Origin of the sequence: Azoarcus sp. KH32C, assembly GCF_000349945.1 — a bacterium.
In the GTDB taxonomy this organism is placed as follows: Bacteria; Pseudomonadota; Gammaproteobacteria; order Burkholderiales; family Rhodocyclaceae; genus Aromatoleum.
In genome coordinates, this window is the sequence record NC_020516.1 from 2858671 (window position 1) to 2916341 (window position 57671).

The 57671-nt window shown below is 66.2% G+C and carries 48 protein-coding genes (2 of these 48 only partly in view); 28 read left to right on the forward strand and 20 right to left on the reverse strand.

Annotated elements, in window-relative coordinates:
* From AZKH_RS12495 to AZKH_RS12505, 3 genes are all read right to left on the reverse strand, one after another.
* Positions 1–640, reverse strand: partial view of a methyl-accepting chemotaxis protein gene (locus AZKH_RS12495; RefSeq protein WP_015436142.1) — the 5' end (the start) only. Its footprint begins 983 nt before the window's first position; 640 of the gene's 1623 nt are visible here — the first part of the coding sequence; the start codon lies at positions 638–640; the stop codon falls past the left edge of the window.
* Positions 641–746: 106 nt separating this feature from the next.
* Positions 747–1673 (reverse strand): glyoxylate/hydroxypyruvate reductase A, encoded by a 927-nt coding sequence (locus AZKH_RS12500; protein ID WP_015436143.1) that lies wholly within the window; start codon positions 1671–1673, stop codon positions 747–749.
* A 19-nt stretch (positions 1674–1692) separates the two neighbouring features.
* On the reverse strand, positions 1693–2553 hold the full coding sequence (locus AZKH_RS12505) for a GNAT family N-acetyltransferase (RefSeq protein WP_015436144.1): 861 nt from the start codon (positions 2551–2553) through the stop codon (positions 1693–1695).
* A 261-nt stretch (positions 2554–2814) separates the two neighbouring features.
* Here AZKH_RS12505 and AZKH_RS12515 point away from each other — a divergent pair, with 261 nt between their 5' ends.
* From AZKH_RS12515 to AZKH_RS12600, 18 genes are all read left to right on the forward strand, one after another.
* Complete coding sequence (locus AZKH_RS12515; protein ID WP_015436145.1) at positions 2815–4299, forward strand: aldehyde dehydrogenase; 1485 nt, start codon at positions 2815–2817, stop codon at positions 4297–4299.
* 231 nt (positions 4300–4530) lie between these two features.
* Positions 4531–5199 carry a haloacid dehalogenase type II gene (locus AZKH_RS12520; RefSeq protein ID WP_015436146.1) on the forward strand — a complete coding sequence of 223 codons (669 nt, stop codon included), beginning with the start codon at positions 4531–4533 and terminating at the stop codon, positions 5197–5199.
* Between the two features lie 94 nt (positions 5200–5293).
* Positions 5294–7051, forward strand: a complete 1758-nt coding sequence (locus tag AZKH_RS12525; RefSeq protein WP_015436147.1) for a dihydroxy-acid dehydratase — start codon at positions 5294–5296, stop codon at positions 7049–7051.
* Between the two features lie 9 nt (positions 7052–7060).
* A complete protein-coding gene (locus AZKH_RS12530; protein WP_015436148.1) occupies positions 7061–7987 on the forward strand; it encodes a glyoxylate/hydroxypyruvate reductase A in 927 nt (308 codons plus the stop codon).
* A gap of 199 nt (positions 7988–8186) precedes the next feature.
* Positions 8187–8855 carry a haloacid dehalogenase type II gene (locus AZKH_RS12535; RefSeq protein ID WP_015436149.1) on the forward strand — a complete coding sequence of 223 codons (669 nt, stop codon included), beginning with the start codon at positions 8187–8189 and terminating at the stop codon, positions 8853–8855.
* 35 nt (positions 8856–8890) lie between these two features.
* Positions 8891–10171 (forward strand): FAD-binding oxidoreductase, encoded by a 1281-nt coding sequence (locus AZKH_RS12540; protein WP_015436150.1) that lies wholly within the window; start codon positions 8891–8893, stop codon positions 10169–10171.
* Positions 10172–10310: 139 nt separating this feature from the next.
* Positions 10311–11927: an ABC transporter substrate-binding protein gene (locus tag AZKH_RS12545; RefSeq protein WP_015436151.1), complete on the forward strand. Its 1617-nt coding sequence runs from the start codon at positions 10311–10313 to the stop codon at positions 11925–11927.
* Between the two features lie 21 nt (positions 11928–11948).
* Positions 11949–12902 (forward strand): ABC transporter permease, encoded by a 954-nt coding sequence (locus AZKH_RS12550; protein ID WP_015436152.1) that lies wholly within the window; start codon positions 11949–11951, stop codon positions 12900–12902.
* A 41-nt stretch (positions 12903–12943) separates the two neighbouring features.
* Positions 12944–13822: an ABC transporter permease gene (locus tag AZKH_RS12555; protein WP_197538723.1), complete on the forward strand. Its 879-nt coding sequence runs from the start codon at positions 12944–12946 to the stop codon at positions 13820–13822.
* Positions 13823–13824: 2 nt separating this feature from the next.
* Positions 13825–15672, forward strand: a complete 1848-nt coding sequence (locus tag AZKH_RS12560; protein ID WP_015436154.1) for an ABC transporter ATP-binding protein — start codon at positions 13825–13827, stop codon at positions 15670–15672.
* Entirely contained in the window at positions 15669–15977 is a 309-nt protein-coding gene (locus AZKH_RS12565; RefSeq protein WP_015436155.1) for a (2Fe-2S)-binding protein, read from the forward strand. Before AZKH_RS12560 ends, AZKH_RS12565 begins: the two co-directional genes overlap by 4 nt.
* Entirely contained in the window at positions 15959–17335 is a 1377-nt protein-coding gene (locus AZKH_RS12570) for an NAD(P)/FAD-dependent oxidoreductase (protein WP_015436156.1), read from the forward strand. Before AZKH_RS12565 ends, AZKH_RS12570 begins: the two co-directional genes overlap by 19 nt.
* Positions 17332–18477: an FAD-binding oxidoreductase gene (locus tag AZKH_RS12575; RefSeq protein WP_015436157.1), complete on the forward strand. Its 1146-nt coding sequence runs from the start codon at positions 17332–17334 to the stop codon at positions 18475–18477. The genes AZKH_RS12570 and AZKH_RS12575 overlap by 4 nt, the downstream gene beginning before the upstream one ends.
* Positions 18478–18513: 36 nt before the next feature.
* Positions 18514–19269, forward strand: a complete 756-nt coding sequence (locus AZKH_RS12580; RefSeq protein ID WP_015436158.1) for a cupin domain-containing protein — start codon at positions 18514–18516, stop codon at positions 19267–19269.
* Between the two features lie 11 nt (positions 19270–19280).
* Positions 19281–19937, forward strand: a complete 657-nt coding sequence (locus AZKH_RS12585) for an aspartate/glutamate racemase family protein (RefSeq protein WP_015436159.1) — start codon at positions 19281–19283, stop codon at positions 19935–19937.
* A gap of 59 nt (positions 19938–19996) precedes the next feature.
* The gene (locus AZKH_RS12590; protein ID WP_015436160.1) at positions 19997–20989 is read left to right on the forward strand and encodes an ornithine cyclodeaminase family protein; all 993 of its coding nucleotides are present in this window, start codon (positions 19997–19999) and stop codon (positions 20987–20989) included.
* 33 nt (positions 20990–21022) lie between these two features.
* On the forward strand, positions 21023–21994 hold the full coding sequence (locus tag AZKH_RS12595; protein ID WP_015436161.1) for a threonine/serine dehydratase: 972 nt from the start codon (positions 21023–21025) through the stop codon (positions 21992–21994).
* Positions 21995–22021: 27 nt separating this feature from the next.
* Positions 22022–22432 (forward strand): helix-turn-helix transcriptional regulator, encoded by a 411-nt coding sequence (locus AZKH_RS12600; protein ID WP_015436162.1) that lies wholly within the window; start codon positions 22022–22024, stop codon positions 22430–22432.
* Positions 22433–22747: 315 nt separating this feature from the next.
* Here AZKH_RS12600 and AZKH_RS12605 read toward each other — a convergent pair whose 3' ends face one another.
* From AZKH_RS12605 to AZKH_RS12625, 5 genes are all read right to left on the reverse strand, one after another.
* Positions 22748–23821, reverse strand: a complete 1074-nt coding sequence (locus AZKH_RS12605) for a PDR/VanB family oxidoreductase (RefSeq protein WP_015436164.1) — start codon at positions 23819–23821, stop codon at positions 22748–22750.
* Positions 23822–23888: 67 nt separating this feature from the next.
* Positions 23889–24629 (reverse strand): DUF4198 domain-containing protein, encoded by a 741-nt coding sequence (locus tag AZKH_RS12610; protein ID WP_015436165.1) that lies wholly within the window; start codon positions 24627–24629, stop codon positions 23889–23891.
* A gap of 36 nt (positions 24630–24665) precedes the next feature.
* Complete coding sequence (locus tag AZKH_RS12615) at positions 24666–25751, reverse strand: porin (protein ID WP_015436166.1); 1086 nt, start codon at positions 25749–25751, stop codon at positions 24666–24668.
* A complete protein-coding gene (locus AZKH_RS12620) occupies positions 25748–26842 on the reverse strand; it encodes a PepSY domain-containing protein (RefSeq protein WP_015436167.1) in 1095 nt (364 codons plus the stop codon). Before AZKH_RS12620 ends, AZKH_RS12615 begins: the two co-directional genes overlap by 4 nt.
* A gap of 142 nt (positions 26843–26984) precedes the next feature.
* Positions 26985–28475, reverse strand: a complete 1491-nt coding sequence (locus tag AZKH_RS12625) for an NAD-dependent succinate-semialdehyde dehydrogenase (RefSeq protein WP_015436168.1) — start codon at positions 28473–28475, stop codon at positions 26985–26987.
* Between the two features lie 378 nt (positions 28476–28853).
* On the opposite strand from AZKH_RS12625, the gene AZKH_RS12630 reads away from it, so the two are divergent.
* Positions 28854–31220 (forward strand): GGDEF domain-containing protein, encoded by a 2367-nt coding sequence (locus AZKH_RS12630; RefSeq protein WP_015436169.1) that lies wholly within the window; start codon positions 28854–28856, stop codon positions 31218–31220.
* A 67-nt stretch (positions 31221–31287) separates the two neighbouring features.
* On the opposite strand, the gene AZKH_RS12635 is transcribed toward AZKH_RS12630, so the two are convergent.
* The 3 genes from AZKH_RS12635 to AZKH_RS12645 all read right to left on the reverse strand — a co-directional run bounded on the left by AZKH_RS12635 (position 31288) and on the right by AZKH_RS12645 (position 34625).
* Positions 31288–31998 (reverse strand): pirin family protein, encoded by a 711-nt coding sequence (locus AZKH_RS12635; RefSeq protein WP_015436170.1) that lies wholly within the window; start codon positions 31996–31998, stop codon positions 31288–31290.
* A 188-nt stretch (positions 31999–32186) separates the two neighbouring features.
* A complete protein-coding gene (gpmI, locus tag AZKH_RS12640; RefSeq protein ID WP_041656141.1) occupies positions 32187–33833 on the reverse strand; it encodes a 2,3-bisphosphoglycerate-independent phosphoglycerate mutase in 1647 nt (548 codons plus the stop codon).
* A gap of 147 nt (positions 33834–33980) precedes the next feature.
* Positions 33981–34625: an RluA family pseudouridine synthase gene (locus tag AZKH_RS12645; protein ID WP_015436172.1), complete on the reverse strand. Its 645-nt coding sequence runs from the start codon at positions 34623–34625 to the stop codon at positions 33981–33983.
* Positions 34626–34752: 127 nt separating this feature from the next.
* Between AZKH_RS12645 and AZKH_RS12650 the strand changes: the two genes are divergently transcribed.
* Entirely contained in the window at positions 34753–35562 is an 810-nt protein-coding gene (locus AZKH_RS12650) for an ABC transporter substrate-binding protein (RefSeq protein WP_015436173.1), read from the forward strand.
* A 26-nt stretch (positions 35563–35588) separates the two neighbouring features.
* Here AZKH_RS12650 and leuD read toward each other — a convergent pair whose 3' ends face one another.
* The 6 genes from leuD to rtcR form a co-directional block, all read right to left on the reverse strand.
* Positions 35589–36236 carry a 3-isopropylmalate dehydratase small subunit gene (leuD, locus tag AZKH_RS12655; protein WP_015436174.1) on the reverse strand — a complete coding sequence of 216 codons (648 nt, stop codon included), beginning with the start codon at positions 36234–36236 and terminating at the stop codon, positions 35589–35591.
* A gap of 9 nt (positions 36237–36245) precedes the next feature.
* A complete protein-coding gene (gene leuC / locus AZKH_RS12660; protein WP_015436175.1) occupies positions 36246–37649 on the reverse strand; it encodes a 3-isopropylmalate dehydratase large subunit in 1404 nt (467 codons plus the stop codon).
* A 112-nt stretch (positions 37650–37761) separates the two neighbouring features.
* Positions 37762–38646 carry a LysR family transcriptional regulator gene (locus AZKH_RS12665; protein WP_015436176.1) on the reverse strand — a complete coding sequence of 295 codons (885 nt, stop codon included), beginning with the start codon at positions 38644–38646 and terminating at the stop codon, positions 37762–37764.
* A 121-nt stretch (positions 38647–38767) separates the two neighbouring features.
* Entirely contained in the window at positions 38768–39784 is a 1017-nt protein-coding gene (locus AZKH_RS12670) for a J domain-containing protein (protein ID WP_156822103.1), read from the reverse strand.
* Between the two features lie 217 nt (positions 39785–40001).
* Positions 40002–40598 (reverse strand): hypothetical protein, encoded by a 597-nt coding sequence (locus AZKH_RS12675; RefSeq protein ID WP_015436178.1) that lies wholly within the window; start codon positions 40596–40598, stop codon positions 40002–40004.
* 213 nt (positions 40599–40811) lie between these two features.
* On the reverse strand, positions 40812–42410 hold the full coding sequence (gene rtcR, locus AZKH_RS12680; RefSeq protein ID WP_015436179.1) for an RNA repair transcriptional activator RtcR: 1599 nt from the start codon (positions 42408–42410) through the stop codon (positions 40812–40814).
* Between the two features lie 660 nt (positions 42411–43070).
* Between rtcR and AZKH_RS12690 the strand changes: the two genes are divergently transcribed.
* The 8 genes from AZKH_RS12690 to ppnN all read left to right on the forward strand — a co-directional run bounded on the left by AZKH_RS12690 (position 43071) and on the right by ppnN (position 52006).
* Positions 43071–44210: a slipin family protein gene (locus tag AZKH_RS12690; RefSeq protein WP_015436180.1), complete on the forward strand. Its 1140-nt coding sequence runs from the start codon at positions 43071–43073 to the stop codon at positions 44208–44210.
* Entirely contained in the window at positions 44203–45435 is a 1233-nt protein-coding gene (locus AZKH_RS12695; protein ID WP_015436181.1) for an RtcB family protein, read from the forward strand. The genes AZKH_RS12690 and AZKH_RS12695 overlap by 8 nt, the downstream gene beginning before the upstream one ends.
* Positions 45436–45556: 121 nt before the next feature.
* Entirely contained in the window at positions 45557–47620 is a 2064-nt protein-coding gene (locus AZKH_RS12700) for an ATP-binding protein (protein WP_172642469.1), read from the forward strand.
* Entirely contained in the window at positions 47617–47988 is a 372-nt protein-coding gene (locus tag AZKH_RS12705) for a response regulator transcription factor (protein ID WP_015436183.1), read from the forward strand. The genes AZKH_RS12700 and AZKH_RS12705 overlap by 4 nt, the downstream gene beginning before the upstream one ends.
* Complete coding sequence (locus AZKH_RS12710; RefSeq protein ID WP_015436184.1) at positions 47985–48458, forward strand: chemotaxis protein CheX; 474 nt, start codon at positions 47985–47987, stop codon at positions 48456–48458. Before AZKH_RS12705 ends, AZKH_RS12710 begins: the two co-directional genes overlap by 4 nt.
* A gap of 104 nt (positions 48459–48562) precedes the next feature.
* Positions 48563–49351, forward strand: a complete 789-nt coding sequence (locus AZKH_RS12715) for a 3-hydroxybutyrate dehydrogenase (RefSeq protein WP_015436185.1) — start codon at positions 48563–48565, stop codon at positions 49349–49351.
* 30 nt (positions 49352–49381) lie between these two features.
* The gene (locus AZKH_RS12720; RefSeq protein WP_015436186.1) at positions 49382–50539 is read left to right on the forward strand and encodes a patatin-like phospholipase family protein; all 1158 of its coding nucleotides are present in this window, start codon (positions 49382–49384) and stop codon (positions 50537–50539) included.
* A gap of 93 nt (positions 50540–50632) precedes the next feature.
* Positions 50633–52006 (forward strand): nucleotide 5'-monophosphate nucleosidase PpnN, encoded by a 1374-nt coding sequence (gene ppnN / locus AZKH_RS12725; protein ID WP_015436187.1) that lies wholly within the window; start codon positions 50633–50635, stop codon positions 52004–52006.
* Here ppnN and AZKH_RS12730 read toward each other — a convergent pair.
* The 3 genes in view from AZKH_RS12730 to AZKH_RS12740 are tightly spaced (at most 25 nt apart) and all read right to left on the reverse strand, a layout consistent with a single transcriptional unit that may run on beyond the window.
* Positions 51979–53433, reverse strand: a complete 1455-nt coding sequence (locus AZKH_RS12730; protein ID WP_015436188.1) for an efflux transporter outer membrane subunit — start codon at positions 53431–53433, stop codon at positions 51979–51981. The genes ppnN and AZKH_RS12730 overlap by 28 nt on opposite strands.
* A gap of 10 nt (positions 53434–53443) precedes the next feature.
* On the reverse strand, positions 53444–56686 hold the full coding sequence (locus AZKH_RS12735) for an efflux RND transporter permease subunit (protein ID WP_015436189.1): 3243 nt from the start codon (positions 56684–56686) through the stop codon (positions 53444–53446).
* 25 nt (positions 56687–56711) lie between these two features.
* A protein-coding gene (locus AZKH_RS12740; RefSeq protein WP_015436190.1) for an efflux RND transporter periplasmic adaptor subunit crosses the window boundary here: on the reverse strand, positions 56712–57671 show its 3' portion. 273 nt of this gene lie beyond the right edge of the window; only the last 960 of its 1233 coding nucleotides appear in the window; the start codon falls outside the window, past its right edge; it ends in the stop codon at positions 56712–56714.

Consider the following 57671-nt stretch of genomic DNA (forward strand, 5'->3'; position numbering starts at 1 on the left):
GGACGGTGACCTGACGGGTCAAGGCCGCCGCCAGGGCCGCCCCGATGACCACAGCGAGCGCGCCGACGACGATGTTTGCGACCAGGCTCCCCTGGAAGGTTTTCTGGCCGGACTCGTATTCGCGCTTCGCTTCGGCGAGCTGCATGTCGATCAGCTGCGCGAACGCGTCGGAGAAGGGATCGACCAAGGGATAGAGCTGGTGCGTGGTGAAGACGGACAGCGCCTCCGGATCCTTCCGCTCGAGGATCTTCTTGAGCGACTGCAGCTGTGTGTCGGCCGCCTGCATCATCGGCCCGAGCTGCGCCGCCACCGTCCGCTCCGCGGGAGACAGCCGGCCCGCGGCGTAGGTCTTCCAGTGTTCGGCGATCGTCGTCTCCGCCTCCTGCACCAGGTGCAAGGCGTCTTCGTAGGAGATATGCCCCTCCCGCGCCTTGTAGGACGCAGCGACGATGTTCTTCGCGTACATGTCGGCGATGAGCTTGAGATCCCGCAGGGGCACCACGCGGTCCAGGTACACCCGCTCCAGCCCCTGAACCGTGGAGTTCATGCCGAGATGGCCGATCCCCGCGGACAGCACGATGAAGCCGATCAGAATAAAGGCCAGCGCAAGCAGCCTGTCACGGATTTTCCAGTTCTTCATTTTGAGAGGACGTTTATTGGATTCGTAGCCCGGATGCAGGCTGCGGGCAGAAATCCCGGGCAGGCGCAGCGCTAAGGCGCCGCCGCCCGCTCTACCCGTTTCGGCTTCAATAGCCTTGGCGGCGGTCCACCAGGCCGATCAGCGGAAGCCCTTCGCGATGCCGGCGGAGGTTTTCCAGCACCGCCTCCACGGCGGTCTCGGGTTGCGTCATGCTCGCGATGTGGGGCGTGACCATGATGCGCGGGTGGCGCCAGAATGGGTGCCCCGGCGGCAGGGGCTCCGTGTCGAAGACGTCGAGGATCGCCGCGGACAGGCGTCCGCTGTCGAGCGCGTCCAGCAGGTCCTGCTCCACCAGGTGGCCGCCCCGCCCCACGTTCACCAGCACCGATCGCGGCGGCAGCCGTTCGAACAGGTCCCGCGAAAGAATGCCCCGCGTCGCGTTCGTCAGCGGCAGCAGGCAGACGAGGATGTCGGTGCGGGCGAGGAAGGCGTCCATGCCCTCCTCGCCGGCGTAGCTCTCGATGCCCGGCAGCTCGCGCGCAGTCCGGCTCCAGCCCGCGCACTGGAAGCCGAAGCCCTGCAGTTTCGCGAGCACCGCCTGGCCGAGCACGCCCATGCCGAGCACGCCGACCCGGCGCGAGCCCGCCGTGCGCACCCGGATCGGGTTCCACACCCCCTCGCGCTGCTGCGCGGCGTATGGCAGCCAGTCGCGGTGCGCGGCCAGCACGGCCAAGGTCGCGTACTCGACCATGCCTGCCACGAGCCCCGATTCGATCATGCGCACCACTGGCACCTCGGGAGGGATGCGCGAAAAATCGAACTGGTCGACGCCGGCACCCACGGAGAACACGACTTTCACGTTGGGAAAGGTCTCCGCCAGGTTCTCCGGCGGCTCCCAGGCGGCGAGGTAGCGCACTGCGGACGGGTTGCCGATGTCCGGCCAGATACGGAAATCGATATCGGGTGCCCGTTCGGCGAACAGCCTCGCCCAGACGGCCCCGCGCTCCGGATCGGCCTTGTAGAGAAAGCTCATCGGGTCGCTCCGCGATGCGTCAGCCCAGGGCCTGATTGATGATCGCGAACTGGCGCACGCCCTCGTCCGCATGGGCCGGCTCGCCGCGCACCATGGTGATCGCACTGTCGACCCTGTCGAGGCCCATGTCGGCCAGCCAGGGGGTGAGACCACTGGATTCATGCACGTCGATGCGAACGAAGGAACCGGCGCGGACGCCGATCCAATGGGCGATGAGGGCCTTGGCCCGCTCGATGTCGGGCGCCACGACCGGTCCGATGGCGTAGCCGCGGCCGAAGCGGCGGCAGAAGGCGAAGCCGACCGGTTCGTCACCGCCGTCGAGCACCACGCAATCGGCCACCTTGCGCAACGCGTCGAGGACGGTGGCCCGTGGCATGCCGAGCGCGCGGCACATGAGACGGGCGAGCTTGGGCCCATCGCTCGCGCCGATCGGGCGGATGCGCTCGCCGGCGGGCGGCACGGCGGTCCCGAGTTGGAACACCGTCCCCTGATGCTGGTGCAGCTGACCGACCGCGACGAAGCCGAGGCGCTCGTAGAGGGGCTGGCCAGCCAGCGTAGCGTAGAGCAGCGTGCTCCGCTCGCCCAATTCCTGGAGCACCCGGGTCATCAGCTCGCGTCCGATGCCCCTGCCCTGCGCGTCGGGTGAAACGATCACCATGCCGAGGGAGCCGTGCTCGCTGCCGTAGGCCCAGCACAGGGCGGTGCCAACGATCGCACCCTCGCATTCGGCAACGAACCCCGTGCCGAGGCGATGGACGAATTGCCAGTCTTCGAGCCGATGCGGCCAGCGTACTGCCTGCGAAAGCGCGTGCGCGGCGGGCAGGTCGCCCTCCACCATGCGGCGGTATTCGATTTGAAGTCCGGTGCCGGAAGTGGTCATGAAAGCCTCCTTCAAGTGTCGGCTTAATGTCGCAGGCGGCAAGCGCGATTGATAGGACGTTCTTGCCGTTTGCACCGTTTCGGGTCGGCCAGGCGCAATTCGGCAGGATCATTCGCGCGCGGGAAAACAAAGAAACATCGTGCCGGAATCCCGCGTGGGCTCAACAGATAATGCTTGCAGTCGACTCCTATCATCGATCCGGGAACGAGAGCCTGCTCACCGCAGCGGCGATCGACGAAATGATCATAAGAAGGAGTCGCAATGGGCCGATTTGATCCCACGAAAATTGCCGTGCCGAGCACGCACTTCATCGGAGGGCGCGCCGTCGGCGGCGCCCGAGAAACCCTCGACGTCCGCCGCCCATCCGACGGCGCGGTCTACGCGGCACTGCCGCTGGCGGATGCCAGCCTGGTGGACCACGCGGTGGAGGACGCCTGGCGCGCCTTCAAGGAGAGCGACTGGGCAAGCCGCGCCCCGCGCGACCGGGCTCGCGTCCTGCGCCGCTGGGCGGACCTCGTCGAGGCCGACGTGGCCACCCTCGCCCCCCTCGAAGCGGCGGGCTCCACCCGCCCGATCCAGAATGCCACGCACTGGGACGTGCCGTTCTGCGCCGAGGGTATCCGCTTCTTCGCAGAGTTCGCCGACAAGTGCGGCGGCGAGGTGGTCCCGACCCAGCGCGATCACCTCGGCCTGACGGTGACCGAGCCCTACGGCGTGATCGGCGCCATCGCGCCGTGGAATTTCCCGCTGGTAATGGCCTGCTGGAAGATCGCGCCGGCGCTCGCCGCCGGCAACGCGGTGGTGCTCAAGCCCTCGGAGATGACGCCCTTCTCCATCGTGCGTCTGGCCGAACTCGCGATCGCCGCCGGCATGCCGCCGGGCATCTTCAACATCGTGCAGGGCGACGGCAGGGTCGGCGACGCGCTGTGCCGCCATCCGCGCGTATCGAAGGTCACCTTCACCGGCTCCACCCGCACCGGTGCCGCCATCATGGCCGCGTGTGCCGAAAGCGGCACCAAGCCGGTGACGCTCGAACTCGGCGGCAAGAGCCCGCAGGTGGTCTTCGCCGACGTGGCCGACGCGGACAAGGTGGCGCGACGGGTGGCGCAGGCCATTGCGACCAACGCCGGCCAAGTGTGTGTCGCCGGCTCTCGCCTCATCGTGCAGCGGGCCATCGCCGACGAGCTGATCGAGCGCATCGCCGGCGCCTTCGCCGAGCTGGTGCCGGGGCCCACCTGGGAGGCCTCGACCACGCTGTCGCCGATCATCTCGGCGCGGGAAATGAACCGCATCGACGGCATGGTGCGCGCGACCGTCGACCAGGGCGGGCGGATCCTCTGCGGCGGACGCAGCGTCGCCGAGGATAGCGGCGGCGCATACTACCAGCCGACCATCCTCGCCGACGTGGACATGAGCATGGACGCGGTGCGCGATGAGATCTTCGGGCCGGTACTGACCGTGCAGACTTTCGAAGACGAGGCCGAGGCGATGCAGCTGGCCGCACACCCCTCGTACGGCCTGGCCGCCGGCGTGCACACCGCCGATATCAACCGCGCCCTGCGTCTCGCGCGCAGCCTGGAGGCAGGCACCGTGTGGATCAACCGTTACGGCCGTAGCTGGGACTTCGCGCTGCCCACCGGTGGCTACAAGCGCTCGGGGATCGGCAAGGACCTGGGGCGCTGCGCCTACGAGGCGAACCTGCGCACCAAGACCGTGCTGATCGACTTTGCCGCGGACGCGGCGTGAGCCCACTCCGGAGCTCAGCATAATGTGCTGCGCTCCGCTTGCAATACCAAGAATCGTGTGATCCGGAAGGCCGAATATGGGACGTCCGATCAATCGTCGAGTGATGTAATTCTTCCACGGAAGCAGTAAGCGCGGAAGGTCTGGCAGCCCCAGACCTTCCGGCAATGTGCAACCGCCCCGGTCCATCGAGACCCCGACGCAGAAAATCCCGATCGATACAGGAGTAGACAAATGAGCAGCCTGCGGCCCAAGTACATCAGCTTCGATTGCTACGGCACCCTGATCAACTTCCAGATGGCCGAACTGGCGCGCGAACTCTTCGCCGACCGTATCGCGCCCGAGAACATGGCGCAATTCACCACCGACTTCGCCCGCTACCGCCTGGACGAAGTGATGGGCGACTGGAGGCCGTACGACAAGTTGCTCTGCAACTCGGTGGAACGCACCTGCAAGCGCTGGGATATCGAGTACCGCGACAACGAAGGCCTGAAGTTCTACAAGGCCGTGCCGACCTGGCAGCCGCATGCGGACGTGCCCGCGGCCCTGGCCCGCCTGGCCACCGAGTACAAGCTGGTGATCCTGTCCAACGCCATGGACTCCCAGATCCAGGCCAGCGTGGACAAGCTGGGCGCCCCCTTCCACCGCGTCTACACCGCCCAGCAGGCCCAGGCCTACAAGCCGCGCCTGCAGGCCTTCGAGTACATGATCGAGCAACTGGACTGCAACCCGGAAGACATCCTGCACGTGTCCTCGAGCATGCGCTACGACCACCTCTCGGCGGACGACGTCGGCATCAAGAACAAGGTCTTCGTCGCCCGGGGCCACGAGCCGATCTGGCCGGTCTGGGGCAGCCACGAGATCAAGGACCTGAGCGGGCTGCCCGCCCTGGTCGGTCTCTGAGCGCTGTGCGACACAGGCTCGCGCGGGCCTGTGAGCGTCTCGTCCGTGAGAGCGATCCCGTGGGCGAGACCATCCTTACCGCAGGGGAAAACGTATGAGCGACAAGAGAACTGCATCCACCCGACCGCTGCGAAGCGCGCGCTGGTTCCGCAAGGACGACCTGCCTGGCTTCGTGCACCGCTCGACCCTGGCGGCAGCCGGATGGAGCCGCGAGGACCTGATGACGCGCCCCGTCGTGGGCATCCTCAACACCTGGTCCGACATCAACCCGTGCAATCTCAACCTTCGCGCCCTTGCGGAGGAGGTCAGGACGGGGATCCTCGAGGCGGGCGGCATCCCGTTCGAGGTTCCGCTGATGTCGATCAGCGAGAACATCATCAAGCCGACCTCGTTCCCATTCCGGAACCTGCTCGCAATGGAGGCCGAGGAGTGCATCCGCGCCTATCCCTTCGACGCGGTGGTCCTGCTCGGCGGATGTGACAAGACCCAGCCGGGGCTGCTGATGGGCGCCGCGAGCGCCGGGGTTCCGCTGATCTTCCTGGGCAGCGGCCCGGCCACACCCCGTTCGGCGACCGGCGGGGACCTGGCCAACGCTACCGGCGTCTGGCGCCTGGTGGACCAGTTGCGCGCCGGCAAGGTCTCCGAAGGCGACTTCGCCGCGTTCGAGCAGTGTGTAATGGGAACGGTGGGCCATTGCGCCGAGATGGGTACCGCCTCCTCGATGGCGACCATCTGCGAGGCCTTGGGCGTGTCCCTGCCCGGCAGCAGCCTGGTTCCGGCGGTCGACCGCCGGCGCAATCACTACGCCCGCGAGGTGGGCCGCCGCAGCGTCCGCATGGCCGCCGAAGGCAGCCCCCGCCCGGCCGAGATCCTCGACGCGCGGGCCTTCGACAACGCCATCACCCTCCTGTGCGCGGTGGGCGGCTCGACCAACGTCATCATCCACCTGCTGGCGCTCGCCGGCCGCGTCGGCGTGCCGCTGACCCTGGACCGCTTCGACGAGATCGGCCGACGCGTGCCGCTGATCGCCAACGTCCAGCCCGCCGGCGAACATCTGACCGAGCGGCTCATGACCGCAGGCGGCGTGCCGGCCCTGCTCAAGACCCTCAAGCCGTTCCTGCATCTCGACGCACGCACCGTCGACGGGCGCACGATCGGAGAGATCATCGAGACCGCCGAGGTCATCGATGCGGACGTGATCCGCCCGCTGGACAAGCCGGTGAAATCGGGCGAGACGCTGGTCGTGGTGAGGGGCAACCTGGCACCGGACGGGGCGGTGATGAAGGCCTGCGCCGCGGACCCGAAACTCTTCCGTCATCGCGGCCGTGCGGTGGTTTTCGAGGACGTCCAGACCATCGCCGACCGGATCGACGATCCCGCCCTTGGCATCGACGAGAACAGCGTGCTCATCCTGCGCAACGCCGGTCCGGTGGGCGCGGCGATGCCCGAGTGGGGCATGCTGCCCCTGCCGCGTCACCTGCTGGCACGGGGCGTCCGCGACATGCTCCGCATCTCGGACGCGCGCATGAGCGGTACCGCCTACGGCGCCGCGGTGCTGCACGTCTCCCCCGAGGCAGCCGTCGGAGGTCCGCTCGCCCTGGTGCGCGACGGCGACATCATCGAGCTCGACGTTCCCGCGCGTCGCCTCGAGCTCTGTGTCGCCCCGGAAGAGCTCGAGCGCCGGCGCCAGGCGTGGCAGCCTCCGGCGCCCAAGCACACGCGCGGATACCGCAATCTCTACAACCAACACGTCGAGCAGGCGCATCGCGGCTGCGACTTCGACTTCCTCCGGGGCGCCAATGAAGAAACCCTCCCCGAAGGGCTCTTCGATGGCTGGGTCGGAGGCTGGTAGGACATCAACATGAGCATTCTCTATCGATCCGATGCACCGCGTGCGGCCGCCTGGGCGAGCTATTTTGCCGAGCACGCTCCCGACCTGGACTTCCGTGTCTGGCCCGATGCCGGCAAGCTCGACGAGGTCGAATACCTGATCGCGTGGCAGGCGCCGGCCGAGTTCCTCGCCACCCTGCCCCGGCTGAAGGTGTTGTTCTCCTCGGGAGCCGGGGTCGATCACGTCGACTTCTCCGCCGTGCCGGCGCACATTCCCGTCGTCAGAATGGTCGAGCCCGGCATCATCAACGGCATGGTGGAATATGTGAGCCTCGCCGTCCTGGCTCTGCACCGCGACTTCTTCGACTATGTGGCGGCGAAGGCGGCACGCGTCTGGAACCCCCTCGAAGTGCCGCCCGCCTCGGCCCGCAGCATCGGCGTCATGGGGATGGGTTCCCTCGGCCGCGCCGTTCTGGAGCGGCTGGGGACCTACGGTTTCCGGCTGCGCGGCTGGAACCGCTCTCTGCGCCAGATGGACGGCGTGGAGAGCTTCGCCGGCCCCGATCAGCTGCAGCCTTTCCTCGAGGGTTGCGACGTCCTGATCTGCCTGCTGCCGCTCACCCCGGCGACCCGGGGCATCCTGAACCGCAAGCTCTTTTCGGCGCTGCCTGCCGGGGCGGCGCTCATCAACGTCGGCCGCGGCCCGCACCTCGTCGATGCGGACCTCGTCGAGGCGCTGGATTCGGGCCGGCTCTCCCGCGCGATCCTCGACGTGACCGATCCCGAGCCCCTGCCGGATGAACACCCCTTCTGGACGCATCCGCGCGTGTTCCTGACGCCCCACGTGGCGAGCATGACCCAGCCCGAAACGGCAGCGCCGATCCTGCTGGAGAACGTTCGCCGGCACCGGCGCGGCGAGCCCCTCCTGAATCTCATCGATCGCTCCCGCGGCTATTGAGACGGCCGCCTCCGAGGCACGGCAAAACGTGCTGCGGAGCCGACTCAATACCAACAAATGTGCGCAGTCGGAGGTCAAAAACGGGACGAACCTACATTCATGGAGTGATGTAATTCTTCCACGGAAGCAATAAACGCAGAGGGTCCCGGTCCATCGATACCCCGACGCAGAAAACCCCGATCGATACAGGAGTAGACAAATGAGCAGCCTGCGGCCCAAGTACATCAGCTTTGATTGCTACGGCACCCTGATCAACTTCCAGATGGCCGACGTGGCGCGCGAGCTCTTCGCCGACCGTATCGCGCCCGAGAGCATGGCGCAATTCACGACCGACTTCGCCCGCTACCGCCTGGACGAAGTGATGGGCGACTGGAGGCCGTACGACCAGCTCCTGTGCAATGCCGTGGAGCGCACCTGCAAGCGCTGGGGTATCGAATACCGCGACAACGAAGGCCTGAAGTTCTACAAGGCCGTGCCGACCTGGCAGCCGCATGCGGACGTGCCCGCGGCCCTGGCCCGCCTGGCCACCGAGTACAAGCTGGTGATCCTGTCCAACGCCATGGACTCCCAGATCCAGGCCAGCGTGGACAAGCTGGGCGCCCCCTTCCACCGCGTCTACACCGCCCAGCAGGCCCAGGCCTACAAGCCGCGCCTGCAGGCCTTCGAGTACATGATCGAGCAACTGGGCTGCAACCCGGAGGACATCCTGCACGTGTCCTCGAGCATGCGCTATGACCACCTGTCGGCGGACGACGTCGGCATCAAGAACCGCGTGTTCGTTGCGCGCGGCCACGAGCCGAGCTGGCCGGTCTGGGGCGCACACGAAGTCAAGGACCTCGGCGGCCTGCCCGCTCTGGTCGGCCTCTGACAGCGGTGCGCGACACGACCCGGATACGAGGTGAGATGATGAAACTCGACTCCTACTGGCTCGACACGGCGCCCCTCTTCACCGGCGGTGAGCGCGAGCCGGTGTCCGGGCGTGTCGACGTCGCCGTGGTCGGCGGCGGCTTCACGGGTCTGTCGTCCGCGTTGGCACTTGCGCGGCGCGGCGCGTCGGTGGTGGTCTTCGAAGCCGGACGCGTGATCGGCGCAGCCTCGGGGCGCAACGGCGGCCAGTGCAACAGCGGCCTCGCCCACGACTACGGTTCGCTCGCCGCCCGCATCGGCGCCGAGCGGGCCGCTGCCTACTACCGCGCGTACGAAGCGGCAGTGCAGACCGTCGAAGAGGTCGTCGCACGGGAGCGCATCGATTGCGGCTTCGTCCGCTGCGGCAGGCTCAAGCTTGCTGCCAAGCCGGAGCACTACGGCAAGTTGGCGCGGGCCTGTGAGCGGCTCGCCCGTGAAGTGGACCCGGCGGTGGAGATGATTCCGCCCGAGCGCATCCGCGACGAGGTCGGCTCCGACGCCTTCTTCGGCGGCCTGCTGCAGAAGACCAGCGCGCAGATGCACGTCGGGAGGTTCGGCGTGGGGCTGGCCGAGGCGGCAACCCGCCACGGGGCAAGGATCCTGGAGAATGCCCCGGTGACCGAAATCAAGCGCCTCGGCGACGGCACTTACCGTGTGGGTTCGGCCCGCGGCAGTGTGCACGCCACACAGGTCCTGCTGGCGAGCGGCAGTTCCGCCGTGGGTCCCTTCGGCTGGTTCCGCCGCCGCCTGGTCTCGGTGGGGAGCTTCATCATCACCACCGAGCCGCTCGACCGTGCCCTGCTCGACCGTCTGCTGCCCCACCGCCGCGGCTACGTCACGTCCAAGAACGTGGGCAACTACTTCCGCACCACCGCCGACAACCGGCTCGTCTTCGGCGGCCGGGCGCGCTTCGCGATGTCGAACCCGCGTTCCGACCAAAAGAGCGGCCGCATCCTGCGTGCGACGCTCGCCGCGACCTTCCCCGAGCTCGCGGATGCGCGCATCGACTACTGCTGGGGCGGCCTCGTGGACATGACCGCCGACCGCCTGCCGCGCGCAGGGCAGCACGACGGCATGTTCTATTCCCTCGGCTACAGCGGCCACGGGGTGCAGATGTCGGTGCACATGGGCGAGCTCATGGCCGACGTGATGGCCGGCAAGGCGGACGCGAACCCGTGGCGCGAGCTCGACTGGCCCGCCATCCCCGGGCATTTCGGCAAACCCTGGTTCCTCCCCTTCGTCGGGGCCTACTACCGGTTCCAAGACCTGATTCACTGACGCGTCGTCTAAGGAGAATGGAGAGAGAACGTCACCATTCAAGGATTGCTCGCACCACATCGGCGCCCCCGGAAACGGCGATCTGAGTCCCGACCGGCCGCTTGCCAGACAGGGTTGTACCTCGGAGGAGAGATAAATCATGCAAGACAAAAACGAAAAGTTCGGCGCGCACCAGCACCTGGTGGAGCGCATCGGAGAAGACCTGGGACGCGGCGTATCGCGCCGCGACGTGCTGCGGGCGCTGATGGCGAGCGGCATCCTCGCCACCACCGCGGGCGGCCTGCTGACGCACACCGGTGCCGCCTTTGCCCAGACGCCGAAGAAGGGCGGCAAGATCCGCGTCGCCGTCGGCGCCGGTTCCACCTCGGACACGCTCGATCCGGCCAAGGGCGCCAACATCGCCGACAGCGTGCGCCACTACATGTTCTACAGCCGCCTGACCACCATCGACACCGAGCTTACGCCCCAGATGGCGCTTGCCGAATCGATGAACACCAAGGACGGGGCGCTGTGGACCATCAAGTTGCGCAAGGATGTGCGCTTCCATGACGGCAAGCCGCTGACCTCGGCCGACGTGGTGTATTCGCTGCTGCGCCACAAGAACCCCACCACCGCATCCAAAGCCAAGGCGGTGGCCGAAGAGTTCGAGGAAATCAAGGCGACCGGTCCGCTCGAACTGCAGATCAAGCTGAATTCACCGAACGTCGACCTGCCGGCGCTGCTGGGCACCGCCCATTTCTCGATCATCAAGGACGGCACCACCGACTTCACCACGGCGATCGGCACCGGTCCGTACAAATGCAAGGAATTCAAGCCGGGCGTGCGCTCGATCAGCGTGCGCAATGACGACTACTGGAAGCCGGGCAAGCCCTATCTCGACGAGATCGAGTACTTCTCGATTCCTGACGAGGCGGCACGCGTGAACGCGCTGCTGTCGGGCGACGTGCATCTGATCAATGCCATCAACCCGCGCTCGGCGCCGACCGTTTCGGCTGCTCCCGGCTACACGCTGTTCGAATCGAAGACCGGCCATTACACCGACATCATCATGCGCGACAATCTCGGCCCGGTGAAGAACCCCGACTTCGTGCTGGCGATGAAATACATGCTGGACCGCGAACAGATGCTCAAGGTGGCCATGCGCGGGTTCGGCATCATCGGCAACGACCAGCCGGTCCAACCCTCGAACCGTTTCTACTTTTCCGGACTGCCGCAACGCACCTTCGACCTGGACAAGGCCAAGTTCCACCTGCAGAAATCCGGCATGGCCGGCCAGACCCTGCCGGTGGTGGCGTCGACGGCAGCCAACGGTTCGGTCGACATGGCGCAGATCCTGCAGCTGTCGGCGCAGAAAGCCGGCCTGAACCTGGACATCAAGCGCATGCCGGCCGACGGCTATTGGTCGAACCACTGGGCAAAGCATCCGATGTCCTTCGGCAACATCAGTCCGCGTCCGACCGTCGACCTGATGTTCACGCTGTTCTACAAGTCCGATTCGTCGATGAACGTGTCGGGCTGGAAGAACGAGAAGTTCGACCAGTTGCTGGATGCTGCGCGCGGTGAAACCAATGAAGCCAAGCGCAAGCAGATGTATGCCGACATGCAGGTGTTGGTGCATGAGCAGTGCGGCGTCGGGATTCCGATGTTCATCAACTCGGTCGACGGTTTCACGAACAAGCTCAAGGGTTATGGCAGTCATCCGCTGGCCGGCCTCATGGGCTTTGATTTCGCCGAGCACGTCTGGCTCGACGCGTGACGGGCAGATGGATGACCAATCATGAACGGAACCACTGCAAGACTTGTCCTGAAACGGCTCGGGGTCGGCGTGCTGACCCTGCTGATCGTGTCGGTCGTGATCTTCACGATCACCGCGCTCTTGCCGGGCGACGCCGCCCAGGCCCTCCTGGGCCAGGACGCTACCCCGGAGACCGTGGCGGCGCTGCGCGCCAAGTTCGGGCTCGATCAGCCCGCCCACCTGCGCTACCTCCAATGGCTGGTGGGCCTGGTCAGCGGCGATCCGGGCAGCTCCCTGGTGAACGGCCTGCCGGTGGCGGAGCTCATTGGCAGCCGCCTGCCCAACACCCTCAAGCTCGCGGCGATTGCCGCGCTGGCCGCAGTACCTGTGGCGCTGACCATCGGCATCGTGTCGGCGATGTTCCGCGGCTCGCTTTTCGATCGCTTCATGAACATGGCTGCGGTCTCCGCCGTTTCGGTGCCGGAGTTCCTGATCGCCACGCTCGCGGTGTTGCTCTTCGCGGTTCATCTGCAATGGCTGCCGGCGCTGTCGCACGTCTCCGAGATCAACTCCTTCGGCGACATGCTGCATGCCTACGCGATGCCGGTCCTGACCTTGTGCTGCGGGCTGGTGGCCCAAATGGCGCGCATGACCCGGGCGGCGGTGATCGACCAGTTGAGCGCGCCCTACGTTGAGATGGCGATGCTCAAGGGCGCGCGGCCGGTCCGCGTGGTGCTCACCCACGCGCTGCCGAACGCGGTCGGGCCGATCGCCAACGCGGTCGCCCTGAGCCTGTCCTACCTGCTCGGCGGGGTGATCATCGTGGAGTCGATCTTCCACTATCCGGGCATCGCAACCCTGATGCTCGACGCCGTCTCCAGCCGCGACATTCCCGTGGTGCAGGCCTGCGCGATGCTGTTCTGCGTGGGTTACATGATGCTGGTCCTTGCGGCCGACGTCAGTGCAATCGTTTCGAATCCGAGGCTGCGCAAATGAATGCTTCCATCACTCCCGCGGGGCCCGAGGGCGGCCGCCCTGTGGCTCCTCCGATCAACACGCAGTCGGCAAAGCGACGAAGCCGGCGCGGCACGATGTCCGTCACCGGCCTGATCGGCCTCTTCATCGTGGGCTTCTGGCTGGTGATGGCGGTGGTAGGCCCCGCGGTGGCCCCCCACGCGGCGAACGATCTGATCAGCGACGAGTCCTTCGGCGCCTTAAGCGCTGCGTACCCCTTGGGAACCGACTATCTGGGACGCGACATGCTGAGCCGGGTGCTGCACGGAGCTCCCTACACCATCGGCGTGGCGCTGGCCGGCACCGTGTGCGCCTGCCTGCTCGGCACCATACTGGGCCTTACCGGGGCTGCGGCCGGCACCGGCGGCAAGGCGGGACGCTGGGGCGACGAGCTCCTGAGCCGCACCATGGACGCGCTGGTCGCGATCCCGAACAAGATGTTCGCCCTGATCATGGTCGCCTCCTTCGGCTCCTCGGTCCCGCTGCTGATCCTCACCGCCGCGCTGGCCTATACGCCGGGCTCCTACCGGATCGTGCGCGCCCTGGCCGTCAACGTGATGACCCTGGACTTCATCCTGGCGGCGCGTGCTCGCGGCGAAGGCATGGCCTACATCATCTTCATCGAGGTCCTGCCCAACATGTTCCGTCCGGTGCTCACCGACTTCGGCATGCGCTTCGTGTTCGTGGTGCTGCTGCTCGCCGCGATGAGTTTCCTCGGGCTGGGCGTGCAGCCGCCCGATGCGGACTGGGGCTCGCTCGTGCGCGAGAACATCCTGGGCCTGGGCGACGGTGCCCCGGCAGTGCTGGCCCCTGCGGTCGCGATCGCGACCCTCACCATCGGCGTGACCCTGCTCATCGATAGCGTCGGTGGGCGTGGCAAGCGCGAGAAGGACGGTGTCTGACCATGAATGAGATCGTGAAAGTCAGCGGCCTGCAGGTCGCCGCCCGCAACGCACTGGGCGAGGACGTGCCCATCGTCCATGGCGCGGACTTCGTGCTCGAGAAGGGCGAGGTGCTCGCGCTGATCGGCGAGTCCGGCTCGGGCAAGACCACCATTGCCCTGTCGCTGCTGGGTTATGCGCGCAAGGGCTGCCGCATCGTGGGCGGATCGGTGCGCATCTGCAACGTGGACGTGCTCAAGCTCGACCAGGACGAGCTCGCCGGGCTGCGCGGCCGCACCGTGTCCTACATCGCCCAGAGCGCGGCAGCGGCGTTCAATCCGTCCAAGACCATCATGGACCAGGTGATCGAGAGCGCGCTCATCCACAAGACGATGGCGCGCCGCCAGGCCGAGGCCAAGGCGGTCGGGCTGTTCCGCGAGCTCGCTCTGCCGGATCCGGAAGGGATCGGCGCGCGCTATCCGCACCAGGTCTCCGGCGGCCAGCTGCAGCGCCTGATGGCGGCGATGGCGCTCATCACCGATCCGGCGGTGGTCGTCCTTGACGAGCCGACCACGGCGCTCGACGTCACCACCCAGATCGAGGTGCTTCGCGCCTTCAAGAAGGTGGTCCGCGAGCGTGGCACCACGGCGGTCTACGTGTCCCACGACTTGGCGGTCGTCGCGCAGATGGCCGACCGCATCGTGGTGCTGCAAAACGGTCAGATCCAGGAAAACGGCCGCACCGAGCAGATCCTCTCCGCACCGGCTCACCCCTACACCCGCAGCCTGCTGGCCGCGATGGACCCCGCCTCCCGGGCCGCCGCGACCGTGAGCACACGGCAAGACCGGCAGGACGTCATCCTCGACGTGCGCGATCTCGAAGTGCGCTTCGGAAACGGAAAGGCCGGCGGCGGGAAGGTGGTCCTGCACGACATCAACCTGCAGATCCGCCGTGGTGCGACGGTGGGCGTGATCGGCGAGTCGGGCTCCGGCAAGACCACGCTGGCACGCGCCATCGCGGGCCTGGTCGCCCCGTCCGCGGGCCACGTCCTGCTCGACGGCAAGGCGCTCTCCCCGACGCTGGAAGGGCGCACGCGCGACCAGTTCCGCCGCGTGCAGTACGTGTTTCAGAACGCGGACACCGCGCTCAATCCGCAGCACTCGATCGAAGCCATCCTGTCGCGTCCGCTCAAGTTCTATCACGGCATGACGAGTGAGCAGCGGCGCAAGCGCGTGGCCGAGCTCCTCGACCTGGTGCGCCTGCCCCAGAGCGTGGCGCAGCGCCGCCCGGGCGAGCTCTCCGGCGGGCAGAAGCAGCGTATCAACCTCGCCCGCGCGCTCGCCGCCGAGCCCGACCTGATCCTGTGCGACGAGGTGACGTCGGCGCTGGACACCGTGGTCGGCGCGGCCATCCTCGAGCTGATGGCGGAGCTGCGCCGCGAGCTCAACGTGTCCTACATGTTCATCAGCCATGACCTCGGCACCGTGCGCTCCATCTGCGACGAGATCGTGGTGCTGTACGCGGGCCGCAAGGTCGAGGTGCGTCAGCGCGAGGCGAAGCAAGAGCCACCTTTCCACCCTTACTCTCACCTCCTGGACACCTCCATTCCCATGCTGCGCCGCGGCTGGCTGGAGGAGGTGACCGGACGCACGGCGGCGACGCTGCCGGCCCTTGCCGCCGGCCTCTCGCCGCAGACGGGCCTGTGCCCCTTCATCGACCGCTGTGCCCTGCGGGTGGACGGCCTGTGCAATACCACCCCCCCACCGCTGCGGCAGCTCGCGGGCGGCGGCAGCATCCTCTGCCACCGCTCCGAGGAAGAACTCGTCCGCGCCCAGGGGACACTCAAACTCGTTACAGGAGAAGCAGCATGACGGGACGATTCGTGAGACTCGCCGAAACCAGCCGCGCGCTTGTGCGCTTCGAACTAGACGGCAAGCCCGTCGAAGCCCTCGCGGGCGACACGCTGCTCGTCGCCATTCTGAGCAACGGCACGAGCGTGCGCAGCTGCGAGTTCGGCGGGGGCACGCGCGCCGGCTTCTGCCTGATGGGCGCATGCCAGGACTGCTGGGTGTGGACCGCGGCCGGCGAGCGGCTGCGCTCCTGCACCACGATGGTCGAGGAAGGCATGCAGATCGTAACCACCCAACCGGAGGCATCATGGGCCAAGGTCGCGTGATCATCGTCGGCGCCGGACCGGCCGGCGTGCGCTGCGCCGAGGCGCTGGTCGCGGCGGGGATCAGACCGATCGTGGTGGACGAAGGCCGCCGCGACGGCGGGCAGATCTACCGGCGCCAGCCGGAAGGCTTCAACCGCTCCTACCCCACGCTGTATGGGACGGAAGCCGAGCGCGCGCGCTCGCTGCACCAGACCTTCGAGTCGCTGCGCGGGTCGATCGACTATCGGCCCGAGACGCTCGCCTGGAACATCTTCGACCGGCAGTTGTACACGGTCTCGGCGGGGGTATCGAAGGCGCTGCCCTTCGACGCGCTGGTAGTGTGCTCGGGCGCGACCGACCGCCTCATGCCCGTGAAGGGCTGGCATCGCGCGGGCACCTACAGCCTGGGCGCGGCACAGATCGCGCTGAAGTCCCAGGCCTGCGCCATCGGGCGCCGGGTGGTGTTCGCCGGCACGGGCCCCCTGCTCTACCTGGTGGCGGCCCAGTACGTGAAGGCGGGCGCGCACGTGGAAGCGGTACTGGATACCTCGAGCCTGTGGAAGCGCGTGTGCGCCCTGCCCAAGCTCGCCGCCCGCCCGCGGGTGCTGGTGAACGGGCTCTCCCTCATGCGCACCCTGCGCGGCGCCGGCGTGAGGATCGTGACCGGCATCGAGCCGGTGGAAATCCACGGCTCGCCCGAAGATGGCGTATCGGGGATCACCTACCGCAGCCGGGACGGCTCGACACACCAGCTGGCGTGCGACGCGGTGGCGCTGGGCTACCACGTGCGGCCCGAGACGCAACTCGCCGACCTCGCACGTTGCGAGTTCCGCTTCGATGCCGAGACGCGCCAGTGGCTGCCCGCCGTCGACCAGGACGGCAGGAGCACCGTGCCCGGCGTGTATCTCGCCGGAGACGGCGCCCGCGTGCTCGGCGCCGACGGCGCGGAGATCGCCGGAAAGCTCGCCGCCTGGGCGCTGCTGCAGGATCTGGGCCGACCGGTGCCCGAGGCCGAGCGCGACGCCCTGCGCCGCGAACGCGGAGTGATGGACCGGTTCCGCCAAGGCCTGGTCGAAGCCTTCCCCTGGCCTGCCGAGCAGGCCGCACGCCTGCCCGACGAGGCAATCGTGTGCCGCTGCGAGGCGATCACGGCCGGAGAGCTGCGCCGGGTGGTGAACCAGATGGGCGCCTGCGAGGCCAACCGGGCCAAGGCCTTCAGCCGGGTCGGCATGGGACGTTGCCAGGGACGGTATTGCGGGCATGCGGGGGCGGAAGTCATTGCGCATGCCGCCGGCGTGCCGGTGGAACAGGTGGGGCGTCTGCGCGGCCAGGCGCCGGTGAAACCGCTCTCCATAGCGGTGCGGGAGGAAGTGGAATGAACGCGCGGAAAGCAGATGTCATCATCGTTGGCGGCGGCATCATGGGGGCCGCCACGGCTTTCTTCCTGCGCAAGCGCGGCATGTCGGTCATCCTGCTCGAGCGGGGATTGATCGGCCAGCAGGCCAGCGGCGTCAACTTCGGCAATGTGCGCCGGATGGGCCGCCCGATCGAGCAACTGCCGCTGGCAAACCGCTCGCGCGAGACCTGGCTGAAGTTCAAGGAATTGTTCGGTGACGATGTCGAACTCTTGCTGAACGGCCATCTGCGCGTCGGCTTCACGCCGGCGCACGAAGAACGGATGGCGAAGTATGCACAGGACGCGAAGGACTTCGGCCTGGATATGCAGATGATGGGCGCGAAAGCGCTGCGCGAACGCTTTCCATACCTGGGGCCGGAAATTACTGCGGGTTGCTATGCCCCCCACGACGGTCATGCGAACCCCCGTCTCGCGGCACCGATTATCGGCCGTGCAGCGGTGCGCGAAGGCGCGCAGGTGTTCGAAAACACCGAGATCGTGAGTGTCGAGAAGGATGGCGAGGACTTCCGCGTGACCGCCGCCGATGGGCGGACCTTCCGTGCGCCCGTGGCGTTGATCACCGCCGGCGCCTGGGGCGACCGCATCAGCGCCAAATTCGGCGAACCGGTGCCCATGATCGCCAAAGGGCCGCAGATGTGCGTCACCGAACCTGTGCCTTACGCCATCGGGCCGACCATTGGTGCGATGGCGGACGTGTTCGAACAAGTCGTCTTCTTCCGCCAGGTTGCGCGCGGCAACATCGTCATCGGCGGCGGCGGCCACGAACCGGTGGATCTGGAGAATCGGCGCGCCTACGTGAACCCGCACAGAACGCTGTTCAAGCTGAAGAATGCGCCGCGCGTGGTGCCGGCGTTCAATCACCTGAACATCATTCGCGTCTGGAGCGGGATCGAGGGTTACATGGAAGACAGCAGCCCGGCCATGGGGCCGAGCGCGCGCGTGCCCGGCCTGTATTACGCGTTCGGCTTCTCCGGCGAAGGCTTCCAGTTGGGACCGGGCGTGGGCGACGTGATGGCGGAACTGATCCACACCGGCGCCACGACCACCCCGATCGAGCAGTACCACATTGGCCGCTTTGCCAAGCAGGCGATGCAGGCGGCGTAGCGTTCATTCATATCCCCATCGAATCGAGAACAAACCATGTCGAATTTGCAGCAAGCAGCGGCCGTGCTGGCCAACCCGCCATCCTTCGTCGATCTGCGCCAATTTGCGCGAGACAAGAGCCTCGGCATCGTCGTGACAACTTCGGCCGGAGAGGACCGCTTCCTTTCCAGCCGCCGCATCCTGGACTGGGCACCGGGACTGGTGACGGCGGGCGTCATTACCCTCGAAGCCGGCAGCGGCTCCGTGCAGTCCCTGCCGGCGGATGAATTCATCATCGTCAACGAAGGCAGCCTAACCCTGACGCAGCAGGGCTCCACCCTGACGCTGGGGCCGAACCAGAGCGCGGTGCTCAAGCACGGCGCCGCATTCACCTGGTCCGCACAAGGCCCGGTGTCGCTGATCTTCACCCGTTACAACAAGAGCCAAGCGGGCGACGGTGCCATCGTGCCGATCCAGGAAAACCCGGAGATGGGACCGTCGGCGGGCGGACCGCTGGCCGAGCTGCTGCTCACGCCGGCGCCGGTTTGCCGCAATTACACCGACTACCGTTCGGCCGACGGCGAATTCACCTGCGGTACCTGGGACTCGACGCCCTACACCCGCCGCGCGATGTTCTTCCGCCACATGGAGCTGATGCACCTGCTGGAAGGGAGCGTGACCTTCGTCGATGAAGCGGGTCGCAGCGGCACGTTCTCGGAGGGCGACATTTTCCTCATCGAGCAGAGGGCCTCTTGCAGCTGGGAGAGCCGCGAGCAAGTGGCGAAGGTGTACGTGATCTACCGCCCGGCGTAAGAGAAATCTGAATGACCAAGCGCGTTGCCTTTGTCCATACCGTCGGTTTCCTGGTCGAGGATTTCCGGGCGCGCATTCGCGCCGATGTTCCCGCCGCCGACTGCTTTCATATCCTTAACGAAAGCCTGTTACAAGATCTGTTGCGCGGAGCACCGCAGCCGCTGGTTTACCGGCGCGTGGTCGATCAAATCGTGCTGGCGGCGCAAGCGCAGCCCGAACTGATCGTCGTCACCTGTTCATCGACGTCTCCGGCCGTGGATATCGCGCGGCGCATCGTGCAGCAGCCGATCCTGAAGATCGACGACCCGATGGCGTCGGAAGCGGCGCGCAGCGGTCCGCGCATTGGGCTGCTGTGCACGGCAAGCAGCACGGTAGAACCGAGCAGCGCACTACTGCACGCGCATGCCGCAGAGCAAGGGCGCGAGATCACGATCAAGACGGTGCTGCGCCCCGAGGCCTACCAGGCGCTGATGGCAGGCGATCGTGCGGGACACGACGCAATTCTTTATGAAGCGGCTGCCGAGCTTTCCAACGAGGTGGATGTACTGGTGCTTGCTCAGGCCTCGCTGGCGCATTTGCGCGACACGCTCGCCGCGAAACTCAAATGCCCGGTATTGGCAAGCCCGCCTTTGCTGATGCGGGAAATCGCCAGACTCTGCGCCGAATGAACCAATGGCGGTTATCGCCAATGAAATACCCCCACGACCCCTAATCCAAAAATACAGAGATGAAGACGCTGCTGCTCAAGAAAGAGGAAGTCAGCCGATTGATATCCATGAAGGAAGTCATCGGTGCGGTCGAAGAAGCCTACAAGGCCTTCAGCAGCGGCCAGGTGGATCAGCCCCCGTATATCGGGATTCATCTCCCTCCCCCGCGGGGCGAAATCGACTTCAAGCTCGGATACTACAAGGGCAATGAAGTAATCTCCATGAAGGCGTCTTCTGGAGGCTTCCCCGACAACCAGCGGCTCTACGGCGTGCCCAGCGGCATGGGGACCATTCTGCTGTTCGATGCCAGGAGCTGCGCCTTGATCTGCGTAATGGACGGAAGCCTGCTCACCGGCCTCCGGACCGGGGCATGCGGCGCCGTTTCGGTAAAGGCGCTGGCGCGGAAGAACTCCAAAAAGATCACCTCCATCGGCACCGGGAATCAAGCCAGGATGCAGATCCGGGCAATTACCGAGGTCATGAAGATCGAGGAGATCCATGCTTGGGACCACACCCAAGAGTCGCTTTCCAAATACAAAGCGGACATCGAAAACGAATTCGGCATTCCCGTGATCATGGGAGGCTCCATGAAGGAAGCTGTGGAGCAGGCCGACATCCTCATTACCACGACCCGGGGAAAAGGCTCGCTGGTGGAAGCCGACTGGGTAAAACCCGGCACACACATCGTTGCGATCGGCACGGATATGAGGGGCAAGCAGGAATTCGATCCCGAGATCTTCAGGAATGCCAAGATCGTGAATGACTCGATCGAGCAGTGCATCGATAAAGGCGAGACCTGGCATCCGTTGAATCGAGGAATCATTGCCAAGGAAGATATCCACGGAGAAATCGGCGAGATCCTGCTGGGCAGAAAAGCCGGCAGAGAAAATGATCAAGAAATCACGATCTTCGATTCGACCGGAATGGCCATCCAGGACAATACCACCTCGTACAAGATCTATCAGAACGCAATAGAAGGCAACGTTGGAACCTTCTTCGAATTCATTGCGTAATTTCGATCGAAGCCCTCCCCGGAAATAGCCACCATGCGCAACTACCCGACCATTCAGGACATTCGCGAAGCCCAGGAACGGCTGAGGCCCCACATCAAGCACACGCCGCTATTGCGTGGAGAAAAGATGGAGAAGGCCCTCGGCTGCCAGGTATGGCTCAAGCCCGAAACCCTGCAGATCACGGGCGCCTTCAAGATCCGCGGCGCGCTGAACAAGACCCTTTCGCTTCCAAGGGAAGAGATCGCCAACGGCATCATCGCCACGTCTTCGGGCAATCATGCCCAGGGGCTCGCTTACGCCGCCAGGATGCTCGGCGTAAAGGCGATATTGGTGCTTCCGGTCACCACGCCGAAGATCAAGATCGCCAATACCGAAGCCCTCGGGGCGGAAGTCATCCTTTTCGATGGCGATAACGCTGCCAGATGGAAAAGGGTGTATGAAATTGCCGAAGAAATGAATTACGCCGCGGTTCACGCTTTCGAGGACCCTCTGGTGATGGCGGGTCAGGGAACGATCGGCCTGGAGATATTGGAAGATCTGGAAGATGTGGACGCGGTGATCATTCCCATGGGCGGCGGAGGCCTTATTTCAGGAATCGCGACCGCCATCAAGGAAACGAAACCTTCGGTGCGTGTAATAGGCGCTGAGCCGGCCTTGACGCCGAAGTACTTCCACAGCAGGAAGAACAAGGAACGTACGTCGCTGCCCTTGAAGAACACCATTGCGGATGGCTTGAGACTCAGCGTTCCGGGTCGGAACCCGTTTCCCATTATCGAAAAGTACGTCGATGAAATTGTTCTCGTTGAAGACGAGCACATCATCGCGGCCATGCGCATGCTGGCCAAGGATGCGAAGTTGATCGCCGAACCCGCCGCGTCGATCGGCATTGGCGCTCTATTGGCCGGCGCCGTAAAGGTCGAAGCAGATGAAAAAGTCTGCGTGGTATTGAGCGGCGGGAACTGGGACTTGAGCGACCTTGCCGAGATATACGGAGCTGGAGAGTAAGGAGCGGTCGCGTCTGAGGAGACCGTCATGGATGCCCATCCGATCGCCTATGGCGTTTCCCACCTGAGCCCGCCTCGCCGCCGGGCACCGGACGGCGAGGAGCGCGCGGCGGCCGGCGCCGTCGCGCGGGCCAAGCAGTTCATCGAAGACAACTTCCGCGAGCCGATCAGCCTCGACGGCCTTGCCGCCCTCGTCGGCCTCACCCGCTTCAGCCTGGCCAAGCACTTCCGCCAGCGCGTCGGCGTCTCGCCCTACCGCTACGTGTGCGAGGTTCGGGTGCGTCATGCGCAACGGATGATGGCGCAGGGATTTCGGCTGACCGATGTCGCGAGCGAGGTCGGCTTTTTCGACCAGAGCCACCTTGCCCGGCATTTCAAGCGTAGCTGCGGGATGACGCCGCGGGAATACATCTCGCGCTGCCTGCACACGCGGGTCTAGTCCGGACGCGCCCCCCTTGGACTGACCGACGTCCCGGGGGATAAATCGACTCCCTTTCCCTCGGGGTGCTCCCTTCGACGCCCCGAGGTTTTTTTTGCCTGGATGTCGTCGCGTACACGAAATGTAGAGTCGATCTGTGGCAGCGCACACGCTCGCCTTCGGGCACGCCTGCTTTGATCGGCCGCTTCGGCCAGCCTGAGCATTTCCTGCACTTCGGCCTTGAGCTGGGCTTCGATCTTTTCGGCGTGCTCGTAGGAGAGCGCGCTGTGCCGATTGGCGTGGCGCAATGAATCGCCTATTCGAAGGTCCTCGCGGTCAGATGTCGAGCACGAGCTGCCCCGACTTGGCGCGCGAGACGCAGATCATGATCTTGTCACCGGCCTTGCGCTCCTTGGCGCTGAGGAATGCGTCGCGATGGTCGGGCGTGCCGGCGATGACGCCAGTCAGGCAGGTGCCGCAGACGCCCTCGCGGCACGAGGTGGCGACGTCGATGCCGTGCGCGCACAGCGCTTCGACGATGCTTCTGCCGGCAGCGACCGGGATCGTGCGCCCGGAGCGTTGCAGCTTGACTTCGAAGGCGTCGCTCGGCGCCGTCTTGGCGGCGGGGTCGGCGCTGAAGTATTCGAGGTGGATCGCGTCGGGCGGCCAGATGCCGGCCGTGACCTCGCCGATCAGATCCGTGAAGCGGCGCGGGCCGCACATATAGAGGTGGTGGCCCTGCGGGCATTTCCCGAGCAGCGGCTGCAGCAGCTCGCGCACCCGGTCGGCGGCGGGATGGTGGAAGTTCACTTTGTCGGCGTACGGCTCGGACGAGAGCACCTCATGGAACGCGGTCTCCGCGATCGAGCGCGTGAAGTAATGCAGCTCGTACGAGGCGCCGCGAGCCTGCAGCTCCTGTGCCATCGCCAGTAGCGGCGTGATCCCGATGCCGCCGGCGATCAGCACGTAATGGCGGGCTCCGTCGACGAGCTCGAAGTGGTTGCGCGGACCGCTGATGGCGAGCGTGTCGCCGACGCTCACGCGCTGGTGCATTGCGCGCGAGCCGCCGCGCGAGTCGGGCGCGTTCTTGACCGCGATGCGGTACGTGTCGCGCGCGCCCGGCGCGCCGCACAGCGAGTACTGGCGCACGGTCTCGTCGTCGATCCGCACGTCGATGTGCGCGCCGGCGCTCCAGGCGGGCAGCGTAGAGCCGTCGGCGCTCACGAGCTCGAACGACTTGATGTCGGCGGCCTCGTCGACGATGCGCCGCACGCGCACCGTCAGCGCCGCGACGGGAGTCTGCACCGGGCGGCGGCCGCGCAGCGACCTGCGGACCGCGGTCCAGGCGAGCACGATTAGCATGGGAATCGCGAGCGTGGCAATGAGCTGCAAAAGCAGGGAGGTATTCATCTCAATCTCCGTGCGCCTGGTCGCGCAACGGCGCAAAGCGCCGTGCGCGTGACAGCGGGCTAGTGAATTACTCGGGCAGGTGGGGCAGCACGAACGACAGCGTCGCCAGGTGTTCGTCGTGGTTCGTCTTCGCAGGATTCGCAGGGGGCGTGGCGAGCGTTGCCGTGACGACGTTGAGGCCCTGGTTGCGCACCCTGATCGTCGCGATGCCGTCGGCGCCGGTTTTCAGCGGTTCGGAATCGGGGTCGGTGACGTAGTCGGGCTGCACGCTGGCGCCCTGCACGGGTTTGCCTTCATACAGCACCCGAACCGTGAGCGCCTGGCCCATCTTGTCCGGCAGTTCCTTCACGAGCGGCACGATCTGCAGCTTGTGGGCGGGCAGTACGGGCGTTGCCACGTCCAGCCGACGCAGGTGCACCGTGTACTTGACGGTGTGCTCGCTGATCGTCGCATCGGGCACCTCGTCCTTGCCCTTGTTGTGCCACTTGCCGTCGGGCGTCTTGCACCACGGGCCGTTGTCCAGGATTGCGGCGACGACGGCCGGCTTGTTGTCGGTGTTCACCACGAGCAGCGGGCCGCTGGGCGCCAACTGCGTCGGCACCTCCTTGCCGTCTTGGTCGTAAGCCGCGACGGTCTTCACCTTGGGCAGACGCTTCACCGCGTCCAGATCGTCAGCGCCGACTCCGTAGATCAGCGCGAGCTGGTTGGAACGCTGCGCGAACCAGATGCCATGGGCCTGCGCCACGGTCGTGGTGCCGAAGCCCGCAATCACGCTCGCCACGAGCGCAAGTTTGCCGAAAGTCTTCATTTTTATCTCCTATCCTCTATTGGGGGAACATCACATTTAGAAGTTGTGCCTGATGCCGAAGTCGAATCCGTTGGAGGACTTGCCCGGAGCCGTCACGGCGCCGTTCAGGGCCGAGGCAGACGCGCCTTCATTGGTCACGTGAGCGGCGGCCGTATACAGGGCAGTGCGCTTCGACAACGGATAGACATAACCAAGCGCCCACTTCTTGGCCGCCGGGCTGCCTGCCGCATCAGTGCCGTAACGCGAGTACGCAACGCGGATGGCTCCGACGCCGGCGGGGATCCGCGCGCCCACCAGCCAGCCCCTGGCGTTGACCGGACCCTTCTCGTCCCATTCGTACATGCCCATGACCTGGACCACACCGAAGTCATAACTCGCGCCTGCGTTGTTCTGCCGGACGTTGCCCACTGCGTAGAAGGTCCTGCCGACTGCGCCCGACATCGTCAAATTGCCGGTCGAGTAGATGGCGCGGAGGCCATAGCCGTTGCCGTCCTTGGAGGTTTCGGTACCACTGGGGTTTTCGCCCATGTAGTACATGGCGTGGAACTGGAAGCCGGAGCCGCTGAATCCGCCGGGTCCGTATCCGACCGCGGCGGCGTTGAAGCCATGGCCGTAGAGGTACGAGATGCTGTTGGAGGCGCGGACCAGGGTCGGGCCGGTGATCGCGGAATTCAACACCTGGCTGCCTCCGCTGCCGCTGAGGTCGAATGGATCGAAGTCGGCCATGTTCAAGTACTGCGGCACGAAGTCGCGGCCGAGGCGAATCTCACCCCAGTCGCCTCCCACGCTGATGTGCGAACGGCGGTTGAACGTGAAGCCCCCACCGCCCACAACACCGGTGGGCTGGTTGTTGGTGTTGGTGGATTGGCCAGTGCCGGTGTCGGCGTTGAAGCCGCTTTCAAGCCAGAATCCGGCCTTGAGGCCGCTGCCAATATCCTCTGTGCCTTTGAAGGCGATCCTGGAAGCGGCAAGGTAGCCGTTGGCCAGTTGGCTCTCGTTCGAAATGCTGCCAGTACCACGTGCGACGGCGAGGTCTACGGCACCGAACACGGAGACGTTGGATTGAGCGAAAGCGGTGCCGGCGAGCGAGGCCGCGAGGACCGCGGGTACGAGTGTTTTCATTGCGCTTGAATTCCCTTGCATTCGACGTGTTTCCGAGAGGCAGTCTGCGTTTTCGCTTTCATCCGGAAGCGTTGCACCGCACCCGTCAAGGCCAGCCCGGCGAGCGCCAGCGCGAACAGGGTCCACAACACGCGCGCCACGAGCGCGCCCGCCAGGCCCGGGGTGCCGGGCAGCGTGCCAAGGTGCAGCGGGTAGACGACGTTGAGATAGCGCACGCTCAGCGGCTGCTCGGCGGCGCGCACGACGCGTAGCACCGAGGCGTCGGATGCGCTCACGAACACGTTGTTGAGACCGATGGGATGCCACTCGTCGCCGCGCATCCGGATGCGCACCTGACCGTTGCGGGGCGGGTAGATGCGAATGGGGCGCGCCTGCGGCAGCGCTGACACAGCGGCGACGAGGGCCTGGCCCAGGGTTGCCGTCTGCGGCCCGCTCGCAGCTGGTGCCGCCACGCCGGGTGCAGCGGCCGTCTGACCCGGCCAGGCCGACATCGCTGCACTCGCCCATTCCGGTGAGCGCAGCACGAAGCCGGTCACCAGCATCATCGCCACCGGCAACACGAAGACCGGGCCGATCACGCGATGCACGCGCCGCCACGGCGTGGCCGGCGGCAGGTGACGCATGCGCAACCAGACCCGCAGCCCCATCGCAACCAGCACCAAGGCGATCAGCGCGATCGCACGCAGCACCCAGGGGCCGACGTCAGCAAGCAGCAAGCGTTCGTGCAGGCCGTACAGCAGCGTTCTCGCCTGGCTGCTGTCCGGCCGCAATTCGCCTGCCGTGCCATGCACGACATCGATGTCGGCCCAGCCACTTTCGTTGGAACTCGAGGCGAGCAGGCGCACGCTCACAGGCGCCTGCGCGTCAGGCGGCAAGTTCACGTACTCGATTTTCGCCGCCGGATATTGGCGCGCCAGTGCGGCCAGGCCCTGGTCCACTGCCGAGGCCCAAGCCTGCACCGCAGGGGGACTCTCCTGCTGCGCCGGCAGCGGCTGCATCCACAACAGGACCGCGCCACCCAGGGCCTGAATCGCGAGCAGCGGAGCGAGGATCCAACCGAGGCGGCCATGCCATTGGTAAGAGAACTTCATACGACCTCCTGTTCATGGCTGACGGGGTTGCTCGGACGGTTACGAACTTTTCTTATGTAGTGCATCTATGTCTCCTCTTACCCGATGGAGGGGTGTGGTTATGACGCCGCGCCGGTCCCCACCGCCCGACACGGTGCGGGAATCACCGCTTCAGGTTGCCCTGGCAGACGTATTTCGTATGCATGTACTCGTCGAGGCCGTAACGGGAGCCCTCCCGCCCGTAGCCGGAATCCTTGACCCCGCCGAAGGGCGCAGCCTCGGACGCGAACGCGCCCTCGTTGACCGCGACGATGCCGGACTCCAGTGCGGCGGCGACGCGCCACACCCGATCGATGTCATTGGAGTAGAAGTACGAGGCGAGGCCGTAGGGGGTGGCGTTGGCGATCTCGATCACCTCCGCTTCGCTACCGAAGCGGAACACCGGCACCACGGGGCCGAAGGTCTCCTCATGCGCGAGCGCCATCTCGGTGGTCGCCCCCGTGATGAGCGCCGGCGAGACGAAGTTCGGTCCGAGCTGCCCGAGCCCGCGGGTGCTTCCGAATACGAGCCGGCCCCCCTTGTCGAGGGCGTCCTCGATGTGGCGCAGGATCTTGTCGACGGCGCGTGCGTTGATCATCGGACCGATGAGCGCGTCGGGACGGGTGGCGGGGCCCACCGTGAGCTTGGCCATGCGTTCGGCGAGCTTGGCGACGAATGCGTCGTGCACCGCCCCGTGCACGAACACCCGGTTCGGACTGACGCACGTCTGCCCGCCGTTGCGGAACTTGGCGGTCATCAGTCCGGCCACGGCGGCGTCGAGGTCGGCGTCCTCGAACACGATGAACGGCGCATTGCCGCCGAGCTCGAGCGAGAGTTTCTTCAGGGTATCGGCCGATTCGCGCGCGAGATGCTTTCCAACGGGCGTCGAGCCGGTGAAGGTGATCTTGCGCACGCGTGGATCCTTGAGCCATTGGCCCACGACCGCGGGCGTGGTCTCGCGCGATGCGGTGACGATATTGAGGGTCCCCGCCGGCAGCCCCGCCTCCTGGGCGAGCCGCAGCAGCGCGAGCGAGGTGAGCGGCGTGTCCTCGGCGGGCTTGCACACCACCGTGCAGCCCGCGGCAAGTGCGGGCGCGATCTTGCGGGCGATCATTGCCGCCGGGAAGTTCCACGGCGTCACTGCCGCCACGACCCCGACCGGCTCCTTGACCACCGTCATGCGGCGCCCGTCCACCGGCGCCGGGATCACGTCGCCGTAGGCGCGCACGGCCTCCTCGGCGAACCATTCCACGTAGCTCGCGGCATACAGCACCTCGCCGCGGGCCTCGGCAAGCGGCTTGCCCTGCTCGCGCGAGATGATGCGGGCGAGATCTTCCTGGTGCTCGACGATCGAGGCATGCCAGCGCTTGATGAGCTGTGCGCGCTGGCGTGCGGGGGCGTCGCGCCAGGCGGGAAACGCGGCACTGGCGGCGTCCACTGCCGCTTTCGCATCCGCCCCGCTGCTGTCGACCACCGGCACGATGACGCTGTCGTCGGCCGGATCGACGACAGCGAAGGTCCTGCCGTCCGCCCCCTCGCACCAATGTCCTCCGATGAAGTTCCGGGACTGGATAAGGTCGTCACGCGCCGGCGTGAGGGTCAAGGTCGAAGTCATGGCGCATCCTCTGCATTGGGTTGGGCGAGCGGTATTCGTCGCCGCACGAGCGGCCACCTACCGGATGCACATAGATTAGGGATGGATGGACGGACGATGGTCGCGTCGGCAAGGGCGCGGACGGCAGCAAATGGCGAATTCGATCGCCTGACGAAACTTTCTGCGGCAAGGGGCGAAACGCTGCTGCCGGAGCGGTTCCACCCCGCCCGGCGCTCCGCCTCCATGTCTCTCAACCTTTTGCGGAGCAAGGGTCTAATGTAAGAAAGGCACGAGCTGCCGCATCACGAGGCCATGAGGAAAGCCAGCATGGGGGATCGAATTCGAGGGCGGGACGCGCCCATTGATGAGGGACCGCTGAGGCGGGGCAACGGCCTCGCCGTGCTGCGCTGCGTTACCTCGCTCATCGCCACGGCGAGCGACGAACGATCGCTACTGGAACAGGTGTGCAAGGCGGTCGTCGACGCTGCCGGCTATCGCTGCGCCTGGATCGGGTACGTCGATGAGGGACACGCAACGCTGCGACCGGCGGTGGCCTGGGGCTCGGGTCGCCTTGCCGACGGTCAGTTGAGCGTCATGACGGAGGGCGGCGAACAGCCTCCCGGGACCCTTTCGGCGCAAGGGACGCAGGTGCCGGCTGAGGCGGCGGTGCGCCTTCCTGCGCTCGATGCGCGAGCGGCGTGCACTTCGCTGCAGGGCGCCGACGGAGAACTGCTGGCGGTGATTCCGTTGTGTGCCGGCTCGAACCCGCTGGGCGTGCTGCTGGTTCAGGAGGCCGGCATTCCCACGCTCGACGACGCGGAACTTGCCCTGCTGCGCGAGGCAGGCCGCGTCCTCGCGTACGGTATCGCTGCCTTGCGCTCCGCAGCCGAGCGCGCCCGAGCGGAGGCAGAGCTCGCGAGAATCGACCGCGCCCGGCGTACGCTGAGCGCGGGCAACCGCGCCCTGGTCCGCGCGACCGCGGAGCAGGTGCTCCTCGATGAAGTCTGCCGCATCAGCGTCGAAGAGGGCGGATATCGGGATGCCTGGGTGGCGTACCTGCGCCACGACGAGGACAAGAGCGTGGAGGTGATGGCCCAGTTCGGCGTCGATCGCGCCTACCTGGAGGGCCTGCGATGCAGCTGGGGGCCCAGCACGTCAGGCCGCGGGGCGGTGGGCATCGCCATCCGGACCGGACGCCCCAGCATCGGCCGCAACATCGCGGAAGACCCCGATCTCGCGCCTTGGCGTGACGAGGCGCTGCGCCGGGGCATCGCCGCGGTCAGCGCCTTTCCGCTGCGCGTGGACGGGGCGGTCATCGGGACCCTCGGATTGCACGCGAGCGACCCGGACGCCTTCAACCAGGCAGAGGAGGAATTGCTGAGCGAGCTCGCGGACGACCTTGCCTTCGGGATCGAGACCCTGCGCACGCGTGCGCGCTCCCGCGAGGCCGAGGCAGCGATCAAACGCCTGGCCGAGCAGGACGCCCTCACGGGGCTGCCCAACCGCTGGCGGCTGCGCAAGCGGCTGGACGACGAGATTGCCTCCTCGAAGCGTACGCACCGCTCGCTGGCGCTGCTTATGGTGGGTATCGACCAGTTTCAGGAGGTGAACGAGACGCTGGGCTACGAGCAGGGCGACGTCGTCCTGTCCGAGATTGCTGCGCGCCTGGCGCGTATCGCCGGCGACTGCGCGAACATCGCGCGCATGGGTGAAGCCGAGTTCGCCATCCTGCTGCCGGACGGCGACGCGGCGAGCGCCGCACGAACGGGCCAGCGCATCCTCACGGCACTCCTCGAACCGGTGGAGGCCGGCGACGTCTTGCTGGATGCCAGCGGCAGCATCGGGATCGCCGTTTTCCCCGGGCACGGCTCGGAACCGGATGCACTTATCCGGCGCGCCAACGTGGCCATGCAGCAGGCGCGCCAGCAGGGCCAAAGGATGGCGCTCTACACCGGCGGACAGGACAAGGAGTGCGCGCGGCGGCTGGCGCTCATCGGCGACCTGCACCGGGCCATCGAAAGGAACGAACTGCGGCTCTACTGCCAGCCGAAGGTGCGCATCGCGGGTGGGGAAACCTGCGGCGCCGAAGCGCTGGTACGCTGGGAGCACCCACGGCTGGGCCTGATCCAGCCCAGCGAGTTCATCGCGCTGGCCGAGCGCACCGGCCTCATCAGTCCGCTTACCGACTGGGTCATGCGGGCGGCCTTCCGCCAGGGCTATATGTGGCGCGATGCAGGGGTGCGTGTGCCGCTGGCGGTCAACGTCTCGGCCCGCGACCTGCGCGATCCACGCCTCGTCGAGCGCGTGAGCTACCTGATGGCCACGTGGGGGGGTGAGCCCGATGCGGTGCAGTTCGAGCTCACAGAGAGTGCGCTGATGCACGATCCGCACGGTTGCCTGGAGAGCATGCGGCGCCTCAAAGACCTCGGCATCAAGCTCTTCATCGACGACTTCGGCACCGGTTATTCATCGCTGGCCTACCTCCAGAAGTTTCCGGTCGACGCCATCAAGATCGACCAGAGCTTCGTCCGCGACATGCTTTCGGATACCGACTCGGCGGTGATCGTGCGCTCCACGATCGATCTGGCCCACGACCTGGACCTGGAAGTCGTGGCCGAAGGCGTCGAAGACCGCCAGAGGTGGGACCATCTGGCCGAAGAAGGCTGCGATATCGCGCAGGGCTATTTCGTAAGCCAGCCCCTCCCGGCCGACACCTACCTCGCCTGGCGCGCTGACGCGACGATCGTCAAAGGACCGCTGCAGTAGATGCACCTGCTGGAGGGCGCGGTCACGCTCGGAGACGAGCGCGGCCCGCGCGTCCGGATCCTTGCGGCTAAACGTTATTCCCGGACATATCGAAGACGAGGACTTCCGCGGAATGCGCGTCGTCGAGGACGATCGACGATTCGCCGTCGAGCGCCGCCCCGTCGCCCGTGCCGAGACGCTGGCCGTTGAGCGTGACCTCGCCGCGGGCGACCTGCACCCACGCGATACGCCCCGCGGCGAGTCCGTGTTCCACGCTCTGGCCGCCGTCGAGCAGCGTCGAGTACAGGCGCACGTCCTGATGAACCGTCACCGAGCCGTCACTGCCATCCGGGCTCGCGATCAGACGCAGACGCCCGTTGCGCTCGTCACTCGGGAAATTGCGCTGTTCGTATCCGGGTTTGAGACCGCGTGCGGCGGGGATGATCCAGATCTGCAGGAAGTGGACCGGGTCGGAGCCCGAGTGGTTGTATTCGCTGTGGCTGATGCCGGTGCCGGCAGTCATGCGCTGCACGTCCCCTGGCCGGATCACCGAGCCCGTGCCGATACTGTCCTTGTGCTCGAGCGCGCCCTCCAGCACATAGGAAATGATCTCCATGTCGCGGTGGCTGTGCGTCGGAAAGCCCTCGCCGGGAATGACGCGGTCTTCGTTGATGACGCGCAAGGGGCCGAAGCCCATGTGCTTGGCGTCGTAATAGTGCCCGAACGAGAAGCTGTGCTTCGAATTCAGCCAGTCGAAATCGGCCACGCCGCGCTCGTTTGCCCTTCTGATCGTGATCATTTTGAAGCTCCTTGTGAGTGTCCGTGGGGATCACTGTAGGAGCGTTCAGGTGGGCGAAAAACCACCCCCGTCGCGATTCACTGTTGCATCATGGGCAACAATTGATGCGAAGGGCTGGGATTGAACGGGCAACAATCAAACTCGGCCAGGGAGAGGATGGCAATCCGCCCCCTGGCGTTCGGAAGGAATCAGCCCTGCTTCACTTCCAGCAGGCTGTCATCCCATTTCTCGTGCTTCTCGAGACCCACGAGATTCGCCGTCGTGGCCGCGATGTTCGACAGGCCGGCCTTGGCGTCCGCCTTGAGCCCCAGCTTGCCGCCACTCACGTTGTCGTAGAGGATCAGCGGAACCGGGTTCAGCGTGTGCGCCGTCTTGGCCTTGTAGGAGCCGTCCGGGTTGGTCGCCGGCTGCTTGGTCTTCTTGTCGAGCTCGTACATCTCGTCGGCGTTACCGTGGTCGGCCGTGATCAGGGCCACACCGCCGGCCGCGTCGATCGCGGGCAGCAGGCGCGCGAGCTGCAGATCGACCGCTTCGATCGCCATCGTCGCCGCGCGGAAGTTGCCCGAGTGTCCGACCATGTCGCCGTTGGCGTAGTTGCAGCGCAGGACCTTGTACTTGCCGCTTTGGACGGCCGCGATCATCGCGTCGGTGATCTCGGCCGCCTTCATCCACGGACGCTGCTCGAAGGGTACGACGTCGCTCGGCACCTCCTGGTAGGTCTCGCCGTCGAACTTGCTCGAACGGTTGCCGTTCCAGAAGTAGGTGACGTGGCCGAACTTCTGCGTTTCCGAGCACGCGAACTGGGCGATGCCGGCCTTCGAGAACCACTCGCCCATCGTGTCGCGGATCGCCGGCGGCGCGACGAGGAAGCGCTTCGGCAGCTTCAGGTCGCCGTCGTACTGCAGCATGCCAGCGTAGGTCACCTTCGGCGTGCGGACGCGGTCGAACTTGTCGAAATCGGCTTCCTCGAAGGCGCGCGTGATCTCGATCGCGCGGTCGCCGCGGAAGTTGAAGAAGACGACCGAATCACCGTCCTCGATCGTGCCGACGGGCTTGCCGCCTTCCGCGATCACGAAGGGCGGCAGATCCTGGTCGATGGTGCCGGGGAAGCGCTTGCGCAGTTCGACGACGGCGGCCGACGCGCTGGCGAACTGGTCGCCTTCGCCGAGCACGTGCACGTGCCAGCCCTTCTCGACCATCTTCCAGTTGGCGTCGTAGCGGTCCATCGTAATGTTCTGGCGGCCGCCGCCCGAGGCGATGCGGGCGTCGAAACCGCCGGTGCTGAGCTCAGCGAGGAAGGCTTCGAAGGGTTCGACGTATTCGAGCGCGCTGGTTTCCGGCACGTCGCGGCCGTCGAGCAGTGCGTGGATGCGCACCGTCTTGACGCCCTCCTCCTTCGCCTTCGCCACCATCGCCTTCAGGTGGTCGATGTGGCTATGGACGTTGCCGTCGGAGAACAGGCCGAGGAAATGGACGACGCCGCGACCGGCTTTGGCGCCGGCGACGATCTGCTGCCAGGCTTCGCCTTGCCAGATTTCGCCTGAGGAGATCGCGCTCGACACGAGCGCCGCGCCCTGACTATAGACCTGACCGGCGCCGATGGCGTTGTGGCCGACTTCCGAGTTCCCCATGTCTTCGTCCGAAGGCATGCCGACAGCCGTGCCATGCGCGCGGAGCGCGATGTTCGGGTACTCGGCGAACAGCCGGTCGAGGGTCGGCTTCGTGGCCGCCGCGATGGCGCTGCCCAGATCGGACTTCGGAATGCCGTAGCCATCCATGACGATGATGACGACAGGCCCTTTAACTCCGGGAAAAGAGGAAAGTTTTTGCAGCACTTTTTGGCCCTAGGGGGAAAGAAAAAGTCGGAAAAATCTGAAACAAGCCGCGAAGGGGCTCAAGTATCGGGGCCCGGCGTGGCGGGGTCAATCCGCGGCCCGCACACCAATTGTTTCAACGCGCCACTCCTCGCAAGCGCCATTCCCTCAGAACGGGACAACGCTTTCGAAAGTCATGGGCACCCGCCGCTCGGGGTGGATGAACGCGATCGCCGTGGCGTGCAGATGCATGCGGGCATGGCGCGCCGCGCTGTCCGGCGGCGCGTAGAGCACGTCGCCGAGGATGGGATGGCCCAGCGACATCAGGTGCACGCGCAACTGGTGCGTCCGGCCGGTGACGGGCTTGAGCTCCATGCGCGAGACGGCCTCGGCGCCCTCCCCGCTGCGGGCAACGACGCGATACCGGGTCAGCGCGCGGCGGCCGTTCACCGGGTCGACGATCTGGCGCGGATTGTTGTCGGGGTCCGCCGCGAGAGGCAGATCGATCTCGCCGCTGTCGCTCGCGACGTGGCCGTGGACCGAAGCGACGTAGCGCTTGCCGACGGTCCGCTGGGCGAAGGCTGCGTTCATCCGGCGCAACATTTCGGCGCCGCGGGCGAGCAGGATCAGCCCGGAGGTCGCCATGTCGAGCCGGTGCACGAGCAAGGCATCGTCGTAGAGCGCCTGCACCCGCGCTTCGAGGCAGTCCTGCCGGTCGTCGCCGCGGGCGGGCTGTGAGAGCAGGCCGGCCGGCTTGTCGGCCACGACGATCGCGTCGTCGGCGTAGAGGATGGCGGGAGCGAGATGCGGCACTGTCGGGAAAGGATAAGAGGCTTACGCGGCCAAGCCTTTTATCAAGAATCCGCCGCGGCGGCAAACGGAAAATTCCCCGACTTTGCCGGCACAATAAGGCCCCCAACCCTTTGCATGCCGAGTACTCATGTCCCGACTGCCCCAACGCATCGTCTGCCTCAGCACCGAAACCGTCGAGGTTCTCTATGCGCTCGGCGAAGCGCATCGCATCGTCGGGATTTCCGGCTACACCGTGATCCCGCCCGAGGCCCGCAAGGAAAAGCCGAAGGTGTTCGCGTTCTCAACCGGTGATCTCGAACGGATCCTCGCAGTCCAGCCCGACCTGGTGCTGTGCTTCTGCGACCTGCAGGCCGACATCGCACGCGACCTCGTCAAGGCCGGCGTCCCGGTACACGTCTTCAACCAGCGCAGCGTCGAAGACATCCTCGCGATGATCGAGACGGTCGGGCGCCTCGTCGGCGCGGAGGAACGGGCGCAAGCGCTGGTCGGCGAGCTCGAAGCCGTGATCGCCGCCACACGCGCCGCGGCGGCCCGCCTTCCCCATCGGCCGCGCGTGTACTTCGAGGAATGGGACGAGCCTGCGATCTCCGGCATCCGTTGGGTGTCGGAATTGATCGGGATCGCGGGCGGCGAAGACGTCTTCGGCGAACTCGCGGCCCGACCGTCCGCACGCGACCGAATCCTTCCCGATCCTTTGGAGGCCGCCCGCCGATGCCCCGACCTCATCATCGGATCCTGGTGCGGCAAACGCTTCCGGCCCGAAAAAGTTGTGGCACGGCCGGGCTGGGAGGATGTGCCCGCCGTGCGCGACGGGCACATCCACGAGCTCAAGTCGGCGATCATCCTCGCCCCCGGCCCGGTCGCGATCCGCGAGGGGCTACCCGCGCTGGCAAAGCTGATCGCGGATTGGGCGAAGGGGCCGGGAGCGGGCACTTAGCAGATCCTTTTCCCGCTCGCTACCTGTTACTCCACGCGCTTGCCCAGCCAGGGCGAGCTGGCGAGGTGCCCCCGTTCGAAGGCGGCGATTTCCGCCGCATGGAGCAGCGTCTCGCCGATGTCGTCGAGCCCGTTGAGCAGCCGGTCCCGGCGGAAGGGATCGATGTCGAACGTAATCGCCTCGCCCGACGGCGTCACGACAACCTGCTTCTCCAGGTCGACCGTCAGGCGATAGCCCTCGGTCGCCGCGACTTCGTCGAACAGGCGGTCGATCACGTCGCTCGGCAGCGTGATCGGCAGCAGGCCGTTCTTGAAGCAGTTGTTGAAGAAGATGTCGGCGAAGCTGGTCCCGACCAGTGCGCGGATGCCGTACTGCTCGAGCGCCCACGGCGCATGCTCGCGTGACGAGCCGCAGCCGAAGTTCTCGCGCGTGAGCAGGATGCTCGCCCCTTCGTAGCGCGGCCGGTTCAGCTCGAAATCCGGATTGAGCTTGCGGCTCGCCGGGTCGATGCCGATGTAGCCCGCATCGAGGTAGCGCCATTCGTCGAAGCAATGCGGCCCGAATCCGGAGCGGTGGATGGACTTCAGGAACTGCTTCGGGATGATCGCATCCGTGTCGACGTTTTCCCGGTCGAGCGGCGCGACGAGGCCGTTCAGGACGGTGAATTTGTTCATATCTTTTCCTCAGTTCAATTCGCGGACGTCAACGAAACGGCCAGCGACCGCAGCGGCGGCCGCCATTTCGGGGCTCACGAGGTGCGTTCGGCCCCCCGCGCCCTGACGCCCTTCGAAGTTACGGTTCGACGTCGAGGCACAGCGCTCGCCGGCACCGAGGCGGTCGTTGTTCATCCCCAGGCACATCGAACAGCCCGGCTCGCGCCACTCGAAGCCCGCTCGCACGAAGATCCGGTCCAGCCCCTCCCGCTCGGCCTGCTCCTTCACGAGTCCCGACCCGGGCACGACGATCGCGAGCTTCACGTTGACCGCGACGCTGCGCCCTTCGACGACCTTGGCCGCGGCGCGCAGGTCTTCGATGCGCGAATTGGTACAGGAGCCGATGAAGACCTTGTCGATGGGGACGTCCGTGATCGGCGTCAGCGGTTCGAGGCCCATGTAGGCGAGTGCGCGCTCGATCGCGTCGCGCTTGACCGGGTCGCTCTCAGCAGACGGATCCGGCGTGCGACCGCCCACGGGGATCACCATCTCCGGCGACGTGCCCCAGGTGACCTGCGGCGCGATATCCGCCGCGTCGATCTCGACCATCCGGTCGAAGACCGCGTCGGGATCGGAACGCAGCGTCTTCCACGCTTCGACCGCCTCATCCCATTTGTTGCTGCACGGCGCGTAGGGACGCCCCTTGAGGTAGTCGATCGTCGTGTCGTCGACCGCAACGAGACCCGCCCGCGCGCCGGCCTCGATCGCCATGTTGCAGACCGTCATCCGGCCTTCCACCGACATCTCGCGGAACACGCTGCCGGCGAATTCGATCGTGTGTCCGGTGCCGCCCGCGGTGCCAATGCGGCCGATGATGTGCAGCGCGACATCCTTGGGCGTGACGCCTGCCGCGAGCCGGCCCTCGACGCGGACCAGCATGTTGCGCGATTTCTTCATCACCATGCACTGCGTCGCGAGCACATGCTCGACGTCCGACGTGCCGATCCCGAAGGCCAAGGCGCCGAACGCGCCGTGCGTGCTGGTGTGCGAATCGCCGCAAACGATGGTCATGCCCGGCAGCGTCGCCCCCTGCTCCGGTCCGATGACGTGCACGATGCCTTGGCGCTTGTCGTCGAGGCCGAAGAGCGTCACCGCATGCTCCTTGCAGTTCTCGATCAGCGTGTTGACCTGCAGCGCTGCGATCTCGTCCTCGATGCCCTTCACGCGGTCCTTGGTCGGCACGTTGTGGTCCGGCGTCGCGACGATGCTACTGATGCGCCACGGCTTGCGGCCGGCGAGCTTCAGGCCCTCGAAGGCCTGCGGGCTCGTGACCTCGTGCATGATGTGGCGGTCGATGTAGATCAGGCTGCTGCCGTCGTCGCCCTGCCTGACGACGTGCGCGTCCCAGATCTTGTCATAGAGTGTCTTTCCCATCGCGTCCTGGCTCCTGGTCGTTTAACCGCAGGGGCCATGGTCGCAAAGCGCGGCGAGGCTGAAAAACGGTCCTTCGCCATGGCAGCCATCTCGTTTGGAGATGGCTGACCCGTCATGCGGTCAGGTGAGAAAGCAGCAGGCGCGCCGCGACGGGAAGATAGGCAGCATCTCGAACCACGATGTGAAGTTGGCGCGTCGCCCACTTGTCGGTCAGCCGGATCAGCCGCAGCCCGAGCGCGGAGGCGAAGAAGCGGCCGACGCGTTCCGGAACGACGCCGACGCCGAGCCCGACATCCACCATCCGGCACAAGGCGTCGAAGCTCGTCACATGAATGCGCAGGCGGCGGACCATGCCCGCTTCGGCCGCGGCGTTTTCGAGCAGCGTGAAGAGCGCGCTGTTCTGGCTCAGACCAACATGGTCGTAGGCGAGACTCGCGACGTAGCCCGTCTCCTCCATCGCCGCGAGCGGGTGGTCGGGCCGCACCAGCAGGACGAGCTGGTCGCAGCGGTACGGATAGCATTCGAGGCCGTCAAGTTCGCCTGCGTCGGACACGACACCGAGATCGGTCCGTCCCTCGCGCACGGCACGCAGGATGTCCGTGCTCAGGTGTTCCTGCAGGTCGATCTTGATGCCTTCGTTCGCCGTCATGAAGGCCCGGAGATCCTCGGGCAGGAATTCGACGACGGCGGAGATGTTTGCGTGCATGCGCACATGGCCCCGCACGCCCTGCGCATATTCGGACATCTCCGCGTGCAGCAGGTCGACGCTTCGCAGCACGCTGCGCGCATGAAACAGCAGCGCCTCGCCCGCGGCCGTGGGCTTGACCCCCCGCGCGCCGCGTTCGAGCAGCGGCAGGCCGAAGAGCTGCTCCAGTTCGACGAGCCGCTTGCTGACCGCCGACGCGACGATGTGCTCGCGCTCGGCGCCCTTCGCGATCGCGCCCGTCTCGCAGACCGCGACGAAGAGCTGCATCGAAACGAGGTCGACCCGTTTCACGACGACGCCCTCGCCGCTCTCACCCGCGTTGCTGTCTTCAAGTTCCCTCTTCTCCCCGGCGATTCAGCTCGCATCCGGAGAGTTTCGGGGATCGCGACGCAGGTTCGCAAGCCCCAGGCGCTCAGGCGGCGCCCGCGGACAATGCGTCGATGCGCCTTCGGAGCGTCGCGCACTCGTCGACGAATCGAGAGCGCACATGCGCGAAATAATCTTCCCAGTCGTCGACGCTTCTCGCCTGACGATAGACGGTGTCGAGTTGGAGGGTCTGGATAGCAAGGATCAGGTCGGCAACCTGGTCCTGCAGGTCGCGGACGCGACTGCGCGCCGAGTGGTCGGTCGATGCGCTTGTGCTCGCCGTGGTGTCCTGGCGCGCGATGGAATCGGTTTCGAGTTCGCCCAGGAGACGCTGAAGTGCCGCCAGGTCGCTCCTGCGATAGGCTTCCTGGACGCTGAGAAAGGACTCGTGCGCCGCGTCCTTGTCGGTGTCGCCCACCCGGTCCGGATGGCAGCGCATGACGGCCGCGCGGTAGAGACGGCGCAGCTCGTCTTGTTCCTCTTCGTCCAGTTGCGCGGATGCCTGCCGTGAGGACTCCTCGACGGTCTTGTGAAAGGCGTCGCGTTCCTTCGCGGCCGCGCCCGCCTCTTCGCGGTCGGAAGCCGCGCCCGTTTGTTCGGCTCTCAGCCGGTAGTATTCGGCGCGCAGCATCAAGCATTCCTCGATCACCGTGCCCAAGGCCACGTACTGGGACTGCTGGAACTGGCACACCAGCCGCTGCATCTCCGCGAGCCGCACTGTGAGATCCCGCATCTGCCCTTGCAACATGACCGCACGGGCGATCAGCTTGTCCAGGTCCGCATCGGGCATATGCGCGACGGCGGCTTCGGCGGTGGCGGGTTCGGGGACTTCCTCGTCCTCGATTTCAGCGGATTCCGCGGGCAGGACTTCGAGCTCGGGCAGAAGCTCTTCCGACTTCGACGCTGGCTGCTGTTCCGGCTCGGCGGCAGGTCCAGGCTCTGCGACCTGCGGTTCGGGTTCGACGAGAGGCGGTGGAAGCTCGACAACGGCGGCTGCGGCCGTGGTCTCGTCTCGCTTGATCTCAGGAGTCCGGCGCTCACCCTGGCCGAAGAAGGCGAGCATCGCGCCGCGGACGCGGTGAACGAAGGTCGATAGATTCATGCCCGAATCGCGTCACCGTTTCGATGCCGCGCCCCCGAAAAGTGTCGACCTTAGCATTCTGACGGAATATCGGCCGCCAAGAGCGTCGATTCCGGTAAGGAAATGTCATCGGGGGAGGCCGTGGCGGGCCTGCGGAGGGCGACGCGTCGCACGGGATTGCGACGCGTCGTCGAAAGGCTTAGCTCGCGAGCCGGCGATCGGGGAAGTCGATCACCCGCGCCTGGTGCCGACGTTCCTGGAAGAACTGCTGCAGGCCGGTCTTGCCACGTGCCGGCGAGAAGCCGGTGAGCATCTGCATCTTGGTCTGCGCGGCGGTCATGATGTCGAACCATGCGCGGAGCAAGACTTCCATGCGTGCGGCGCTTTCCGGGCTCAGCTGCGGCATCGTCTCGCTGTCCATGGCCTGACGGCGCGAGATGTTGTCGATTGCGAGGTTCGCGGTCTCGTTCTGGATCTGGAGCAGCCGTTCCCGCAGCGACAGCAGCAGCGTGTTCATGACCATGATCGTCCGCATGCTCATGTTGCCGGCCGCTTCGCTGGCGTGTAGCGAGTCCGACCCTTCGGGCAACGGCGGGACGATCATCGACGCGCTCTCGCGCAGCCCGAGCGTCTCTTCGATGCTTGCGATGGCGGCCTGCCAAGCTGTCGTTGCGCTGAGTTGTTGTTCCCAGGCCAAGCCGATGGTTTCCCTGCTCATTTCATCAAGGTTGAAAGGCGGGATGAATTCGTATTCCAGGGCATCGGTGTGGATGGTGTTCAGGTTCGTTGTCCTCATGTTGCCGTCTCCTCGGTCTAGGTTTAACTCCGGATTGATGCCGCCGGTTGGAGCGAGTGGCTCCGTCCAGTACATCCGGAACGATGCAAATGTGCGACCGCCTCCGAACCCAAAGGAATCCCCAAGGCGGAAATCATTCCAGGTCAAACGATAGTCTGAAGTGTCCTCCCGACCTGTTACAAAATGATCACAGCCGTAACGGATCATCGCGTATCAGGTCTTCCTGAAATCCCTTACTAATTCAAAGGATAGATCAAAACGGCCGAGGTATTTGCGCAAGCGGTCGGCGTCGTTCGGACGAGCCTTGTCCTGGCGCGAAACGGCGAAAAGCTTGCGTCCCGCGTCCGACAGGCTGGCGGCGGAGCGGCAGATTTCGATGACCCGGTTGAGCTGACAGCGGTCGAACAGATCCAGCGTCGTCACCCGCTCGCCGAGGAGGTCTTCGGCGTGATCTACGGCCTCGCCGCCCGACCACGTGGCCCGCAGCCGCGCGATTTCGTCGCGGACGTTGTCCTCGGTGATCCGTCCCGCGTCGGCAAGCGTCGCCATGCGCGTGACGGAGGCGCCGAGCTCGCGGAAGTTGCCTGGCCAGCGCGCCTCCGGCGACACGGCGAAGGCGAGATAACGCCGTCTCGCCTCGACATTGAAGCGCACCTGCTCCCCCTGCTCGCGGGCGAAGCGTTCCAGTTCGAAGTCGAGGTTCGGTTCGATGTCCTCGGACCGCTCGGCGAGTCCGGGGAGCTTGAAGGTCCAGAGGTTGATCCGCGCGTAGAGATCCTCGCGGAAGCGCCCTGCCGCGACCCACTCGCGCAGATCGCGGTGCGTACCGGCGATGAGCTGGAAGTCGCTCCCGACCTCGCGGTCTCCGCCGAAAGGGAAGAAGCGTTTTTCCTCGATGGCCTTGAGCAGCATGGCCTGCTCGTCGAGTCCGAGCTCGCCGATCTCGTCGAGGAAGAGCACCCCGCCGTCCGCCGCCCGCAACAGGCCCGGACGCTCGCTCTGGGCGCCGGTGAATGCGCCCTTCACGTGGCCGAAGAGCGTAGACATCGCGGAGTCGCCGCGCAGGGTCGCGCAGTTCACTTCGACGAGGCGGCCTTCCAGGCGTTGCCGCTGACGTTTGAGTTCGAAGATCCGGCGCGCGAGGAAGGACTTGCCGGCGCCGGTCGGTCCGATCAACAGCATCGGCGACGGCGATCGGCCCGCGACGCGTTCGATACACTCGATCATCCGATTGAACGCGGGGTTGCGCGTCGCGATGCCGGATTTGAGCAGCGACACGCTGTCGTCGCGCTCGCGGATGAAGCGCTGGGCGATCTTGTCGTAGCGCGACAGGTCGAGGTCGATGATCGCGTGGCAGCCGACGCTGGTCGGGACCTCCTTGTTGCGCGACGGCGAGGTCTGGATGAGCCGCGCCGGCAGGTAGCGCGCTTCGGCGAGCAGGAACCAGCAGATCTGCGCGACGTGGGTGCCGGTCGTGATGTGGATCAGGTAGTCCTCGTTCTCCGTGTCGAAACGGTAGCCGCGCGCGAAATCGTGCAGCGAGGTGTACATCTCTTCGAAGTCCCACGGGTCGCGCAAGTCGCGTTCGACGCGGCGCACCTCCGTTTGCGGAGAGACGGTCGCGATGTCGAGCCGGATCCGCTCGGCGAGTCCGCGGCTGCGCGCGTCGTGGAGGAGTTCGAGGCGATCTATGGCGAGATCCGGCTGCTGACACAGGCCGACCGTGGGCCGCCACTTCTGCCACCGCCCCGTGCCCCTGCCGCCGTAGTCGAGCTGGGTGCCGAGAAATCCGATCGCAACGGTTTTCTTCATGGTTTTATCTTTTCGGATAAGTAACTCGATACAAGTCTATATTCCGCGCCCTGGTCTCGCTCGCCAGGATTTCACACGAAGGGAAACAGTGCCGTCGTATCAACGGCTTCGCGATTCGTTCGACGATCGCCATGCCGCTGGCACGCCTCTCGCAATAGGTGAAGCGATCGCCGACGCGCTGCAATGGCCCACGGGCCGGGGCTGAAGACCCCGCCGGTGCGCGGGAGCCGGAGTCCGCTCTGTCGTTCCTGCGTATGCCGCCGCCGTGTGGATGCGATCGCCGTGCGGTCCCCTGGAGGGGGCAACCGGGTTCGATTCCCGGGCCGCACTCGATTGGATAGCTCAGTCGGTAGAGCAGCTGCGATAGCAGCCTGTCGCGGGTTCGACTCCCGCTCCAAACCTGTCCTGACACGACAGTTGATGCAGCAGTACCCGCCGGTTGCGGTGTGCGCGAGCACCCGCCGCCGGTCCGCCCGGCCCCCGGCCCGCCCTCGCGGCAGGGCGTTCGGCAAGGCGGCAGATGGGTTCCGCCGCTCCCCGGTGCCTCGGCGCCGTGGAGTACCGGACCGCCGGCCCCCTGCCCTGCGCCTCCCCGCCCGTGTCGGCCGGTTGGCCCGACGGACCGGCGCCCGACCGGCAACAACAAAAAGGAGAACGAAAATGTTGAAGCGATTCGTGGTGAAGAAAGACGAGCGTGGCGCACTGCTCCGGGAGGCGGACTTCGAGCGCATCCTGAAATCCGGGCGCTACCGGTTTTTTGATCCGTTCGGCCGGCTCTCGCTCGTCACGTGGAAGGCGGACGCTCCGATGACCGATCTCGGGATCGTCGACTACCTGCTTCAACATGAACCGGCGGTCGCCGCCGAGCATTTCGAACGGATGGAGCTGACCGAAGACCAGGCCGGCCTGCGTTACGAGAACGACGTGCTAGTCGAAATCCTGCCGCCGGCAGCCCGCCGCTTCGTGTGGAAGGGCGTGGTACGGCATCGACTGGAGACGGTCGACCTGCGCGCCGGCTACGCCGTGGCGCCGGAGGTCGCCGCGCACCTGGTCCAGCCGGCCTTGCGCGGACGCGCCGTGATGGGGCTCGGTTATCTGCTGCTTGCGCAGGTGCCGGCCTATCACGTCGGCGTGCTGAAGGTGGACGGAAAGGTGCAACGGCTGATGCCGGCGGGAGTCGAAGGGTTCTGGCGTTTCAACCGGGACATCCAGGTCGAACTGGTCGATACGCGGCTGCAGAACATGGAGGTCAGCGGCCAGGAGATCCTGTCGCGCGACAAGGTCGGGCTGCGGCTCAACCTCGCGGCGACCTGGCGTTACACCGACGTGCTGCTGGCGTACGAGAAGCTGAGCAAGCCGGCCGATCACCTGTACCGTGAACTGCAGTTCGGTTTGCGGGCCGCCGTCGGGACGCGGGCCATCGACGAGCTGCTGGAGAACAAGCAGACGATCGACGAGGTCGTGGGCGACTATGTGGCCCGCAAGCTCGACGGTTTCGGGATCGAGGTGAGCAGCGTCGGGGTGAAGGACATCGTGCTGCCGGGGGAGATGAAGAACATCCTCGCGCAGGTCGTGGAGGCCGAAAAGTCGGCCGAGGCGAACGTGATCCGGCGCCGCGAGGAAACGGCCGCGACGCGCTCGCTGCTCAACACCGCGAAGGTGATGGAAGACAACCCGACGGCGCTGCGCCTGAAGGAGCTCGAGACGCTGGAAAGGGTCGCCGAGCGGATCGACCGGATCTCGGTGTTCGGAGGCCTCGACCAGGTGCTGAGCGGGCTCGTGAGTATCAAGAATGCGTGAGAGAAAAATGGATTTCCAGTTGCTGGAAGTGGAAAACGGCAAGCCGATCAAGATGTGGACATCGGGCGTGCCGGTCGAGGACGAGGCGCGCCGGCAGTTGATGGCGACGGCCTCGATGCCCTTCATATACAGGCACATCGCGGTGATGCCGGACGTGCATCTGGGCAAGGGATCGACGATCGGCAGCGTGATCCCGACCCGCGGTGCGATCATTCCCGCGGCGGTCGGCGTCGATATCGGCTGCGGGATGATCGCCGCCCGCACGACGCTGACGGCGAAAGATCTGCCGGACAACCTGCACCGCCTGCGGACCGCGATCGAACACGCGGTGCCGCACGGGCGCACCACCCCGCGCGCGGGCCGTGACGTCGGCGCCTGGGAGAGGACGCCGGCCGAGGTCGATGCGGCCTGGCGCGCGCTGCTGCCGGGCTTCAACCGCATCACGGAAAAGTATCCGAAGCTGAAGAACACGAACAACTACAAGCACCTCGGGACGCTCGGGACCGGCAACCATTTCATCGAGGTGTGCATCGACGAGGAGGACCGCGTCTGGTTCATGCTGCATTCGGGGTCACGCGGCGTCGGCAATGCGATCGGCAACCTGTTCATCGAACTGGCGCAGGTGGACATGCGCGAGCACCTCGCGAATCTGCCCGACCGCGATCTCGCGTACTTCAAGGAAGGCAGCAAGCATTTCGACGACTACGTCGAGGCGGTCGGCTGGGCGCAGGACTATGCGCGGCGCAATCGCGCGGTGATGATGCATCACGTCGTGGAGGCGGCCCGGTCGGTGATCGGGAAGGCTTTCGCGGCGGACGTCGAAGCCGTGAACTGCCACCACAACTACGTCCAGCGCGAAACACATTTCGGCGCGGATATCTTCGTCACGCGCAAGGGAGCCGTTTCGGCGCGCAAGGGTGAGCTCGGCATCATCCCGGGATCGATGGGCGCAAAAAGCTACATCGTCCGCGGACTCGGCAACGAGGAAGCGTTCTGCTCCTGCAGCCACGGTGCGGGACGGGTGATGAGCCGCAACGAGGCGAAGCGACGGTTCACGGTCGAGGATCAGGTCAGGGCGACGGCCCACGTCGAATGCCGCAAGGATCGCGACGTGATCGACGAGATCCCGATGGCCTACAAGGACATCGACCGTGTGATGGAGGCGCAGCGCGAACTGGTCGAAGTCGTGCATACGCTGCGCCAGGTGGTGTGCGTGAAGGGCTGAGGGCGCACGCATCGAAGCGTCTTGCCGTCACATTTCATTGTCACAAATCGGCAACTGAAATGTAACAGCACGGGACTAGGCTGCCGGGTTCCACTTTTCACCCGGTCGCCCGATGCGTGCGTTGCGTTCATCCCTCCTCGGCAAATACCGCCTGCTGGTGCTGGCTGTTGCGGCGTTCTTCGCGCTCAGCGTCAGCGTGTACTCGCTCAACTTCCTGATGCTTCGCCAAGTCGACCTCGACGCGACGAGGATCAACGACGGCGGGAAGTTGCGCGGGTACTCGCAGCAGCTGGCGAAGGCGATCCTTACGCTCTCCCACGAGTCGTCGCAGGGCGAGCCGATCCAGACCAGCCAGGCGCAGATTTCGGAAGCCGTCCTGGCCTTCGATCAGTCGCTCACGGAAATTCGCAGTTTGGCGAGCGAGGACCACGACCCGACCGAGCAGCAACTGTTGGACGAGATCGATAAGCAATGGACGCCGCTGCGCGATGCGGCGAACGCGCTGATCGGCGAGCGACCATTCAGCGAAACGGACGTGCAGGCCACCTTCACGCTCAGCGACACGCGGAACGTGCGTCTGTTGCAGCTCGCGGGCGACCTGACCCAGCACCAGGAGGCCCTTGCAGCCGAGCGGGCGCAGTCGATGCGTTACCTGCAGTTCGGCGCGATCGGGCTCGCGCTGCTCAATTTCCTCTACATCGTCGTCCACGTCTTCCGCAGTCTGCGCCGCAGCGACCGCGAGGCCGAGCAGGCGCGCCGCGAAACCGACGACATCCTGCGCACGGTGCGCGAGGGGCTCTTCCTGATGCATCGGGACGGCACGGTCGGGACGCAGCGCTCGGCGCATCTCGCGAAGGTGTTTCCGCAGCCGCTGGCGCCCGGACACAACTTCCTGACGATGCTCGCGACGCTGGTCTCCGACGAAACGATGCAGTCGGTCCGGCAGTACGTGGAGCTGCTGTTCAACGAACGGGTGAAACCGGCCTTGCTGGCGGACCTTAATCCGCTGAATCGCGTCGAGATCGCGCCACAGGGACGCGGCCGGACGATGCACCTGAACTTCGGCTTCCATCCGGTGCGCGGCGAAGGCGGCACGGGGATCGACGCCCTCCTCGTCGCGGCCGTCGACGTCAGCCAGGAGGTGCGGCTGGAGCAGGAGCTGGCGGGCGCCGAGGAGCGCGCGCGCAACGAGGTTTCGCTGCTGCTTGGCGTGCTGGAGAACGAGCCGGCGGAGGTGATGCGCTTCCTCGCCGAGGCGAAAGCAAGGCTAGAACGGGCGAACGGCGTGCTGCGGGACGTGCCGGTCGAAGTCGGCGCCTATCTCGCGGCCGTCACGCGAGTGTTCCGGGAAGTTCACACGATCAAGGGCGAGGCTGCGGCGCTGTCGATGGGCACCGTCGCCGCCCAGGCGCACGAGTTCGAGGACGTCCTCACGGCGCTCGTCAAGCGGCGGAATCTCGGCGGCGACGACCTGATCCCGGTCGCGACCGGCATTGGCCATCTGATGCAAGAGCTGGCGAAAGTCGATGCCGTGGTCGGGCGGATCGGCGCCTTCACGCGTGTCGCCCCGGGACGGGACACTTCCGCCGCCGACGTGGCAGGCAAGGACGCAAGCGCCGACGACTGCGTCTACCAGTCGATGCAGCGCATCCAGCGCTTCGCCCTGTCGGTTGCGGCCGAGCTCAACAAGAAGCTGCGCGTCGAGACCTCCCTGCCCCACGTCGAGGATGTGCCGGCGTCCGTGCACCGCGTGCTGCGCGAGGGACTGCCGCAGCTCGTTCGCAATGCGGTCGTGCACGGCATCGAAAGTGCCGACGAGCGCCGCCTTGCGGGCAAGCAGGAGGAAGGCCGGTTGCGCATCGAGTTTCAGCGCACTGCCGATGGCGGACTCGAACTGACGGTCGCCGACGACGGCCGCGGGATCGATGTCGCGGCCTTGCGGCGGCATCTCGTCGACGCCGGCTATCGCGATGCCGACGCAGTCCAGGCGATGAGCGATCGCGAGGTCGTCGCGACGCTCTTCGAGCCGGGCGTGTCGACTGCGGCGAGCGTCACCGAGCATGCGGGCCGCGGCGTTGGCCTGGATGCGATCAGCGCGCTCGCACGCGAGACCGGCGCGCGGCTGAAGCTCGCCTCCACCCCGCGCACCTACACGCGCTTCACCCTTCAATGGAGCCCGACATGAAAGCGAGACTGCTGATCGTCGATGATTCGATGGTGATCCGGAACCTGATCGCCCGCCAGATGCTCGACGAGCGCCTGCCGCCGATGGACGTTGTCGGGCTGGCGGCCGACGGCGAGCAGGCGCTGGCGATCGCGCTGTCGAAGCACCCCGACTTCATCACGATGGATCTGACGATGCCCAACATGGACGGCGAGGCCTGCATCGAACGCCTCGCGGCGGTGCTGCCGAGCGCCAGGATCATGGTGGTGTCCGCCCTCAGCGACAAGACGACGGCGCTGCGCGCCATCAGCAAAGGCGCCCACGGCTTTCTGCACAAACCCTTTACCGACGAACAACTGGTCGCCGCCCTGCTGGAGTTGATGAGTTGAACTACCGCGCGCTGAATCACGAAGACATCGAAGTGTTCTCCGAGGCGATCTCCGCCTTCTTCCTCAACATGACCCACGAGCCGGCCATGGTGCGCACGGCCTACATGCTGGAGGGGAGCACTCCGCCGCTCTGGGGCGATTTCAACGGGGTGATCGAGGTCTCAGGCGGCTTTCGCGGCAGCATTACCTTCTCGGCCCCGGGGGGGATGCTCGGGCAGGTGCTCGACGTCATGGGAGAAAGGGAGCAGTCGGCCGACCGCTGCCTGGACGTGGTCGGCGAGATCGCCAACATGATGTCAGGGCGGGCGCGTCGCCATTTCGGCGAGGATCTGACGATCGCGCCGCCGAAAGCCTGCCTTCGCTCTGCGCGGCACACGCTGCCCGGTGCGAGCGGGACCCCGTACGCAATTCCGTTGCGCTGGCGGACCTTCGAGGCCAACCTGGTCGTGCACCTGGACATCCGCCGATAGGCGGACGTGACATCCGCTTACCCTGCGTTTCTTGATTTACCGCTCCGCGTCGCCCAGATTCCTTGGGTGCGAACCTTTGCAGGGTGAGCGAAGGAGTGTGGGGCATGACCGGAGAATTGGGCGGCAAGGTGGCGGTGGTCACGGGTGCCGGCAGCGGCATCGGCAAGGCGATTGCGGAGAAGCTGGCGCAGGCCGGCGCGATGGTCGCGGTGACGGACCTTAATCTCGCGAGCGCCGAACAGGTCGCGAACGAAATCGTCGCCGCTGGCGGGCGGGCGGTTGGGATTGCGATGGATGTGGTCGACGAACGCGCCGTGGATGAGGCGATCGACCAGATCGCGGCCAAGCATGGCAGCGTGGACGTGCTGATATCGAACGCGGGCATCCAGATCGTCGATCCGATCGTGGAATTCAAGCTGGCGGACTGGAGGAAGATCCTGGCGATCCACCTCGACGGCGCCTTCCTGACGACCCGCGCGGCGCTACGCCACATGTACCGCGACAACCGCGGCGGGGTCGTGATCTATACGGGCTCGGTGCATTCGCACGTCGCCTCGCCGCTCAAGTGCGCCTACGTCACGGCCAAGCACGGCATGCTGGGGCTTGCGCGCGTGTTGGCGAAGGAAGGCGCGGAGCACGGCGTCCATTCCTACGTCGTGTGTCCGAGCTTCGTGCGCACGCCGCTCGTCGATAAGCAGATCCCGGAACAAGCGCGGGATCTGGGCATCAGCGAGGAGGAAGTGGTGAGGAAGGTGATGCTCGGGGAGACGGTGGATGGTGAGTTCACGACGCTGGAAGATGTCGCGAACACGGTGCTCTTCCTGGCGGCGTTTCCGACTGCCGCGTTCACCGGGCAATCCTTCCTGCTGACGCATGGCTGGGTTATGCATTGAACTGCGCCTCGACCGTCCGGAGCTGCACGAGTGCGACGACACAGGCCGCCATTCAAGACCATCGCCCTCGTGCTGCAGGGAGGTGGTGCTCTGGGTGCCTATCAGGCAGGGGTGTATGAAGGGCTCGACGAAGCCGGGATCCATCCGGACTGGTTGGCCGGGATTTCGATCGGGGCGATCAATACGGCATTGATCGCGGGGAGTGCGCCCGGCGCGCGAGTCGCCAATCTGCACACGTTCTGGGAGACCGTGTGTCGCCCGGTCTTCGTCCAGCCGATGGCCGACGCCGTGCAGTCATGGGTCGGACAGCTGGGCGACGGCGCCCGCCGGGTGTTCAACGCCGTGGTCGCGTGGCGCGGGGTCGTCGAGGGCCAGCAGGGCTTCTTCACGCCGCGGCTACCGCCGCCGTGGCTCGCCGTGAATGTCCCGCCGTCGGAGGCGAGCTATTACGACACGGCTCCGCTGCGCGTGACGCTCGAGCAACTCGTGGACATCGACCGCATCAACGCCGGTCATCCGCGCGTGTCGGTGGGCGCAGTCAACGTGCGCACGGGCAACTTCGAGTACTTCGACAACACCGTGGGACCGTGGAAGGGTCGGCTGCGGCTGGAGCATTTCATGGCGTCGGGCGCCCTGCCCCCGGGCTTTCCGCCGGTGGAGATCGACGGCGAGTTCTACTGGGATGGCGGACTCGTGTCCAACACGCCGCTGGCGCATGTGCTGGAGGACGAGCCGCGCCACGACACGCTCGCCTTCCAGGTCGACCTGTGGAGCGCGCTCGGGACGGTGCCGACAAACATCTGGGACGCGCAGGAGCGCCAGAAGGACATCCAGTATTCGAGCCGCACGCGCGCGATCACGGACCTGATGGCGCGCGAACAGCAACTCCGCCATCTCGTGAGCGAGATGCTGAAGCATGCGCCGGAAGACATGCGGCAGTCCGACCACTGGTGCCGCGAGGCCGCCCATTGGGCCTGCGGGCGGCAGGTCAGCGTCATCCACCTGATCTACCAGGAAAAGGAATGGGACGGGCTGGCGAAGGACTATGAGTTCGGTCCATTGACGATGCACGACCACTGGGCGAGCGGTCTCGACGACATCCACGCGAGCCTCGAACACAAGGAGTGGCTGGAGCTGCCGCCGCGCCATCAGCGTTTCGTCACCTACGACTATCACCGCGACGACTGAGGCCGCGCCGGCTCCGGTTGCCGATTGATTCATCCGTCTGCGCTCCGACGATGTATTCTCCATCGTCATCGACTCAGCATGAGAGCAAGACGCATGAAATATGAAGTAGTCGACACACAGATCGACGCACAGATCTCCCCAGTCGGGCGTATGGAAGTCCTCTCCAGGGCCGAGGCGGCGCGCCTGTCGTCGCATGATCAGAGGGGGCTGCACGAGATCTTTCGCAACTGCGCGCTGGCCGTGCTCAACTGCGGCAACGGAATCGACGACGCGAAGGAGTTGCTCGAGCGCTATCATTCCTTCGAAATCGACATCATCCAGCGTTCGCGCGGGATCAAGCTCGATATCCGCGGCGCGCCGGCAAGCGCCTTCGTCGACGGCACGATGATCCGCGGCATCCAGGAGCATCTCTTCACCGTCCTGCGCGACGTCATCTACGCGAGCACCGAGATCGACGTCGGAAGCTCCGAGGCGATCACCGACGCGGTGTTCCACATCCTGCGCAACGCCGGCATCATGAAGCCTACGCTGCAGCCGAACATGGTGGTGTGCTGGGGCGGACATTCGATCAGTCGCGAAGAGTACGACTACACGAAGCTGGTCGGCTACCAGCTCGGCCTGCGCGGGCTGGACATCTGCACCGGCTGCGGTCCGGGTGCGATGAAGGGGCCGATGAAGGGCGCGACGATCAGCCACGCGAAGCAACGCATCCCGAACGCGCGCTACCTGGGCTTCACCGAGCCCGGCATCATCGCCGCGGAGTCGCCGAATCCGATCGTCAACGAGCTGGTGATCCTGCCGGACGTCGAGAAGCGCCTCGAGGCCTTCGTCCGCGCCGGCCACGGCTTCATCGTCTTCCCCGGCGGCGTCGGCACGGCCGAAGAGATCCTCTATGTCCTGGGCATCCTGCTGCACCCGGACAATGCGAAACTCCCCTTCCCGCTCGTGTTTACCGGGCCTCGGAGTGCGGCCGAGTATTTCCGCCAGATCGATCGATTCATCGGCCAAACGCTCGGCGAGGAGGCGCAGCGCCGCTACAAGATCATCGTGGACGACCCCGTCGCAGTCGCGCGCGAGATGCAGGCGGGGATCGCCGACGTGCGTGCCTACCGCAAGGAAACGCAGGACGCGTACTACTTCAACTGGTCATTGCGCGTCGAGCATGAGTTCCAGCGTCCGTTCCGGGCGACGCACGAGAGAATGCGCAAGCTCTCGCTGCACAAGAATCAGCCGCGGCACCTGCTGGCGGCGAACCTGCGCCGGGCCTTCTCGGGCGTCGTTGCGGGCAACGTCAAGGCCGACGGGATCCGCGAGATCGAGAAGCACGGCAGCTTCGAGATCCAGGGCGATCCGGAGATCCTGCAGCCGATGGACGCGCTGCTGGCGTCCTTCGTCGCGCAGGGCCGGATGAAGCTGCCGGGCAAGGTCTACAACCCCTGCTACCGGATCGTCGCAGAGACGGTTTGAACCGCTGGCCCGTCGCCCGGCCCCCAGCCGCCGCCCAAGGCTCGCACCAGCGCGACCGTCGTTTGGTATTGCGCCGACCGCACCTGCAGCGCTTCGCGGCGGTTGCGCAACTCGCTGCGGCGGGCGTCGAGCAGGTCGAGCTGGCTGACGAGCCCGCTGCGGTAGCGCACATCCGATAGCACCGTCGCGCGGCTCGCGGAAGCGACCGCGCGCGACTGCGCTTCGCTCTGGTCGGCGAGGAGGCGCAGCGCGGATAGCTGGTCTTCGACGTCCTTGAAGGCGACGAGCACCTGTTCGCGATAGCCGGCGAGCGCAGCATCGAGTTCCGCGCTGGCGTTCTTCACGCCTGCGTCGCGCCGCCCGCCGTCGAAGATCGGCAGCGACAGCAGCGCGCCGATGCCCCAGGAGCGGGCCGACCATTTGAAGAGATCGCCGAGGTCGGTCGACGCGTAGCCGCCGGAACCGGTCAGCGCGATGTCGGGGAACCATGCCGCTTGCGCGACACCGACGCGTGCCTGCGCGGCGAGCATCGATTGGCGGGCGGAGGCGACGTCGGGACGGCGTGTGAGCACCGTCGAGGGGACGCCAGCCGGGATCACGGGCAGCGCCGTGCTCCAGTCGCCGGCATCGACCCCGAAGTTGGAAGCCGCGTCGCCGACCAGCACTGCGAGCGCGTGCTCGACTTCCGCGCGGCGGCGGTCGAGCGCGAACGCGTCGGATTCAGTCGCGGCGAGTTCGGTGCGCACGCGCGCGACGTCCAGTTCGGCGATGTCACCGGCTTCGAAGCGCCGTTCGGTAAGCGATAACGTGTCGCGATAGGCTCCGACGGTCTCGCGCACCAGCGCGCGTTCGGCATCCAGCGCCCGCAGCGCGAGGTAGCTGCGCGCAACGTCCGCCTGCACGAGAAGACGCGCGTTGCGGAGCAAAGCCTCGCGGCTGTCGGCGTCGAGCGACGCGGCCTTGCTCGCCTGCGAGAGTCGCCCGAAGAGATCGAGCTCCCACGAGAAGTTCGCGCCGGCACGGAACAGGTTGCCGGCGCCGCCGCCGGCCGGCGTGATCGCCCCGCCCTGCCGCGTGACGTCCGCGCCGATGCCGACTTGCGGCGAGCGATCGGCGTCCGTCGCCTGCAGCAGCGCGCGGGATTGCGCGAGCCGGGCCGCGGCGATCTGGATGCTGTTGTTGCGCTCCAGCGCACGCTCGACGAGCCCGTCGAGAACTGGGTCGGAGAAGGCCTTCCACCATGTGCCGTCGGCTTGCGCCTGGGCTGGCACGGCCTGCGTCCAGCGGCCGTCGCCTTCCTTGAAGGCCGCCGGCGCAGTCGGCAACGCGGCGGGATCGATCCCGGGCGCCGTGGCGCAGCCGGCCAGCACGAGGGCGGCGAGGAGCGGCGCGAGCGCAGTGCGCAGGGGATGAGTCAGCAGTGTCATGTTCAACTCCTTATTCGTGATGCGCACGCGGTGCGGCAAGGCCCGGAGCGGTTGCGGCGCCGCCCGTCGCGGACGAGCCGGCGAAGGCTTCGAGGTGCGGGATCTCGCCGTGCAGCTTCAGCGCGCGGTTGCCCGCGAGCCGGCGCAGCAGCACGTAGAACACCGGCGTCAGGAAGAGGCCGAAGGCCGTCACACCGATCATCCCAGCGAACACCGCGACGCCCATCGCGCTCCGCATCTCGGCACCGGCGCCGGTCGAGAGCACCAGCGGCAGCACGCCCATCACGAACGCCAGCGAGGTCATCAGGATCGGCCGCAGCCGCAGCCGGGCCGCTTCGATCGCGGCCAGCATCGGCGTGCGTCCGGCGAACTCCAGCTCGCGGGCGAACTCGACGATCAGGATCGCGTTCTTCGCCGACAGCCCGACCAGCACGATCAGGCCGATCTGCGTGAAGACGTTGTTGTCGCCGCCGGACAGCCACACGCCGGTCATCGCCGCGAGGATCCCCATCGGCACGATCAGGATGATCGCGAGCGGCAGTGTCAGGCTTTCGTATTGCGCCGCGAGCACCAGGAAGACCAGCAGGATCGCGAGCGGGAACACCCACACTGCCGAGTTACCGGCGAGGATTTCCTGATAGGTCAGCTCGGTCCATTCGAAGCTGATGCCCGACGGCAGCGTTTCGGCCGCGATGCGTTCGACCGCCGCCTTGGCTTGGCCCGACGAGTAGCCGGGGGCCGGCGCGCCGCTGATGTCGGCCGACAGGAAGCCGTTGTAGCGCATTGCGCGTTCCGGCCCGAAGCTCGACTGAATGTTCATCAGCGACGACAGCGGCACCATCTCCCCGCCCGGCGCACGCACCTTCAGCAACCCGACGTCCTCGGCGCGGGCGCGGAACGGGGCGTCGGCCTGCACGCGCACCGAATACGTCCGGCCGAAGCGGTTGAAATCGTTCACGTAGAGGCTGCCGAGGTAGATCTGCATCGTGTCGAACACGTCGGTCACCGGAATGCCGAGCTGGCGCGCACGGGTGCGGTCGATGTCGGCATAGAGCTGCGGCACGTTCACCTGATAGCTCGAGAACAGCCCCGCAAGCTCGGGCGCCTTCGACGCCTTCGCGAGGAAAGCCTTGGTCGCGGCATCGAGCGCCTCGTAGCCGAGCGACGCGCGGTCTTCGAGCTGCAGCTTGAAGCCGCCGGTCGTCCCGAGCCCCTGCACGGGCGGCGGCGGGAACATCACGATGAAGGCGTCCTCGATGCCGGCGAACTTCTTGTTGAGCTCCATCGCGATCGCGCCGGCGCTCAGCTCCTTGCCCTTGCGCTCTTCGAAGGGTTTCAGCGGCGTGAACACGATCCCCGAGTTCGAGCTGTTGGTGAAGCCATTGATCGACAGGCCGGGGAAGGCCACGGCGTGCTCGACACCCGGCTGCTGCAGCGCGATCTCGCCCATGCGACGGATGACCTCTTCCGTGCGGTCGAGCGTCGCGCCGTCCGGAAGCTGCGCGAAGCCGATCAGGTACTGCTTGTCCTGCGCCGGCACGAAGCCGCCGGGCACTGCCTTGAAGAGCCCGAACGCCAGGCCGACGAGTGCGAGATAGACGATCATCATCACCGCCTTGCGCCCGATCGCGCCGCGCACGCCGCCGCCATAGGCTTCGGCGCCGCGGTGGAACACACGGTTGAAGGCACCGAAGAAGCGCCCGAAGACCTTGTCCATGCCGCGCGTCAGCGCATCCTTCGGCGCGTCGTGACCCTTCAGCAGCAGCGCGGACAGCGCCGGCGACAGCGTCAGCGAGTTGATCGCCGAGATCACCGTCGACATCGCGATGGTCAGCGCGAACTGCTTGTAGAACTGGCCGGAGAGGCCGGTGATGAAGGCGAGCGGTACGAACACCGCGATCAGCACCAGCGCGATCGCGATGATCGGGCCGGAGACTTCGCGCATCGCGCGGTAGGTCGCTTCGCGCGGCGAGAGCCCCGCCTCGATGTTGCGCTCGACGTTCTCGACAACGACGATCGCGTCATCGACGACGATACCGATCGCGAGCACCAGCCCGAAGAGGGTGAGCGCGTTGATCGAGAAGCCGAAGAGGTGCATCACCGCAAAGGTGCCGACGATCGACACCGGCACCGCGAGTAGCGGAATGATCGACGCGCGCCAGGTCTGCAGGAACAGGATCACGACGAGCACGACCAGCGCGACCGCTTCGAGCAGCGTATGCACGACCGCCTCGATCGACGCCCGCACGAACTGAGTCGGGTCATAGACGATTTCGTAGTCGACGCCTTCGGGCATGTGCTGCTTCAACTGCTGCATCGTTTCCCGGACGTGGTCCGAGATCTGGATCGCGTTCGAACCCGGCGCCTGGAAGATCGGAATCGCGACGGCGTCCTTGTTGTCGAGCAGCGAGCGCAGCGCGTAGTCGGCGGCACCCAGCTCGATGCGGCCGAGATCGCGCAGGCGCGTCACGGCGCCATCGGCACCGGTACGGACGATGATGTCGCCAAACTCCTCCTCGCTTTGCAGGCGGCCTCGGGCATTCACCGGCAGCTGCAGGTCGATGCCCTTCAGACCCGGCGACGCACCGATGACGCCGGCCGCGGCCTGCACGTTCTGCTCGCGGATCGCGCGGACCACGTCGCCCGCGGAAAGGCCACGCGCCGCAACTTTCTGCGGATCGAGCCAGATCCGCATCGAATAGTCGCCGGAGCCGAAGAGCTGCACTTGGCCGACGCCCTCGATACGCGCGAGACGGTCCTTGACGTTGAGCAGCGCGTAGTTGCGCAGGTAGGTCATGTCATAGCGGCCGTTCGGCGACAGCAGGTGCACGACCATCGTCAGGTCAGGCGAGCTCTTGACCGTCGTGATGCCGAGTCGGCGCACTTCCTCGGGCAGGCGCGCCTCGGCTTGCGAGACGCGGTTCTGCACAAGCTGCTGGGCCTTGTCCGGGTCGGTGCCGAGGCGGAACGTGACGGTCAGCGTCAGCAGGCCGTCGGTCGTCGCCTGGCTGCCCATGTAGAGCATGCCTTCGACGCCGTTGATCGACTCTTCGAGCGGCGTCGCGACCGTTTCGGCGATCACCTTCGGGTTCGCGCCGGGATACTGTGCGCGCACGACAACCGACGGCGGCACGACTTCGGGGTACTCCGACACCGGCAGCACGCGCAGCGCGATCAGGCCGGCGATGAACATCAGCAACGACAGCACGCCAGCAAAGATCGGGCGGTCGATGAAGAAGCGGGATAGGTTCATGATGGTGCTCTCGATTGCGGGCGAATCACGATTGCGGCGCGTCGGTGGCGCGGGCAGCGTTGTTGCTCTGGGACTGACGACTGTCCATCGCCACGGCCTGCGGCGCGACGAGCGAACCCGGCCGCACGCGCTGCAGGCCATTGACGACGATGCGCTCGCCCGCCTGCAGTCCTCCGCTGACGATGCGCAGGCCGTCGGCGGTGCCGCCGAGCGTGACTTCGCGGTACTCGGTCTTGTTGTCCGCGTCGACGACCAGCACGAACTTGCGGCTCTGGTCGGTGCCGATCGCGCGTTCGTCGATGAGCACGGCCGATGCCGCGTGCGGGCGCCCCATACGCAGCTTGGCGAACTGGCCGGGCATCAGGCTGCCCTCCGGGTTGTCGAACACCGCGCGCACGCGCACCGTGCCGCTACGCGCATCGACCTGGTTGTCGACGAGTTGCAGGTGGCCGTCGAACGGGAGTTCGGAGGTCGCGGCCGTTCCCATCTGCACCGGGATGCTTTCGAGCCGTGCCGGCTTGCCGTTCGCGCCGCGTAGTTCCTGCAGCGCACGCGCGACGACCTGCTCGTCCGCGTCGAAGCTCGCGTAGATCGGGCTGACCGACACCAGCGTCGTCAGCACCGGCGCACTGGGGCCGGCAGCGACGAGGTTGCCGACAGTGACTTCGAGCTTCCCGACGCGGCCCGACACGGGTGCCTTCACCTGCGTGTAACCGAGATTCAGGCGCGCCGACTGCAGCGCGGCCTGCGCGGCCCGCAGTTCGGCATCCGAGGCGCGGTGGGCGTTGGCGCGTTCTTCCAGTTCGCGCTCTGCGATCGCACGCTGCTCCCACAGGCGCTGGGCGCGTTCGTGTTCGCTCGTCGTGAAGGCGACGCGGGCCTGCGCGGCGGCGACCTGAGCGGAGGCGCGGTCGACTTCCGCGGCGTACGGCGCGGGATCGATCGTGATGAGCAGGTCGCCCGCCTTCACGAGCCCGCCCTCGCG

Bases quoted from the DNA above. Each gene is read 5' to 3' on its own strand.
- AZKH_RS12500 (WP_015436143.1), bottom strand. From the start codon at position 1,673: ATGAGCTTTCTCTACAAGGCCGATCCGGAGCGCGGGGCCGTCTGGGCG.
- AZKH_RS12535 (WP_015436149.1), top strand. From the start codon at position 8,187: ATGAGCAGCCTGCGGCCCAAGTACATCAGCTTTGATTGCTACGGCACC.
- AZKH_RS12505 (WP_015436144.1), bottom strand. From the start codon at position 2,553: ATGACCACTTCCGGCACCGGACTTCAAATCGAATACCGCCGCATGGTG.
- AZKH_RS12560 (WP_015436154.1), top strand. From the start codon at position 13,825: ATGAATGAGATCGTGAAAGTCAGCGGCCTGCAGGTCGCCGCCCGCAAC.
- AZKH_RS12705 (WP_015436183.1), top strand. From the start codon at position 47,617: ATGAAAGCGAGACTGCTGATCGTCGATGATTCGATGGTGATCCGGAAC.
- AZKH_RS12635 (WP_015436170.1), bottom strand. From the start codon at position 31,998: ATGATCACGATCAGAAGGGCAAACGAGCGCGGCGTGGCCGATTTCGAC.
- AZKH_RS12575 (WP_015436157.1), top strand. From the start codon at position 17,332: ATGAACGCGCGGAAAGCAGATGTCATCATCGTTGGCGGCGGCATCATG.
- AZKH_RS12550 (WP_015436152.1), top strand. From the start codon at position 11,949: ATGAACGGAACCACTGCAAGACTTGTCCTGAAACGGCTCGGGGTCGGC.
- AZKH_RS12605 (WP_015436164.1), bottom strand. From the start codon at position 23,821: ATGAATACCTCCCTGCTTTTGCAGCTCATTGCCACGCTCGCGATTCCC.
- AZKH_RS12580 (WP_015436158.1), top strand. From the start codon at position 18,514: ATGTCGAATTTGCAGCAAGCAGCGGCCGTGCTGGCCAACCCGCCATCC.
- leuD (WP_015436174.1), bottom strand. From the start codon at position 36,236: ATGAACAAATTCACCGTCCTGAACGGCCTCGTCGCGCCGCTCGACCGG.
- AZKH_RS12515 (WP_015436145.1), top strand. From the start codon at position 2,815: ATGGGCCGATTTGATCCCACGAAAATTGCCGTGCCGAGCACGCACTTC.
- AZKH_RS12545 (WP_015436151.1), top strand. From the start codon at position 10,311: ATGCAAGACAAAAACGAAAAGTTCGGCGCGCACCAGCACCTGGTGGAG.
- AZKH_RS12715 (WP_015436185.1), top strand. From the start codon at position 48,563: ATGACCGGAGAATTGGGCGGCAAGGTGGCGGTGGTCACGGGTGCCGGC.
- AZKH_RS12650 (WP_015436173.1), top strand. From the start codon at position 34,753: ATGTCCCGACTGCCCCAACGCATCGTCTGCCTCAGCACCGAAACCGTC.
- rtcR (WP_015436179.1), bottom strand. From the start codon at position 42,410: ATGAAGAAAACCGTTGCGATCGGATTTCTCGGCACCCAGCTCGACTAC.
- AZKH_RS12615 (WP_015436166.1), bottom strand. From the start codon at position 25,751: ATGAAAACACTCGTACCCGCGGTCCTCGCGGCCTCGCTCGCCGGCACC.
- AZKH_RS12670 (WP_156822103.1), bottom strand. From the start codon at position 39,784: ATGCTCGCCTTCTTCGGCCAGGGTGAGCGCCGGACTCCTGAGATCAAG.
- ppnN (WP_015436187.1), top strand. From the start codon at position 50,633: ATGAAATATGAAGTAGTCGACACACAGATCGACGCACAGATCTCCCCA.
- AZKH_RS12530 (WP_015436148.1), top strand. From the start codon at position 7,061: ATGAGCATTCTCTATCGATCCGATGCACCGCGTGCGGCCGCCTGGGCG.
- AZKH_RS12620 (WP_015436167.1), bottom strand. From the start codon at position 26,842: ATGAAGTTCTCTTACCAATGGCATGGCCGCCTCGGTTGGATCCTCGCT.
- AZKH_RS12585 (WP_015436159.1), top strand. From the start codon at position 19,281: ATGACCAAGCGCGTTGCCTTTGTCCATACCGTCGGTTTCCTGGTCGAG.
- AZKH_RS12525 (WP_015436147.1), top strand. From the start codon at position 5,294: ATGAGCGACAAGAGAACTGCATCCACCCGACCGCTGCGAAGCGCGCGC.
- leuC (WP_015436175.1), bottom strand. From the start codon at position 37,649: ATGGGAAAGACACTCTATGACAAGATCTGGGACGCGCACGTCGTCAGG.
- AZKH_RS12520 (WP_015436146.1), top strand. From the start codon at position 4,531: ATGAGCAGCCTGCGGCCCAAGTACATCAGCTTCGATTGCTACGGCACC.
- AZKH_RS12600 (WP_015436162.1), top strand. From the start codon at position 22,022: ATGGATGCCCATCCGATCGCCTATGGCGTTTCCCACCTGAGCCCGCCT.
- AZKH_RS12730 (WP_015436188.1), bottom strand. From the start codon at position 53,433: ATGACACTGCTGACTCATCCCCTGCGCACTGCGCTCGCGCCGCTCCTC.
- AZKH_RS12570 (WP_015436156.1), top strand. From the start codon at position 15,959: ATGGGCCAAGGTCGCGTGATCATCGTCGGCGCCGGACCGGCCGGCGTG.
- AZKH_RS12675 (WP_015436178.1), bottom strand. From the start codon at position 40,598: ATGAGGACAACGAACCTGAACACCATCCACACCGATGCCCTGGAATAC.
- AZKH_RS12735 (WP_015436189.1), bottom strand. From the start codon at position 56,686: ATGAACCTATCCCGCTTCTTCATCGACCGCCCGATCTTTGCTGGCGTG.
- AZKH_RS12590 (WP_015436160.1), top strand. From the start codon at position 19,997: ATGAAGACGCTGCTGCTCAAGAAAGAGGAAGTCAGCCGATTGATATCC.
- AZKH_RS12695 (WP_015436181.1), top strand. From the start codon at position 44,203: ATGCGTGAGAGAAAAATGGATTTCCAGTTGCTGGAAGTGGAAAACGGC.
- AZKH_RS12595 (WP_015436161.1), top strand. From the start codon at position 21,023: ATGCGCAACTACCCGACCATTCAGGACATTCGCGAAGCCCAGGAACGG.
- AZKH_RS12690 (WP_015436180.1), top strand. From the start codon at position 43,071: ATGTTGAAGCGATTCGTGGTGAAGAAAGACGAGCGTGGCGCACTGCTC.
- AZKH_RS12610 (WP_015436165.1), bottom strand. From the start codon at position 24,629: ATGAAGACTTTCGGCAAACTTGCGCTCGTGGCGAGCGTGATTGCGGGC.
- AZKH_RS12625 (WP_015436168.1), bottom strand. From the start codon at position 28,475: ATGACTTCGACCTTGACCCTCACGCCGGCGCGTGACGACCTTATCCAG.
- AZKH_RS12565 (WP_015436155.1), top strand. From the start codon at position 15,669: ATGACGGGACGATTCGTGAGACTCGCCGAAACCAGCCGCGCGCTTGTG.
- AZKH_RS12540 (WP_015436150.1), top strand. From the start codon at position 8,891: ATGATGAAACTCGACTCCTACTGGCTCGACACGGCGCCCCTCTTCACC.